This window comes from Tritonibacter aquimaris (genome assembly GCF_009617595.1).
In the GTDB taxonomy this organism is placed as follows: domain Bacteria; phylum Pseudomonadota; class Alphaproteobacteria; order Rhodobacterales; family Rhodobacteraceae; genus Epibacterium; species Epibacterium aquimaris.
The window spans coordinates 339,531-394,604 of the sequence record NZ_WIXK01000001.1; the positions used below are offsets into that span (position 1 = coordinate 339,531).

Annotated in this window: 59 protein-coding genes (2 of these 59 running past the window's edge); 34 read left to right on the plus strand and 25 right to left on the minus strand. The window is 56.5% G+C overall.

Annotation, left to right across the window (positions count from 1 at the left end; genetic code table 11):
• Positions 1 to 1,567, plus strand: partial view of a Hint domain-containing protein gene (locus GG681_RS01630; protein ID WP_153544401.1) — the end only. 1,619 nt of this gene lie to the left of the window's left edge; only the last 1,567 of its 3,186 coding nucleotides appear in the window; its start codon lies off the left edge, out of view; its stop codon occupies positions 1,565 to 1,567.
• Between the two features lie 78 nt (positions 1,568 to 1,645).
• On the opposite strand, the gene GG681_RS01635 is transcribed toward GG681_RS01630, so the two are convergent.
• The 4 genes from GG681_RS01635 to GG681_RS17655 form a co-directional block, all read right to left on the minus strand.
• Positions 1,646 to 2,959, minus strand: coding sequence for an HlyC/CorC family transporter (locus GG681_RS01635; RefSeq protein ID WP_153544403.1), 1,314 nt, complete (start codon positions 2,957 to 2,959; stop codon positions 1,646 to 1,648).
• A 103-nt stretch (positions 2,960 to 3,062) separates the two neighbouring features.
• On the minus strand, positions 3,063 to 4,025 hold the full coding sequence (locus tag GG681_RS01640) for a site-specific tyrosine recombinase XerD (RefSeq protein ID WP_153544405.1): 963 nt from the start codon (positions 4,023 to 4,025) through the stop codon (positions 3,063 to 3,065).
• Positions 4,022 to 5,569, minus strand: coding sequence for a hypothetical protein (locus tag GG681_RS01645; protein ID WP_235899694.1), 1,548 nt, complete (start codon positions 5,567 to 5,569; stop codon positions 4,022 to 4,024). Before GG681_RS01645 ends, GG681_RS01640 begins: the two co-directional genes overlap by 4 nt.
• On the minus strand, positions 5,559 to 5,708 hold the full coding sequence (locus tag GG681_RS17655) for a hypothetical protein (RefSeq protein WP_194287118.1): 150 nt from the start codon (positions 5,706 to 5,708) through the stop codon (positions 5,559 to 5,561). The genes GG681_RS01645 and GG681_RS17655 overlap by 11 nt, the downstream gene beginning before the upstream one ends.
• A gap of 79 nt (positions 5,709 to 5,787) precedes the next feature.
• On the opposite strand from GG681_RS17655, the gene GG681_RS01650 reads away from it, so the two are divergent.
• The 3 genes from GG681_RS01650 (at position 5,788) to trpB (ending at position 8,766) form a co-directional block, all read left to right on the plus strand.
• Positions 5,788 to 6,387, plus strand: a complete 600-nt coding sequence (locus GG681_RS01650) for a shikimate kinase (RefSeq protein ID WP_153544407.1) — start codon at positions 5,788 to 5,790, stop codon at positions 6,385 to 6,387.
• Positions 6,387 to 7,493, plus strand: coding sequence for a 3-dehydroquinate synthase (gene aroB, locus GG681_RS01655; RefSeq protein WP_153544410.1), 1,107 nt, complete (start codon positions 6,387 to 6,389; stop codon positions 7,491 to 7,493). The genes GG681_RS01650 and aroB overlap by 1 nt, the downstream gene beginning before the upstream one ends.
• Positions 7,494 to 7,563: 70 nt before the next feature.
• On the plus strand, positions 7,564 to 8,766 hold the full coding sequence (trpB, locus tag GG681_RS01660) for a tryptophan synthase subunit beta (protein ID WP_328593225.1): 1,203 nt from the start codon (positions 7,564 to 7,566) through the stop codon (positions 8,764 to 8,766).
• 82 nt (positions 8,767 to 8,848) lie between these two features.
• Here the strand turns inward: trpB and ssb are convergent, their stop codons facing one another.
• Positions 8,849 to 9,391 (minus strand): single-stranded DNA-binding protein, encoded by a 543-nt coding sequence (gene ssb, locus GG681_RS01665; protein ID WP_153544414.1) that lies wholly within the window; start codon positions 9,389 to 9,391, stop codon positions 8,849 to 8,851.
• A 264-nt stretch (positions 9,392 to 9,655) separates the two neighbouring features.
• On the opposite strand from ssb, the gene GG681_RS01670 reads away from it, so the two are divergent.
• Positions 9,656 to 10,240, plus strand: coding sequence for a lytic transglycosylase domain-containing protein (locus GG681_RS01670; RefSeq protein WP_153544416.1), 585 nt, complete (start codon positions 9,656 to 9,658; stop codon positions 10,238 to 10,240).
• 193 nt (positions 10,241 to 10,433) lie between these two features.
• Positions 10,434 to 10,805, plus strand: coding sequence for a hypothetical protein (locus tag GG681_RS01675; protein ID WP_153544418.1), 372 nt, complete (start codon positions 10,434 to 10,436; stop codon positions 10,803 to 10,805).
• A gap of 12 nt (positions 10,806 to 10,817) precedes the next feature.
• On the opposite strand, the gene GG681_RS01680 is transcribed toward GG681_RS01675, so the two are convergent.
• Both GG681_RS01680 and miaA read right to left on the minus strand, forming a co-directional pair.
• The gene (locus tag GG681_RS01680) at positions 10,818 to 11,612 is read right to left on the minus strand and encodes a helix-turn-helix transcriptional regulator (protein ID WP_153544420.1); all 795 of its coding nucleotides are present in this window, start codon (positions 11,610 to 11,612) and stop codon (positions 10,818 to 10,820) included.
• A 115-nt stretch (positions 11,613 to 11,727) separates the two neighbouring features.
• Entirely contained in the window at positions 11,728 to 12,591 is an 864-nt protein-coding gene (gene miaA / locus GG681_RS01685; protein ID WP_153544422.1) for a tRNA (adenosine(37)-N6)-dimethylallyltransferase MiaA, read from the minus strand.
• 132 nt (positions 12,592 to 12,723) lie between these two features.
• Between miaA and pyrH the strand changes: the two genes are divergently transcribed.
• The 12 genes from pyrH (at position 12,724) to lpxB (ending at position 24,222) form a co-directional block, all read left to right on the plus strand.
• A complete protein-coding gene (gene pyrH / locus GG681_RS01690; RefSeq protein WP_153544424.1) occupies positions 12,724 to 13,473 on the plus strand; it encodes a UMP kinase in 750 nt (249 codons plus the stop codon).
• Positions 13,474 to 13,633: 160 nt separating this feature from the next.
• The gene (gene frr, locus GG681_RS01695; RefSeq protein ID WP_153544426.1) at positions 13,634 to 14,197 is read left to right on the plus strand and encodes a ribosome recycling factor; all 564 of its coding nucleotides are present in this window, start codon (positions 13,634 to 13,636) and stop codon (positions 14,195 to 14,197) included.
• 8 nt (positions 14,198 to 14,205) lie between these two features.
• Positions 14,206 to 14,946, plus strand: coding sequence for an isoprenyl transferase (locus GG681_RS01700; protein WP_153544428.1), 741 nt, complete (start codon positions 14,206 to 14,208; stop codon positions 14,944 to 14,946).
• Complete coding sequence (locus GG681_RS01705) at positions 14,943 to 15,719, plus strand: phosphatidate cytidylyltransferase (protein ID WP_153544430.1); 777 nt, start codon at positions 14,943 to 14,945, stop codon at positions 15,717 to 15,719. The genes GG681_RS01700 and GG681_RS01705 overlap by 4 nt, the downstream gene beginning before the upstream one ends.
• 367 nt (positions 15,720 to 16,086) lie before the next feature.
• The gene (gene rseP / locus GG681_RS01710) at positions 16,087 to 17,436 is read left to right on the plus strand and encodes an RIP metalloprotease RseP (RefSeq protein WP_153544432.1); all 1,350 of its coding nucleotides are present in this window, start codon (positions 16,087 to 16,089) and stop codon (positions 17,434 to 17,436) included.
• Positions 17,437 to 17,647: 211 nt separating this feature from the next.
• The gene (locus tag GG681_RS18000) at positions 17,648 to 17,770 is read left to right on the plus strand and encodes a hypothetical protein (RefSeq protein ID WP_268968964.1); all 123 of its coding nucleotides are present in this window, start codon (positions 17,648 to 17,650) and stop codon (positions 17,768 to 17,770) included.
• 151 nt (positions 17,771 to 17,921) lie between these two features.
• Positions 17,922 to 20,312, plus strand: coding sequence for an outer membrane protein assembly factor BamA (gene bamA / locus GG681_RS01715; RefSeq protein WP_153544434.1), 2,391 nt, complete (start codon positions 17,922 to 17,924; stop codon positions 20,310 to 20,312).
• A 1-nt stretch (position 20,313) separates the two neighbouring features.
• On the plus strand, positions 20,314 to 20,931 hold the full coding sequence (locus tag GG681_RS01720; protein WP_408057630.1) for an OmpH family outer membrane protein: 618 nt from the start codon (positions 20,314 to 20,316) through the stop codon (positions 20,929 to 20,931).
• Between the two features lie 82 nt (positions 20,932 to 21,013).
• Complete coding sequence (gene fabZ / locus GG681_RS01725) at positions 21,014 to 21,478, plus strand: 3-hydroxyacyl-ACP dehydratase FabZ (RefSeq protein ID WP_153544436.1); 465 nt, start codon at positions 21,014 to 21,016, stop codon at positions 21,476 to 21,478.
• A gap of 5 nt (positions 21,479 to 21,483) precedes the next feature.
• Complete coding sequence (gene lpxA, locus GG681_RS01730) at positions 21,484 to 22,269, plus strand: acyl-ACP--UDP-N-acetylglucosamine O-acyltransferase (protein WP_153544438.1); 786 nt, start codon at positions 21,484 to 21,486, stop codon at positions 22,267 to 22,269.
• Between the two features lie 10 nt (positions 22,270 to 22,279).
• Positions 22,280 to 23,068, plus strand: coding sequence for an LpxI family protein (locus GG681_RS01735; protein ID WP_153544440.1), 789 nt, complete (start codon positions 22,280 to 22,282; stop codon positions 23,066 to 23,068).
• Positions 23,069 to 23,121: 53 nt separating this feature from the next.
• The gene (gene lpxB, locus GG681_RS01740) at positions 23,122 to 24,222 is read left to right on the plus strand and encodes a lipid-A-disaccharide synthase (RefSeq protein ID WP_235899708.1); all 1,101 of its coding nucleotides are present in this window, start codon (positions 23,122 to 23,124) and stop codon (positions 24,220 to 24,222) included.
• Here the strand turns inward: lpxB and mnmA are convergent, their stop codons facing one another.
• Positions 24,223 to 25,368 (minus strand): tRNA 2-thiouridine(34) synthase MnmA, encoded by a 1,146-nt coding sequence (mnmA, locus tag GG681_RS01745; RefSeq protein WP_153544444.1) that lies wholly within the window; start codon positions 25,366 to 25,368, stop codon positions 24,223 to 24,225. It lies immediately after the preceding gene.
• Between the two features lie 151 nt (positions 25,369 to 25,519).
• Here mnmA and sciP point away from each other — a divergent pair, with 151 nt between their 5' ends.
• From sciP to GG681_RS18005, 5 genes are all read left to right on the plus strand, one after another.
• Positions 25,520 to 25,798, plus strand: a complete 279-nt coding sequence (gene sciP / locus GG681_RS01750) for a CtrA inhibitor SciP (RefSeq protein WP_153544446.1) — start codon at positions 25,520 to 25,522, stop codon at positions 25,796 to 25,798.
• A gap of 119 nt (positions 25,799 to 25,917) precedes the next feature.
• Entirely contained in the window at positions 25,918 to 26,637 is a 720-nt protein-coding gene (ctrA, locus tag GG681_RS01755) for a response regulator transcription factor CtrA (RefSeq protein ID WP_153544448.1), read from the plus strand.
• 143 nt (positions 26,638 to 26,780) lie between these two features.
• Positions 26,781 to 29,024, plus strand: coding sequence for an NAD-dependent DNA ligase LigA (gene ligA, locus GG681_RS01760; protein ID WP_194287119.1), 2,244 nt, complete (start codon positions 26,781 to 26,783; stop codon positions 29,022 to 29,024).
• Positions 29,021 to 31,108 carry an ATP-dependent DNA helicase RecG gene (gene recG, locus GG681_RS01765; protein WP_153544450.1) on the plus strand — a complete coding sequence of 696 codons (2,088 nt, stop codon included), beginning with the start codon at positions 29,021 to 29,023 and terminating at the stop codon, positions 31,106 to 31,108. Before ligA ends, recG begins: the two co-directional genes overlap by 4 nt.
• 137 nt (positions 31,109 to 31,245) lie before the next feature.
• Positions 31,246 to 31,368: a hypothetical protein gene (locus tag GG681_RS18005; RefSeq protein ID WP_268968965.1), complete on the plus strand. Its 123-nt coding sequence runs from the start codon at positions 31,246 to 31,248 to the stop codon at positions 31,366 to 31,368.
• Positions 31,369 to 31,681: 313 nt separating this feature from the next.
• Here GG681_RS18005 and GG681_RS01770 read toward each other — a convergent pair whose 3' ends face one another.
• A complete protein-coding gene (locus GG681_RS01770) occupies positions 31,682 to 32,128 on the minus strand; it encodes an iron-sulfur cluster assembly scaffold protein (RefSeq protein WP_153544452.1) in 447 nt (148 codons plus the stop codon).
• Positions 32,129 to 32,196: 68 nt separating this feature from the next.
• On the opposite strand from GG681_RS01770, the gene hisI reads away from it, so the two are divergent.
• A complete protein-coding gene (gene hisI, locus GG681_RS01775; RefSeq protein ID WP_153544453.1) occupies positions 32,197 to 32,577 on the plus strand; it encodes a phosphoribosyl-AMP cyclohydrolase in 381 nt (126 codons plus the stop codon).
• Between the two features lie 81 nt (positions 32,578 to 32,658).
• On the opposite strand, the gene gluQRS is transcribed toward hisI, so the two are convergent.
• The 4 genes from gluQRS to GG681_RS01795 all read right to left on the minus strand — a co-directional run bounded on the left by gluQRS (position 32,659) and on the right by GG681_RS01795 (position 35,986).
• Positions 32,659 to 33,507 carry a tRNA glutamyl-Q(34) synthetase GluQRS gene (gene gluQRS / locus GG681_RS01780; protein WP_153545160.1) on the minus strand — a complete coding sequence of 283 codons (849 nt, stop codon included), beginning with the start codon at positions 33,505 to 33,507 and terminating at the stop codon, positions 32,659 to 32,661.
• Between the two features lie 19 nt (positions 33,508 to 33,526).
• Positions 33,527 to 34,870, minus strand: coding sequence for a methylenetetrahydrofolate--tRNA-(uracil(54)-C(5))-methyltransferase (FADH(2)-oxidizing) TrmFO (gene trmFO / locus GG681_RS01785; protein WP_153544455.1), 1,344 nt, complete (start codon positions 34,868 to 34,870; stop codon positions 33,527 to 33,529).
• 393 nt (positions 34,871 to 35,263) lie between these two features.
• Positions 35,264 to 35,626: an adenosylmethionine decarboxylase gene (gene speD, locus GG681_RS01790; protein ID WP_153544458.1), complete on the minus strand. Its 363-nt coding sequence runs from the start codon at positions 35,624 to 35,626 to the stop codon at positions 35,264 to 35,266.
• A 129-nt stretch (positions 35,627 to 35,755) separates the two neighbouring features.
• A complete protein-coding gene (locus GG681_RS01795; protein WP_153544460.1) occupies positions 35,756 to 35,986 on the minus strand; it encodes a DUF1127 domain-containing protein in 231 nt (76 codons plus the stop codon).
• Positions 35,987 to 36,131: 145 nt separating this feature from the next.
• On the opposite strand from GG681_RS01795, the gene GG681_RS01800 reads away from it, so the two are divergent.
• A complete protein-coding gene (locus GG681_RS01800) occupies positions 36,132 to 37,535 on the plus strand; it encodes an aminotransferase-like domain-containing protein (RefSeq protein WP_153544462.1) in 1,404 nt (467 codons plus the stop codon).
• A gap of 14 nt (positions 37,536 to 37,549) precedes the next feature.
• Here GG681_RS01800 and GG681_RS01805 read toward each other — a convergent pair whose 3' ends face one another.
• Complete coding sequence (locus GG681_RS01805) at positions 37,550 to 38,119, minus strand: hypothetical protein (RefSeq protein ID WP_153544464.1); 570 nt, start codon at positions 38,117 to 38,119, stop codon at positions 37,550 to 37,552.
• Positions 38,120 to 38,402: 283 nt separating this feature from the next.
• Between GG681_RS01805 and rplM the strand changes: the two genes are divergently transcribed.
• From rplM to GG681_RS01825, 4 genes are all read left to right on the plus strand, one after another.
• Positions 38,403 to 38,861, plus strand: coding sequence for a 50S ribosomal protein L13 (gene rplM, locus GG681_RS01810; protein WP_153544466.1), 459 nt, complete (start codon positions 38,403 to 38,405; stop codon positions 38,859 to 38,861).
• A gap of 5 nt (positions 38,862 to 38,866) precedes the next feature.
• The gene (gene rpsI, locus GG681_RS01815) at positions 38,867 to 39,355 is read left to right on the plus strand and encodes a 30S ribosomal protein S9 (RefSeq protein WP_153544468.1); all 489 of its coding nucleotides are present in this window, start codon (positions 38,867 to 38,869) and stop codon (positions 39,353 to 39,355) included.
• Positions 39,356 to 39,513: 158 nt separating this feature from the next.
• A complete protein-coding gene (locus tag GG681_RS01820) occupies positions 39,514 to 39,882 on the plus strand; it encodes a group I truncated hemoglobin (protein ID WP_153544470.1) in 369 nt (122 codons plus the stop codon).
• Positions 39,879 to 40,943: an adenylate/guanylate cyclase domain-containing protein gene (locus tag GG681_RS01825; RefSeq protein ID WP_153544472.1), complete on the plus strand. Its 1,065-nt coding sequence runs from the start codon at positions 39,879 to 39,881 to the stop codon at positions 40,941 to 40,943. The genes GG681_RS01820 and GG681_RS01825 overlap by 4 nt, the downstream gene beginning before the upstream one ends.
• Before the next feature lie 24 nt (positions 40,944 to 40,967).
• Here GG681_RS01825 and GG681_RS01830 read toward each other — a convergent pair whose 3' ends face one another.
• The 8 genes from GG681_RS01830 to guaA all read right to left on the minus strand — a co-directional run bounded on the left by GG681_RS01830 (position 40,968) and on the right by guaA (position 47,960).
• Entirely contained in the window at positions 40,968 to 41,585 is a 618-nt protein-coding gene (locus GG681_RS01830) for a TetR/AcrR family transcriptional regulator (RefSeq protein ID WP_153544474.1), read from the minus strand.
• Positions 41,578 to 42,447, minus strand: a complete 870-nt coding sequence (gene ppk2, locus GG681_RS01835; RefSeq protein WP_153544476.1) for a polyphosphate kinase 2 — start codon at positions 42,445 to 42,447, stop codon at positions 41,578 to 41,580. The genes GG681_RS01830 and ppk2 overlap by 8 nt, the downstream gene beginning before the upstream one ends.
• A gap of 101 nt (positions 42,448 to 42,548) precedes the next feature.
• On the minus strand, positions 42,549 to 43,487 hold the full coding sequence (gene metA, locus GG681_RS01840) for a homoserine O-acetyltransferase MetA (protein WP_153544478.1): 939 nt from the start codon (positions 43,485 to 43,487) through the stop codon (positions 42,549 to 42,551).
• Between the two features lie 85 nt (positions 43,488 to 43,572).
• Complete coding sequence (locus GG681_RS01845) at positions 43,573 to 44,436, minus strand: ATPase (protein ID WP_153544480.1); 864 nt, start codon at positions 44,434 to 44,436, stop codon at positions 43,573 to 43,575.
• Positions 44,437 to 44,510: 74 nt separating this feature from the next.
• Positions 44,511 to 45,395 (minus strand): DMT family transporter, encoded by an 885-nt coding sequence (locus tag GG681_RS01850; RefSeq protein ID WP_153544482.1) that lies wholly within the window; start codon positions 45,393 to 45,395, stop codon positions 44,511 to 44,513.
• Between the two features lie 98 nt (positions 45,396 to 45,493).
• Positions 45,494 to 45,775, minus strand: a complete 282-nt coding sequence (locus GG681_RS01855) for a putative quinol monooxygenase (RefSeq protein WP_153544484.1) — start codon at positions 45,773 to 45,775, stop codon at positions 45,494 to 45,496.
• Entirely contained in the window at positions 45,772 to 46,410 is a 639-nt protein-coding gene (locus GG681_RS01860) for a YdcF family protein (protein WP_153544486.1), read from the minus strand. Before GG681_RS01860 ends, GG681_RS01855 begins: the two co-directional genes overlap by 4 nt.
• Positions 46,401 to 47,960 carry a glutamine-hydrolyzing GMP synthase gene (gene guaA / locus GG681_RS01865; protein ID WP_153544488.1) on the minus strand — a complete coding sequence of 520 codons (1,560 nt, stop codon included), beginning with the start codon at positions 47,958 to 47,960 and terminating at the stop codon, positions 46,401 to 46,403. Before guaA ends, GG681_RS01860 begins: the two co-directional genes overlap by 10 nt.
• Before the next feature lie 495 nt (positions 47,961 to 48,455).
• Here guaA and GG681_RS01870 point away from each other — a divergent pair, with 495 nt between their 5' ends.
• Positions 48,456 to 50,006, plus strand: coding sequence for a trimethylamine methyltransferase family protein (locus GG681_RS01870; RefSeq protein WP_153544490.1), 1,551 nt, complete (start codon positions 48,456 to 48,458; stop codon positions 50,004 to 50,006).
• A 7-nt stretch (positions 50,007 to 50,013) separates the two neighbouring features.
• Here the strand turns inward: GG681_RS01870 and GG681_RS01875 are convergent, their stop codons facing one another.
• Positions 50,014 to 50,358, minus strand: a complete 345-nt coding sequence (locus tag GG681_RS01875; RefSeq protein ID WP_153544492.1) for a DUF6477 family protein — start codon at positions 50,356 to 50,358, stop codon at positions 50,014 to 50,016.
• A 220-nt stretch (positions 50,359 to 50,578) separates the two neighbouring features.
• On the opposite strand from GG681_RS01875, the gene GG681_RS01880 reads away from it, so the two are divergent.
• Together GG681_RS01880 and GG681_RS01885 are read left to right on the plus strand one after the other, a co-directional pair.
• Positions 50,579 to 51,631 carry a DUF6456 domain-containing protein gene (locus tag GG681_RS01880; protein ID WP_153544494.1) on the plus strand — a complete coding sequence of 351 codons (1,053 nt, stop codon included), beginning with the start codon at positions 50,579 to 50,581 and terminating at the stop codon, positions 51,629 to 51,631.
• A 157-nt stretch (positions 51,632 to 51,788) separates the two neighbouring features.
• Positions 51,789 to 52,232 carry a DUF4265 domain-containing protein gene (locus tag GG681_RS01885; protein ID WP_194287120.1) on the plus strand — a complete coding sequence of 148 codons (444 nt, stop codon included), beginning with the start codon at positions 51,789 to 51,791 and terminating at the stop codon, positions 52,230 to 52,232.
• A gap of 98 nt (positions 52,233 to 52,330) precedes the next feature.
• On the opposite strand, the gene GG681_RS01890 is transcribed toward GG681_RS01885, so the two are convergent.
• Positions 52,331 to 52,879: a peroxiredoxin gene (locus GG681_RS01890; protein WP_153544498.1), complete on the minus strand. Its 549-nt coding sequence runs from the start codon at positions 52,877 to 52,879 to the stop codon at positions 52,331 to 52,333.
• A 435-nt stretch (positions 52,880 to 53,314) separates the two neighbouring features.
• Between GG681_RS01890 and lipA the strand changes: the two genes are divergently transcribed.
• On the plus strand, positions 53,315 to 54,265 hold the full coding sequence (gene lipA / locus GG681_RS01895; protein WP_328593227.1) for a lipoyl synthase: 951 nt from the start codon (positions 53,315 to 53,317) through the stop codon (positions 54,263 to 54,265).
• Positions 54,266 to 54,368: 103 nt separating this feature from the next.
• Here the strand turns inward: lipA and hpt are convergent, their stop codons facing one another.
• A complete protein-coding gene (hpt, locus tag GG681_RS01900; RefSeq protein WP_153544500.1) occupies positions 54,369 to 54,914 on the minus strand; it encodes a hypoxanthine phosphoribosyltransferase in 546 nt (181 codons plus the stop codon).
• Positions 54,915 to 54,987: 73 nt separating this feature from the next.
• On the opposite strand from hpt, the gene GG681_RS01905 reads away from it, so the two are divergent.
• Positions 54,988 to 55,074: the 5' portion of a type II toxin-antitoxin system RatA family toxin gene (locus GG681_RS01905; protein WP_153544502.1), read on the plus strand. Its footprint extends 360 nt past the window's final position; 87 of the gene's 447 nt are visible here — the first part of the coding sequence; its start codon is at positions 54,988 to 54,990; its stop codon lies beyond the right edge, outside the window.

Genomic DNA, 55,074 nt, shown 5'->3' on the forward strand with positions numbered 1-55,074 from the left:
CGGTGATGATGTGGCCATTGGGGGTGACGGGAACGACACCATCACCGGTGGTGACGGTTCCGACAGTGTGACCGGCGATGATGGTGACGATGTTATCGACACCTCTGGCGAAGGCGTTGCACTGCCGGATCGTGGCTTCCCAGGCTATACTGGCACCACCCCGAATATCCCCCCGGTCCCGGCAGATGGCGACCCGCTGGATGATCGCGACACCGTTGATGGCGGTGCAGGCAATGACACCATTACAACAGGTGATGATGCTGACCTGATCACGGGGGGCAGCGGCGAAGATGTGATTGATGGCGGCATCGATGATGACACCATCGATGGCGGTGCCGATGCAGATGAAATCACTGGCGGCGAAGGCTCTGACAGCATCCTTGGGGGTGCGGGCGCAGATACCATTTATGGTGGTCTCGATCCTGCTTTCCCGGACGGGCTGAATATCACCGATGATGGCTCTGATGGGCGCCCGGTCGATCCTGATCCAACCAATGGTATGGATACCATTGATGGGGGTGCAGGCGATGATGTGATCTTTGGTCAGGATGATGACGACAGCATCACCGGCGGCACCGGCAATGACAGCATCGATGCGGGCATTGACGATGACTTTGTTGATGGCGGCGACGGCGATGACACCATTCTTGGTGGTCAGGGCTCGGATGAGCTGCTGGGCGGTGACGGCGATGATGAAATCGACCTGGGCGATGACGATCAGGCCGACCGCGCCGAAGGTGGGCTGGATTCCGACACCTTTACCGGTGTGGGGGCGGGTGATGTTATTGTGGGTGGTGAAAACCCTGATGACTCCGACACCGATGTTCTGGATCTGACCGGCGCGGCCGAAGCGGCCAATCCGGGTGGGTCTCTCACGGTTGATTTTGACCCAAGCGATCCAGAAAGCGGCACAGTCTCGTTCTTTGATGCAGATGGCACGCTGACGGGCACCGCAACCTTCTCCGAAGTGGAGCGCGTGGTTCCGTGCTTTACGCCAGGCACATTGATTGCCACCCCGGAAGGGGAGCGCCGGGTTGAAGACCTGAAAGTGGGTGACCGGGTGATCACCCGTGACAACGGCATTCAGGATATTCGCTGGTATGGTCAGCGCGCTTTGACTGGTGCAGATCTGCAAGCCAACGAAAAGCTGCACCCGATCCTTATTCGTCAGGGCGCGCTTGGCAATGGTCTGCCCGAACGCGATATGCTGGTGTCGCCAAACCACCGCGTGCTGGTGGCAAACGACAAGACCGCGCTCTATTTTGAGGATCGCGAAGTGCTGGTGCCTGCCAAACATCTGATTGGCCTGGAAGGGATTGATCAGGTTACGGCCGATGCGGTGACCTATATCCACTTCATGTTCGACCAGCATGAGGTGATCCTGTCTGACGGTGCCTGGACCGAAAGCTTCCAGCCGGGAGATCAGACCCTGCGTGGCTTGGACCGTGCCCAGCGCGAAGAAGTATTTGCAATCTTCCCTGAACTAAAAACCGAAGCTGGGCGCGCAGAATATGTTGCTGCACGCCGCTCGCTGAAAAAGCACGAAGCGCGGCTTCTGGTGCACTAAACCCTTCAGAATATGTGAAAAAGGCAGGCTGTTACGCCCGCCTTTTTTGTTTTGAAAGAATGCCTTACGGCGGCGGGCTTAGGACAGGGGCCTGATTTTCAGCTCAGTCACCCGGTTGCCTTCGCGCGCAGTGACTTCAAATCGGAAACCGTGGAACGAAAACACCTGACCAATGGTTGGGATCATCTGCGCCTCATGGATGACAAGGCCTGCAATTGTATTGGCTTCTTCATCCGGCAGCATCCAATCGGTGGCACGGTTGAGGTCGCGGATGGTGGTTGCCCCTTCCACCAGATAATTGCCTTCGCCATCTTTGACGGCAATGTTTTCGGCATCGGGGTCAAATTCATCGGTGATTTCACCAACGATCTCTTCCAGAATATCTTCCAGCGTGATCAATCCGCGCAGCGCACCGTATTCATCCACCACCAGGGCAAAATGCGACCGCTGGCGCAAAAACTGGCGCATCTGATCATCAAGCGACGTGGTTTCCGGCACAAAATACGGCGGTTTGGCCACCTCAGTGATCTTAAACCGGTTGAGCGCCGATGCATCACCATCTGATCCACCCACCAGCGCATAAAGCTGACGCGACAGATCTTTTGCGTGCACTACGCCAATGATGTTTTCCGGCTCATCCTTGAACACGGGCAGGCGGGTGTGCGGCGATTCAAGGCATTGGGTCAAAATCGCTTCGGGCTCATCATCAGCATTGATCATCTCAATATTGGAGCGATGCAGCATGATCTCTTCGACCAGCCGGTCAGACAGATCCAGCGCGCCCAGAATACGGTCGCGGTCTTCTTTTTCCACCAGCCCCTCGGAATGGCCCAGGTTCAGCGCGCCTGCAATTTCTTCGCGCACCGCCATAATGTGGCTGTCCGGGTCAATCCGCACCCCAAAGATGCGCAAAACCCCGCGCACAAAGAAACGAACCGCACCAACGATTGGCGCAAGGACTTTGACCAGAAATCCAATGACCGGCGCAACCGTAGAGGCGGCTTTTTCCGCATTGGAAATTGCATAGGTCTTGGGCAGAACCTCGGCAAAAATCAGCACGAGGAAGGTCATCACCAGCGTCGCCAGCGCCACGCCGCTTTCCCCAAAGGCGCGGGTAAACAGCGCTGTGGCCAGCGAGGCTGCCAGAATGTTTACAAGGTTGTTGCCCAAAAGAACCGAGCCGATCAGGCGTTCGCTGTCTTCGGTCACATCCAACGCGCGTTGCGCCCCACGTGACCCTTTGTCAGCCTGAAGCCGCAGTTTGCCACGGGATGCAGCGGTCAGCGCGGTTTCTGAGCCCGAGAAAAATCCGGATAGGACCAGCAGCAATAAAATCCCTGCCGCGGTGATCCAAAAGGCGCTGTCAAATGTGGTTGCCTCGGCAATATCCATAAAATCTGTCCGTTAGTTCTGGGGCCAATTTTTCTGAAGGCTTATGTATGCTTATGGGCAGCGTCTGTGCTGCAATCAAGAGAGGGGGGGCGCAAAAGCTGCTTTAGTGCTCCGCAGGGGTCACATCGCGCTGATCCGACAGCGGGTGATGATCTTGCACCAGTTCCTGCAGTCGGGTTTGCAACACATGGGTATAGATTTCCGTTGTGGCGATATCCGCGTGTCCAAGCATGGCCTGAATCGCCCGCAGATCGGCCCCATTGGCCAACAGATGCGTTGCAAACGCATGGCGCAGCGTGTGCGGCGTGACCTTATCCGGGGCAACTCCACCCGCCACTGCAAGTTCCTTGATCAACAGGTAAAACCGGTGCCGGGTCAGATGGCCTGCCTTGCCGCGTGAGGGAAACAGAAACCGTGATGTTGGTTTTCCCTTGGCAACGGCCAGCTCTTCGAGCCGGTCGCGTTCTTCCACCCAGGTTGCAAGTGCCGCCTTGGCTGGGGGTGACAAAGGCACCAGACGCTCCTTGTTGCCTTTTCCCATCACCAGCAGCAGCTGCGGATTGCCGCGCGCGGCCCCCACCGGCAGCGACACCAACTCGCTCACCCGCATACCAGTGGCATAAAGCAGCTCGAGCAGGCAGGTATTGCGCAGCCGGTCAGAGACATTGCGCCCGCTTTGACGCGCGGCGCCCAGCAGCCCGTCGACCTCAGCAATGTCGAGCGTTTTGGGCAGCCGTTTGGACCGTCCTGGCCCTTTGATCTGAATGACCGGGTTTTCACTGCGCCAGCCTTCTTCAAAGGCAAAACGGTAGATCTGTTTGATCGCCGACAGCCTGCGGGCGCGGGTTGCCTGTGACAGCCCCTCTGCATCGCAGGAAATCAGGTAGGATTCCACGTCTTCTCTTTGCGCTTCTGCAAAGCTGTTCTGGCGATGTTCAAGCCAGCGCGCCACATCACGCAAATCACGGCCATACGCCAGAAGCGTGTTCCGCGCGGCACCAATTTCAGCGGCCTGCGCATCCAAAAACAGGGAAATCCAATCGTCAGAGGTTTTGGGGGTTATCATGTGCGGCGCTCCAGCAGCATCAACTGTAGCGCGGCGCGGCGCGCGGTTTCTTCAAGCCCGACCAAACGGAAAGTGGCAAGGGCTTCGCTGAGTGCGCTGAGATCGCCCTCGCTGCCACGCCCAAAGAGCATGATCGTTTCAAGGATCACCTCACCGAGGCGTCCCTGTTCAATCATCTGCTGAAAGCTGCGGGGCACATAGGTTTCAAATGCATCGGGGGCAAATGCCGCAGCGATAGAAGCCGCGCGGATATCAGGGGCTTGGACCGTTGGCGGCTGCCCCATTGCGAGATCTGCAAGAAACTGATTTGCGGCACCATCACTGGGCGGCTGTTGCGCAGCCAGTTCATAATCCGCGGCCAAAAGGCGAATGCGCCAGGCGAGTTCCGCAGCACTGCCTTCAAGCGGGATCTGCGCAAGCTGCTCCGAAAACAGATCGGCAAACCCGGTCTCTACTTCTGCAGCGCGCGCGGCTTTCCAGGCTTTGGGCAGAGTTTTGGCAACCGCATCGCTGCTTTTGGTTTTCAGCGCAGCCTCAAAGCGTTGCCAGGCCGCGACCCGATCCCAGATACCGCCAGAGGCCGCAGGTTTGCGCGCGCTCATCAGACCCAGCATGTGGTTCGGGTGGAGCGCGCCAATATGGGTCAGCCGCTCTGCGGCCTCGAGCTGGGCTTTCCATCCGGCCAAATCACGCAAATCCGCCGCCGCAAAGGCACGGGGCAGGGTGGCTGTGGGGAGCGGCTCTCCGATGGTTTCAAACAGGCGGAACACCAATGGGGTTATTTGCGCGGGCAGATTGGGTGCGGCTGCATCTTCATACAGATCAGGGTTAAGAAACTGGTCCAGCAGCGCGCTTTCTGCCTCAGAGATCAGGGAAAGCCCGCGCGCACTGTCGAGCAGCAATGACGCTGTTGACCAATCCCCCTGACGCCCGTGGCAGAAAATCTGTACGTCGTAGTCTGGGGCCAGATGCGGCGCTGTTGCGGCCAACATGCAGGGGCGATCCTCGTCTCCCGTCAGCAGGCTTGCATCAAACCAACGCTGAAACCGTGCCGCGTTTTGCGACGGATCAGCCTGCTGCGCCAGCGCCAGCGCCGGATCAATCGCACCCAGATCCATCAGTCGATCCAGCCGCGCCAGCAGCAATGCATCCTCGTCGCCTTCGGGGGCGCGGGTTTCCGACAAAAGCAGCGTAAACAACAGCGCCTGCATCGCAGGGCTGTCATCAACCCGAACCTGACGGATCAGTCGGGTAAGATCGCGTGCCTTGCTACCTTGCCACAGGTCCAGCGGCAGGCCGGTGGCCGCTGGCGATACCAGTCCGACGGGCGCGGGCAACGCGGTCAGCGGTGTGACGGTTATATCGGGGCGCGCAACCGAGGCGCTCACCGGGGGTTCCAGCAAAATTGTTTCTGGCAGATCGGCCACCGCAGCTGCAGGCACCTCCAGCCAGTCGATCGCGGCCAGTGGTTCTTGTGCAAACACAGCTGCCGAAAAGCTTGGGTACAGCAACAAAAATGCCGCCCCAATCAGCTTACTTTGCATCCAAAATCACCGATTTGCGCACTTCGGATGTGGGCGCATTGAAATCTGCTCCAAACCAAGGTCCTACATAGGCATATGCAACCAAGGCGATGCTCGCCAAAATAAGGAGGTAAAACAGGTATTTAAAGATGCGTCCCATGAAGTGCTCTGCCCATTTCTATATCTTTTCCAAAAGTTATATATGGCCTTTTGTCGAATATCACGTCATTCACAGAAGAATGAGCGAAAAAGAGCACAAAATTGCAGCCGAGTCAGTGGCAAATCCGGAGACACAACCGGGCCAGCTGAAGAAGACCATCGTGATGGTTGGAATGATGGGCGCGGGTAAGACCGCGGTGGGGCGTGCCTTGGCCCAGCGTTTGGGCGTGCCTTTTCTGGACAGCGACCATGAGATTGAAAAGGCTGCCAATCTCACTATTCCCGAAATTTTTGCGCGTCAGGGTGAAGCCTTCTTTCGGGAAAAAGAACGGCAGGTGATTTCGCGCCTGCTTGAGGAAGAACGCGGTATTCTCTCCACTGGTGGTGGGGCGTTTCTGGCTGAAGAAAACCGGCGCAATATCTCGGATTTTGGGGTGGCGGTCTGTCTCAAGGCCGATCTGGATGTGCTGTGGAACCGGGTGCGCCATCGTGACACCCGCCCTTTGCTGCGCACCGATGACCCCTATGCCACGCTTAAGGGGCTCTATCAGGCGCGTGCACCGCTTTATGAACAGGCAGATATATCCGTTGTTTCAGACGGTAAAACCACAATTGAAGACATGGTTGAACGCGTGCTTGAAGCATTGCGCGACCGCCCAGACGTATTGGAATGGAACTGATGGAACAGGTAGTTCACGTTGATCTTGGCGAACGTTCTTATGATGTGGCGATTGGTCCGGGGCTGATTGCACAGTCCGGTGCACGGATTAAACCGTTTCTGCGCCGCCCCAAGGTGACAGTTGTCACCGAGGAAACCGTTGCCAGCCTGCATCTGGAGGCGCTGCGTGCAGGGCTTGCGGCAGAAGGCATCGAGATGAGCGCGCTGACGCTTGCGCCCGGTGAAAGCACCAAAAGCTGGCCGCATCTGACCAAAACCGTTGAATGGCTGCTCGACCAAAAAGTGGAACGCAACGATATTGTTATTGCCTTTGGCGGTGGTGTTATTGGCGATCTGGTTGGCTTTGCCGCCGCAATCCTGCGCCGCGGCGTGCGTTTTGTGCAGATCCCGACCTCACTTTTGGCGCAGGTCGACAGTTCGGTTGGTGGCAAAACCGGCATCAATACCGGTCATGGCAAGAACCTTGTGGGGGCGTTTCATCAGCCAACCCATGTGCTGGCGGATACATCTGTTCTGGGCACGCTGGAGCCGCGCGATTTTCTAGCAGGCTACGGTGAAGTGGTGAAATACGGCCTCTTGGGTGATGCCGAATTTTTCAATTGGCTCGAGGAAAACGGCCCGGCGCTTGCATCTGGTGATATGGCAAAACGGGTCGAAGCAGTGACACGTTCGGTGCAGATGAAAGCTGATATCGTTTCCCGCGACGAGACCGAGCAGGGCGATCGCGCGCTGTTGAACCTTGGCCATACCTTCTGTCACGCACTTGAGGCGGCAACGGGCTATTCCAACCGGCTTTTGCATGGCGAAGGGGTGGCGATCGGCTGCGCGCTGGCGTTTGAGCTTTCGTCGCGCCTTGGCCTGTGCAGCCAGGAAGATCCAAGCCGCGTGCGCGCGCACCTCAAGGCTATGGGTATGAAAACCGACCTGCATGATATCGAAGGGGATCTGCCCCCAGCAGCCGAACTGGTGGAGCTGATGAGCCAGGATAAAAAAGTGGTTGATGGCCAACTGCGTTTTATCCTTGCGCGCAGCATTGGTGACGCCTTTGTCACCGCCGATGTGCCATCGGATGTGGTGCAAGGCGTTCTGGAAGATGCGCTTGCTTAAAGCGCGTCTTTCCAGCTGACGCCGGGCATCCTTAGATGATCGAAATTCCGTATGAGTATTAAGGGAGATTGTGATGTCGTATCTAAAAACGACCCCCACACGTGAGGGCTATTTTGGGGAGTATGGCGGGGCCAGCCTGCCACCGCCGCTGGAGCCGCATTTCCGCGAGATTTCTGAAGCTTACGACCGTTTGTCAAAGTCGGCAGAATTTATCCGTGAGCTGCGTTACATTCGCAAACATTTCCAGGGTCGCCCAACGCCTGTCTCCTACCTGCGCAATCTCAGCCAAAAGCTGGGCGGCGCGCAGATCTATGCCAAACGCGAAGATCTCAATCACACCGGTGCACATAAGCTGAACCACTGTATGGCCGAAGCGCTTTTGGCCAAACATATGGGCAAGACCAAGCTGATGGCGGAGACCGGTGCAGGGCAGCACGGTGTGGCGCTGGCAACGGCGGCGGCGTATTTCGGCATGGAATGTGAGATCCACATGGGTGAGATCGACATTGAAAAAGAAGCGCCGAATGTGACCCGTATGAAACTGCTGGGTGCCAATGTGGTGCCGGTGGGCTTTGGCGGGCGCTCGTTGAAAGAGGCGGTCGACAGCTGTTTTCAGGCCTATGTGCCACAGGCGGATACGGCGCTTTTTGCCATTGGTTCGGTTGTTGGGCCACATCCTTTCCCGATGATGGTGCGCAATTTCCAGCATGTGATCGGCATTGAAGCACGCGAGCAATTCCTTGAAATGACAGGGGAACTTCCTGATATGGTTGCGGCCTGCGTGGGCGGCGGTTCAAATGCGATGGGGATGTTTGCGGGCTTTATCGAAGACGCAGAAGTTGAACTTTATGGGGTTGAGCCACGCGGCACTTCGTCCAATCTGGGCGATCACGCCGCAACCATCACCTATGGTCAGGACGGTGAAATCCACGGGTTCAAAACCATGGTGCTGACCGATGAAAATGGTGATCCCGCGCCAGTGCACACATTGGCTTCGGGTCTGGATTACCCCGGCGTTGGGCCAGAGCACGCGCATCTTTATCGCACGGGCCGTGCAAAATACACATGGGCCGATGACAAAGAAGCGCTGCAGGCGTTTTATGACACATCGCGCTATGAGGGCATCATCCCCGCGCTCGAAAGCGCACATGCGCTGGCCTTTGCCCTGCGTGAGGCACCAAAACATCCGGGCCGCTCGATCCTGATCAACCTTTCAGGCCGGGGAGACAAGGATATCGACTACGTCACCGAAACCTATGGGTTTGGCGCCTAAAGCGCAGATCCGCGAGACAACAATAAAAAACGCCGGGGGCTTAAAGCCCCCGGCGTTTTTGTTTTGCGCGATGTGATCCGGCTTAGAACGGGATTTCATCATCATCAATGTTGTGGGACGCGCCACCCTGGGAGCCGCCGCCAAAGCCGCCGCCGCCCTGTGGGCCGCTGTCGTAACCGCCGCCTTGGCCACCACCGCCATAGCTACCGCCGCCACCACCGTAGCTGCCGCCGCCGCCTTGGCCGCCACCCATGCCGCCGCCGCCGCCTTCGCCGCGACCGTCCAGCATGGTCAATGTGGAGCCAAAGCCCTGCAGCACAACCTCAGTGGAATAACGATCCTGGCCGCTCTGGTCCTGCCATTTGCGGGTTTGCAGCTGACCTTCGATATAAACCTTTGAGCCTTTGCGCAGATATTGCTCACAGACCCGGACAAGCCCTTCGGAAAACACTGCAACCGAGTGCCACTCGGTTTTTTCGCGACGCTCACCGGTGTTGCGGTCTTTCCAGGTTTCAGAGGTGGCAATGCGCAGGTTGCAGACCTTACCGCCGTTCTGGAAGCTGCGCACCTCGGGGTCGCGGCCCAGATTGCCGATAAGCATAACTTTGTTGAGAGATCCGGCCATCTTGGTCGTGTCCTTTGTCTTGAAGAGCGTGTGTTGGCATCTGTTGTAGCCCGGAAATCTTCGAATCCGGCGCACCATATTTGGGCTACATTACCGGGCACAGACAGCAGAGGAAAGCTGCCATCGCGCCCGAGTGCAGGAAACTCTCACCATACAGGCAGTGGCAATCATATGCCGAGATACCATACTTGCGCGCGTTTCCCTTTAAAATTTGCCGGAATTGACTATACTAAAGAATGTTACGGGGGATACGGGACACAAATCATGCGCAATCTGCTTGTGGGGCTCATTGCGACCAGTGCGCTGGTTGCACAATCTGCATCGGCGCAAGCCATTTCCAGCAAAAACCGCCGCGACTTGTTTGCATCGCAGGCGCGGGTGCTCGATCAGCGGGCTGCAGATCAATATAAAGGGTCTGAGCGGCTCAAACCGCAAAGCTACAAGATTGAACTGACGCCGACCAAACTTCGCTATACCGGATCTTACAAGGGTCAGTATCTCAGCGTGGCGCGCAGTGTTGCGCGCAAACACGGCGTGCCCGAAGAGCTGTTCTTGCGTCTTGTTCAACAAGAAAGCAATTGGAACCCGCGCGCGCGGTCACACAAAGGGGCGCTTGGGCTTGCGCAGCTGATGCCAGCAACCGCTGCTGTGCTTGGGGTGGATCCAACAAAGCCGCGTGAAAACCTCGAAGGGGGCGCGCGCTATCTCGCACAGCAGTTCCGCAAATTTGGCTCCTGGCGGCTGGCTTTGGCGGCTTATAACGCAGGCCCCGGAGCGGTGGAAAAATACGGCGGGGTTCCACCCTATAAGGAAACCAAGGATTACGTGCGTAAGATCCTTGGCAGCTAAGCCGCGGTAATCGTTTCACATAACTCAACAAAAACAAAAGATTGCGCGACTTGGTTCAGGTACGCACGCTGTCTTTTGTTGCGCATTCGTCAGCACTTTGTTCATCAGGGTTAATGCCCCGTTAACGTCTTAGGCCTGCCTTTAAGTTGCCTTAAAATTTTATGAAATCTTGCGCGGAATTGGGAGAGATCGCGTGAGTGTAAGAAATTTTGAGCATCGGCTAAACCGCATGGAATGGCAGCCTTCTGCTGAGCCGAGCGCTCAGATTGTTGCTGATGTTCTGGGCCATTCCAAGATGCAGCCGCAATGGGTCGAATGGGCGATTGCGGGCACTGTGCTGGGCATTTTGATCGGCTTTGGGATCAAAGGGACGGTCATGCCTGGCGGGCCGTTTGGCGCGCATGCTGATCTGCTTGGCTATATCATTGGGGCAATCAGCCTGCTTGCGGGCGCAGGCTCGGTTGCGTTTTTGGCAATCACGGTTGCACTGCGCAATCAGGTGCCACAGCTTTTTCGGTTTTCGCTGTTTAATATGCTGATGATTATGGTGCTGATGTTGAGCTGAGGCTCAGCCGTACTATTGGCTGCGGGCGGATTTGCGCAACCGGCTGGGGGACATGCCGGTGTGTTGCGAAATGAAGCGGGTGAAATAGGCGGGGCTGCCAAAACCCAGGCGCCCGGCGATCTCCTGCACCGGAGTATCACTATAGGTCAGCAGTGAGCGCGCGGCATGCAGCTGGCGCTCGGTCAAAAGCGCCGCTGCGGTTTTGCCGGTTTCCGCCTTGCACACACGGGTGAGATGGGTTGGCGTGACCTCAAGCGCATCTGCATGATCTGACATGCTGTCACCCTGCTGGTAAAACTGGCTCACCCGTTTGCAATAGGCCCTGCACAGACGCTGCGCGGCGGTTGGGCGCGTATCAGCCTGATCTTGCGCCGCTGTGCGCTGCAGCTCGATCCGTACCAATTGCGTTAGGGCCTGCATCGAGGCCTGCCAGGCGGTGGCTTTGCTGCTTTGCTCTTGTTGCATCCGTTCTAGCATGAAATTGATCTGCGCCTGGATCTGGCTGTCAGCAATGCGCAAGAACAGTGCTCGCGCATCTGCCAGGCGGGGCAAAAACAGGCAGCGGCCAATGCATTGCCGTCCCAGATCCAATGACCAAAGCGAGCCAGCCGGAATATAAAACACGTGATGGGCGCCAAAACCACGCTGTTGCCCATCAATCATCACGCGCCCCTGGCCACGGGTGATCCAGACAATCAGATCCTGCGCGCGATCATGGCTGAGCTCAATCTGCCAGGGGCCAATGGGAGCCAGCCGCGGCAGCGTCGTGATCTCAATCTCGGTTGCAGTGGGCGTTTTGAGGAGCATCAAAGGAGCGGTTGTTTTGAGTTTGGGCGTTTGAACGCGGGCCACAACGCCACAGAAATTCGATTCTGGCAAGAAACCCGGCGGTTTTCCAATGATGCTGGGCTGAACGCGGCGTTCAAAGATCCGGCCGCACCGCCTGCCAATCCGCCATTTTCGAACGAAACCAAGTGCGCTGGCGTTTGGCAAATTGGCGCGTGGCAACAGAGGCCTGTTCGCGCGCGCTTTCAAGATCCAGCGCGCCGGTCAGATAGCCCATCAGTTCGGGCACGCCGATGGCCTTGCAGGAGGGAAGCTTGGGGTCATAACGCGTGCGCATCTCATCCACCTCTTCCAGCGCGCCCGCTGCAATCATCATGTCAAAACGCTGGCGAATACGGGATTCGAGCCAGTTTTTATCGGACTGCATCACCAGGGTGGTGCAATCGGCGCGTTCGAGCGTTGGCGGCGGGGTATCATCTTGCCAGCTAGCCAGGCTGCGCCCGGTTGTGCGCAATACCTCATAGGCGCGCTGCACCCGCATGGGGTTTTGCACATCAATCCGCGCCTGCGTTTCATCATCCAACGCTGCCAGCATGTCTGCGGCATCCATTGCATCGGCCTCGGCGCGGATTTCAGGCGGGGTCGGTGGAATATCTACCATTCCACGCAGTAGGGTCTGAAAATACAGCCCGGTGCCGCCAACAATAATTGGGCGCTCACTGGATTTCAGCAACGGCGTGACGTCACGCAGCCAATGGCCGGCCGAATAGGGCGCATCAAAAGCAATATGACCATACATCAGATGAGGTGCGCGGGCTTCATCCTCAGCCGAAGGGCGGGCCGTTACCACGCGCCAGCAATCATAGACCTGGCTTGCATCCGCATTCACAATCACCCCGCCTTGTGATTCCGCCAGTCGCAGCGCCAGCTCGGATTTGCCCGAGGCAGTGGGACCCGCGATAAGAATGGGCAAGTCGGGATCGCAATCGGGCAAGATCATTTCGGGCGGTCCTGTGGCAGAGCGGCATATCGGTGTATTTTTACAGCTCAGATGGCATAGAGCACATTGATCCCGGCTGCAAATTGCTTCATTTTGCGCCGAAATTAACCCCTACATCTTGTGGAGCGCAACATGCCCATTGCTTTGGACCAGCCGGATCACTCTTCGGCCGTTAAATATAACCGCGTCATGTTGAAAATCTCCGGTGAGGCGCTCATGGGTGATCAGGGCTTTGGTCTACACCCGCCCACCGTTCAGCGGATCGCCAAAGAAGTAAAAACCGTTCACGACATGGGCGTGGAAATCTGCATGGTGATTGGTGGCGGCAATATCTTCCGCGGGCTCTCAGGCTCTGCACAGGGGATGGAACGCACCACGGCTGATTACATGGGCATGCTTGCCACCGTGATGAATGCGCTTGGCATGCAGTCTGCGCTCGAAGATCTGGGCGTCTTTACCCGGGTTATTTCGGCCATTCGCATGGATGAGGTGGCAGAGCCTTACATCCGCCGCCGCGCCGTGCGTCACCTGGAAAAGAAACGGGTCTGTATCTTTGCGGCAGGCACCGGCAACCCTTACTTCACTACCGATACCGCAGCGACCCTGCGCGCCAATGAAATGGCCTGCGAGGCGATCTTTATGGGTAAAAACGGTGTTGATGGCGTCTATGATAAAGACCCGAAAGAACATTCCGATGCCGTGCGCTACGAACATATCTCATACGATGAAGTGCTCGCCAAACGTTTGAAAGTGATGGACGCCTCGGCAATTGCGCTGGCACGTGACAATAACCTGCCGCTGATTGTTTTCCCACTGGATGAGCCGGGTGGGTTCAAAGGCATCTTGGCCGGTAAAGGCACCTATACCACGGTTCACGGCTAATCGTGTAACCCTGTAAGACAACAGACGCGCGCCCCGGCTTTGCCGCCGGTGGTTGCGTGTTTTTGTTGCCTGCGTTTCCAGGGTGGCAAGATTGCTATACATTTGCGCCCCCATGGATTATTGAGAACGAAACAGACCGCCTCAAAAAGGGGAGAGCAGAATGTCTGACGATTTTGAACTGAACACCGACGATCTGAAACGCCGTATGGATGGCGCGATGGGCAACCTCAGAACCGAGTTTGCCAGCCTGCGCACCGGCCGCGCCTCAGCTTCTATGCTGGAGCCTGTGATGGTTGACGCATATGGATCGATGACACCGATCAACCAGGTCGGCACTGTGAACGTGCCCGAGCCGCGCATGGTCACCATCAACGTCTGGGATAAGGGCCTGGTGGGTAAAGTGGAAAAAGCGATCCGCGAATCCGGCCTTGGCATCAACCCGCAGCTCAACGGCACCATCATTATGCTGCCGATCCCCGAGCTGAACGAGGAACGCCGCCGCGAGCTGGGCAAAGTTGCGGGCCAATACGCTGAACACGCCCGCGTTGCGATCCGCAACGTGCGTCGGGATGGTATGGACCAGATCAAAAAAGCCAAATCTGACGGCATGTCCGAAGATGACCAGAAATTCTGGGAATCCGAGGTTCAAGAGCTCACCGACAAGATGATCAAAGTTGTTGATGATGCGCTTGAAAACAAACAAGCTGAAATCATGCAGGTGTAAACCCAGTCATGGCTGAACAAAAACCGGTTGCGGGGTCTGGCCAGAGGTCAGGCCCGCGTCATGTTGCTATTATTATGGATGGCAATGGCCGCTGGGCGCAGGCGCGGGGGCGGCCCCGGTTATTTGGTCACCATGCGGGGGCCAAACGGGTGCGCGAGATCGTAGAGTGCTGCCCGGAACTGGGCATTAAGTATCTGACGATATTTGCCTTTTCAACCGAGAACTGGAAACGCACCCAGGTCGAAGTCACCGGCCTGATGAGCCTGTTTCGCCGCTATATTTCCAAAGAAATGAATGCGCTCGCCGCCAAAAACGTGCGGGTGCGGTTTATCGGTGATCGCGTGCGCCTTGATGCCAAGCTGATTGACCTGATGGACAAGCTTGAGCGCAAAACAGAAAATAACGACGGCACTCATCTGACCATCGCATTGAATTACGGCGGCCGTGATGAGGTGGCCCGTGCTACCAAACGTCTGGCTCAGGACGTGGCGGCTGGAAATCTGGACCCTGAAAAGGTCGATGAAGAGACGCTGCCGCGGTATCTGGATACCCATGTGTTGCCGGATCCCGATCTGGTGGTCCGCACCAGCGGCGAAGCGCGGATTTCCAATTTTCTGCTGTGGCAGTCTGCCTATGCAGAATATGAATTTATCGACACGCTCTGGCCTGATTTCTCCAAGGAAGAGCTTGCAAGTCTCTGTGCCAATTACGGCAGACGAGACCGGCGTTTTGGAGCAGTAAAAACATGAAGACCTCTTCCCGATGGGCAGATCTGCGGCCGCGGGTGATTTCTGCTGTGGTTATGGTGGCGTTGGCTGCGCTGGCAATTGGGAGCGGTGGACTGGTCTTTACGCTGTCGATTGCATTGATTTGTGCGGGTATTCTGTGGGAGCTCGCCGCGATGTTGTGGCCGGGGCAGGGCATGCGGGCGCTGCGGTTTGCAGTCGTTGGGGGCAGCGCCGTGTTTGCTGCTTCTTTCCTGCCGCTGCTTCTGGCGCTGCCGATCCTTTTGCTGCCCGCCGTGCTTGCCTATTTGGAAGATAAAAAGGTTGGAATACGGTTTGCACCCTTTGCGATCTGGGTCATGGTGGCAGGCTTTGGTTTTATCGGGCTGCGCAATAACTTGGGGCTCGACTGGTTGCTGTGGTTGGTTTCTGTGGTCGTGGCCTGTGATGTGGCAGGGTATTTTGCCGGTAAAACCATTGGTGGCCGCAAATTCTGGCCCCGTATCAGCCCCAAGAAAACCTGGTCCGGCACCTCTGCTGGGTGGGTGGCTGCGGCCTGTGTTGGCATTGCTTTCACCGGCACGCTTGGATTTGGGTTTGGTGGCGTGGTGTTTTCCGTCCTGGTGGCGATGGCCAGTCAGGCCGGTGACATTGCCGAAAGCGCTATGAAGCGGCGTTGCCAAGTCAAAGATTCCAGCGCCATGATCCCGGGTCACGGCGGTTTGTTTGACCGCTTTGATGGCATGTTGGGCGCAAGCGCCCTTTTCATGGTGTTTCTGGCGCTGCACAGCCTGTGAGCACAAGACTTTCTAAAGGGGTTTCACCTCATGGTGAGCAGGACCCAGATTGAGTTGCACAGCGTGGGCTGAACCATATCTTTCACCAGCAAGACTTAATTGCACCGTTCCTGCGCAACATTGCTGCGCTAGATTTGGAATTGCTTAAGAAAACCGGCCAGAAAATCAAAAACCAATCCCATCGGGTGCCGTTTCCATTTTCTTGCCGCAAAGATCGGCTTTACCAGCGCTATGTATTGCGGCTGCGGGCCACAGAGATGATATTTTGCGCCAAAACGTCTGATATCAGATCTTGAAAATGTGATGTATGCGAACCATCTCGCCACTAAGAGCCTGAGAGATGGTTTGTCAGAAATAGGAATGGGCCTTGGATATCGTCTCACTCTTGCCGCAGGTTGGCGGCTTTGCCTTTACCATCGTGACCTTTGTGGCAGTTCTGTCGGTGATCGTCGCCGTACATGAATATGGCCACTATATTGTGGGCCGCTGGTCGGGCATCCATGCAGATGTGTTCTCGCTTGGCTTTGGCCCGGTGCTGTGGAGCCGCGTGGACAAGCGGGGCACCCGCTGGCAGGTGGCGTTGCTGCCCTTTGGCGGCTATGTGAAATTTCGCGGCGATGCAAATGCGGCCTCTGGTAAAGACGAAGAGGCCATGACAGAGGCTGCGGATGATCCCGTGCGTCTGCGCTCAACCATGCATGGGGCGCCGCTCTGGGCGCGCGCCGCAACCGTTGCTGCGGGTCCGGTTTTCAACTTTGGTCTTTCTGCGATTATCTTTGCTGCGGCGATCTACACCGCAGGCACCGTGCGCGAACCGCTGACCGTGGGTGAGCTGGTGCCGCTGCCTGGCGTGCAAAATGAGCTGCGTGAAGGGGATGAAATCGTCGAAATCGCAGGCAATCCAATCCCCGATTTTGATGACGCTGACGCCTGGCGCACGTTTTCCGATGCCATTCCCGCCGCCGCGTCGCTGCCGTATGAAGTGCGCCGCGATGGCAAGCAGATCACAGTGAACGGCCCGGTGCTGTCACCTGCGCATGTGCGCTCGCTTGCGCCGCGCAGCGCGGCCGATGAGGCGGGCGTTAAGGCGGGAGATGTGATCACCGCTGTGGATGGCAAAAACATTTTTGCCTTTGATGAGCTGAAACAGATCGTTGAAGGCGGCGAAGGCAAGCCGCTGCTGCTAAACATCTGGCGCGACGGCCAAACTATCGAAATGGTGCTGGTGCCGCGCGCCACCGATGAGCCGCAGCCCGATGGCGGGTTTGCCACCCAATGGCGCATTGGTATTGCTGGCGGCATGGCCTTTGATTTCGAAACGGAGCCAACCGGCCTTGGCAGCTCTATCACTGGCGGGATCTCGCAGGTGGGTGCCGTGATCGAAATGTCGCTCTCTGGTTTGAAACATATGGTTACTGGCGCGATCAGCACCTGCAACCTGTCTGGCCCGATCAGCATCGCGGAAACCTCCAGCTCGGTTGCAAAACAGGGCGGAGAGAGCTTCCTGCGTTTTATTGCGGTGATCTCTACGGCTGTGGGCCTGTTGAACCTGTTCCCGGTGCCCGCGCTTGATGGCGGCCATCTGGTGTTTTACGCCTATGAGGCCGTATCCGGCCGCCCGCCAAGCGACCGCGCGTTGCAGTTCCTGATGAGCATCGGAATTACGCTGGTGCTGGGCATGATGATATTTGCGCTCAGCAATGATATCTTCTGCTGATAATGATCCGGGGCTGCCATTGGCGGCCCCTTTTCTTTTGGGGCAGGCTGTGACCCCCTTGCGTGGGCGGCAGCGGCGATCTGCTGGCCCTTTTGTCAGCTCAGCGGCCTGATTCTGGCCCGCGTGCTGCCCCAGTCTTGCCTCATTTCATGGCTACCTTTTGTTAACCGCTGCAATTGGGCAGTTGTGTGAAATTTGGCTGGGGGCCAAAATGGGGTCTGTAAATTTCAATCTGAACGGCGTTCACCTGCTGCTGCGTCTGAACGCTGACCGCCTGCTTTTTGTGGGTGCTATCGCGCTGTCTTTGGGCATGGCGTCGATGATGATCGGCTAGCTATCCACGTGGTCGCGGCACGCCGCGGCCGCAATCGTGGATTTTACGACGCTTAACCGACTCTTCTTCATGTTAATGTTTGGTTAGTTTTGACATCGGCTCTCAAACCCGATACGCACGTTTTAAAAGCAGCGAATAGCGGGTTAGAGAGATGGCAAGGGGTTTTTCTACAGGTACATCCTGTGGCGGTGGGCAAAAACGTTCCAAGATTTTGTTGCGCAATGTATCGGCGTTGACATTGGCGGTGGCCTTGGGGCTCTCCTCCATGCCGGATGTTGCGGGCGCGCAAAGTTTCCAATTCAACAACGTTCGGGTTGAAGGAAACCAGCGGATCCAGACGTCCACCATCGTGGCCTACACTGGCATCCAACAGGGCCGGGCGGTGAGCGCCGGTGAACTGAACGATGCCTATCAGCGCATTCTCGACAGTGGCGTATTTGAAACCGTTGAACTGGTGCCCAGCGGCAATACGCTGGTGATCAAAGTCACCGAGTTCCCCACAATCAGCCGCATCGCTTTTGAAGGCAACCGGCGCATCAAGGATGATGCGCTTGAAGCCATCGTCGAATCCGCGCCCCGCCGTGTCTTTAACCCCGAAGTGGCTGAGCGTGACGCAAACCTGATCGCTGAGCTCTACAGCGCCCGTGGCCGTATCGCTTCGCAGGTGAGCCCGCGTATCATTCGCCGCAACGACAACCGTGTTGATCTGGTATTTGAAATCGCTGAAGGCGACACCACCGAGGTGGAGCGCGTGTCATTTGTGGGCAACCGCAAATATTCTGACCGCCGTCTGCGCCGGGTGCTGGAAACCAAACAAGCGGGCTATCTGCGTGCCTTTATCAACAAAGACACGCTGGTTCAGGACCGTATCGAATTTGACAAACAGGTTCTGCGCGATTTCTACCAGTCGCGCGGCTATGTGGACTTCCGCGTCAACAGCGCCAATGCTGAACTGACCCCAGAGCGCGACGGCGTGTTCCTGGTGGTTGACGTGACCGAAGGCCAGCAGTTCCGCTTTGGTGACATCTCTGTCACCAGCGAAGTGCCCGAAGCTGACGCCGATCTGTTCCAGTCCAAGCTGAAACTGAAAACCGGCGGTGTCTACAACCCTGCGCTGGTCGACAGCGAAATGGTCAAGCTGGAGCGCCTCGCGGTGCGCCAGGGCATTGACTTCCTGCGAGTTGAACCGCGCATTCGTCGCAACGCTGAAGATCTGACCCTGGATCTGGAGTTTGCTCTGGTACGCGGTCCACGCGTGTTTGTGGAACGCATCGATATCGAAGGCAACACCACCACGCTTGACCGGGTGATCCGTCAACGTTTCCGCACCGCAGAGGGTGATCCCTATAACCCGCGCGAAATCCGTGAGACTGCGGAACGTATTCGTGCGCTTGGGTTCTTCTCTGAATCTGATGTAGATGTGCGCGAAGGCAGCAGCGAAGATCAGGTTATCGTTGATGTGGATGTGGTGGAACAACCCACCGGCTCCTTGTCCATCGGTGGCTCATTCTCTGCTGAAGATGGTATTGGTGTTGCTCTTGGTCTCAGCGAAAACAACTTCCTGGGTCGTGGTCAGCGTCTGAGCCTGAACGTCTCAACCGCCGAAGAAAACCAGTCCTACTCGCTTGGCTTTACTGAGCCGCACCTGTTGGGCCGTGAGCTGTCATTCAATCTTGATCTTGGCCTGAGCACCAGCGATTCAAGCTTTGCAGCCTATGATTCCGAGCGCATCTTCTTTAGCCCCTCGCTGACCTTCCGCGCCAACGAAGACAGCCGTTTGCAGATCCGCTACACGTGGGATTCTGATGAGCTGATCTCACGCGGAACCAATTCTGCTGGCGATCCGCTGGCTGGCCCGGTGATCAGTAATGAAATCGCGCAGGGCGAACGCACCGCTAGCTCGGTTGGGTTTACCTACACCTTTGACAGCCGAATCAACGAAATTGACCCAACCCGTACCTTCCTGTTTGAAGTGGGCGCGGATTATGCCGGTCTGGGTGGCGATTCCGAATACATCCGCAGCACCGCGCGGATCGTGGCGCAAAAACGCGTCTTCAACGAAGAAGTCACCCTGCGTGCAACCGTTGAAGCAGGCGCTTTCCAGTGGGAAGGCAGCGGCTCCAGCCGCACCATTGATCGCTTTGTGCTTGGCCCGGATCTGATCCGTGGTTTTGATCCCGGCGGGATCGGCCCTCGTGACCAGTCCACCACCGGTTCAACCACCTATGATGACTTCCTGGGCGGCAACTACTATGCGGTTGCGCGCTTTGACGCGGAATTCCCGCTGGGTCTGCCAGAGGAATTTGGCCTGCGCGGTGGCCTCTTCTATGACATCGGCAACCTCTGGGGGCTGGATAACACGGATCTTTCCGGTGCGGGCAACGTGGTTGGCCGTGGCGGCTCCTTCCGTCAGGTTGTGGGTTTCTCGCTCTTGTGGACCACCGGCATTGGCCCGCTGCGCTTCAACTTCTCCAAGGCGATCAAAGCCGAGGATTTCGACGAAGAGCGCAACTTTGACCTGACGCTGCAAGCCCGGTTCTAACGTGATCCACACAGTCTCTGTGTCTTTGAAATTCGCCCTCGGTGCCGCCCTGATTGGGGCGCTGCCGGGGGTATCTGCTTTTGCGCAAACAGCTGAACCGCAGCCTCATTTGGGCTTTGGTGGTGCATCCTTGCAAATGGGGGTGCCGCTCAGCGGGGTTCTGACCCTGCGCTCGGATGTCTTGTTCAACGAAAGCGCCTTTGGTCAGCGCATTGCGCGCGAAATTGACGCCGAAGGTGCGGTGCTAACGGCAGAGAACCGCCGGATCGAGGCAGAGCTGCGCGCCGAAGAGCAGGAGCTCACCCGTCGTCGCCCGGATATGGCGCCCGAAGATTTTCGCCGTCTTGCTGATGCCTTTGATGAAAAAGTGCAGCAAAATCGCCGCGCACAAGACACAAAACTCAGCGAAATCAATCAGATGAACGAAGACGCGCGGCGTGAATTTCTAACCGTGTCGCTGCCAGTGCTGCAGGAAATTATGCGCGAAGCAGGGGCAGGGGCGATCTTGGAGAAATCCAATGTATTCCTCAGCAGTGATGCCGCTGACATCACCCAGCTCGCCATTCAGCGGGTGGATGCCGTCCTTGGCGATGGCAGCACCAGCCGCAATCGCGAATAAATAAGACCAGCTCACGGCTTGCCCCCTTGGGGCAGCCTTGCTAGGCACATCTTAAGATAACAAAAAACCGCAGGAAACTGTTATGACGTCCGAACTCAAAAGCGCCGATATCCATCTGATCCAACGGATCTTGCCCCACCGCTACCCGTTTTTGCTGGTAGACAAAGTGGTTGATATCGATGGCTACAGCTCTGCGCGCGGCATCAAGAACGTCACCATGAATGAGCCGCACTTCCAGGGCCACTTCCCCGGAACCCCGATCATGCCCGGCGTCACCATCGTTGAAGCGATGGCGCAGACCTCTGGTGTTATGCTTGGTGTTGGCATGGATATGATCGACACTGAATTGTTGATCTATTTCATGAACATCGACAACTGTAAGTTCCGCCGCAAAGTGGTGCCCGGTGATGTGCTGGAAATGAATGTCACCACCACCCGCGGCAAACTTGGCGGTAAGATTTTTAAATTCCACGGTGTGGCCACCGTTGATGGTGAAATTGCGGCCGAGGCCGATTTCACCGCTATGGTTGACCGTCAGCAAGGGTAACTGCCATGTCCACAATCCATCCCAGCGCCATTATCGAGCCCGGTGCCAAAATCGGCGACGGTTGTGAAATCGGCCCCTTCTGTATTGTTGGCGCCGAGGTTGAGCTGGCCGACCGGGTTGTGCTGAAATCCCATGTGGTGGTGACCGGTGTCACCACCATTGGCGAAGAGACTGTAATCTTTCCCTTTTCCGTCATCGGTGAGATCCCGCAAGATCTGAAGTTCAAAGGTGAGAAATGCAGCACCAAGATCGGTGCGCGCAATCGCATCCGTGAACATGTCACCATCAATGCAGGCACCGAAGGTGGTGGTGGTGTCACCCAGATTGGCGACGACGGGCTGTTTATGGCCGGCTGCCACATTGCCCATGATGCGCAGGTTGGTGATCGGGTGATTGTGGTCAACTCTGCGGCAGTTGCAGGTCACTGCGTGCTCGAAGATGATGTAATCATTGGCGGGCTTTCTGGCATTCACCAATGGGTGCGTATTGGCCGTGGTGCTATTATCGGCGCGGTTACAATGGTCACCAATGATGTCATTCCTTACGGTCTTGTGCAGGCCCCACGTGGCGAACTTGACGGGCTCAACCTTGTTGGTTTGAAACGCCGTGGGGTGCAGCGCTCTGATATTACCGCGCTGCGGGCCGCGTTTCAGATGCTTGCGCAGGGTGAAGGCACCTTTCAAGAACGCGCACGTCGCATGGGCGACGAAACCGATAGCAAATATGTCGAAGAAATTGTTGCCTTCATCACTGGTGAAAGCGACCGTTCCTTCCTGACACCCGGCGGATAAAGGCGAAGTTATGATTGCACTGATAGCTGGACGCGGCGCTCTTCCACGCGAAATCGTTGCAAATTTGCCGGTGCGCCCGCTGGTTTGTGCAATGATGGGATCAGAGCCGGATCAGCTCCAACCGGATCTGGTGTTTCGCTTTGAACAGCTTGGCAGTTTCCTTGCTGAGCTGAAAAACCGTGGTGTATCTGAGATCTGTCTGGCGGGTGCCGTCAGCCGTCCCTCGGTTGACCCGGCCGCCATTGATGGCCCAACCCTGCCATTGGTGCCTGTCCTTCAGGCGGCTTTGGCGCAGGGGGATGATGGTGCTTTGCGTGCGATTATCGCGATCATGGAGGAGGCAGGCTTTGCCGTGCGTGCCGCCCATGACATCGCACCAGATCTACTGTTGGCCGAAGGGGTCTATACCAAGGTCCAGCCCGGTGAGCTTGATAAACCTGATGCAAAACGCGGCGCTGAGGTGGTGGCTGCAATGGCCGCCGCTGATGTGGGGCAGTCCTGCGCCGTGCGCAACCATCAAGCCATTGCAGTAGAAAGCATTTTTGGCACAGACTGGATGTTGCAAAGCCTGGTGGAACGGCCTGACGGGCAGGGCGGGCTATTGTTCAAAGCCCCAAAACCCGGCCAGGATCGTCGTGCTGATTTGCCCACCATTGGCCCTGATACGGTTGTTGCCGCAGCCGCGGCCAAGCTTTCAGGCATTGTGATTGAAGCCGACGGCGTGATTGTGCTCGACCGTGCTGAGGTCATTGCCAATTGTGATCGCCTTGGATTGTTTTTCTGGGTGCGCGCGGCGTGAGGGTCTTTATCCTCGCAGGGGAGCCATCGGGTGATCGTCTTGGCGGTGCCTTGATGGCGGGGCTGAAACAGCTGATGCCAGATGTGACCTTTGATGGGATCGGTGGCAGCCTGATGCAGGAACAGGGGCTGGTCTCCCGCTTCCCGATGGAAGAGCTCTCGGTGATGGGCATTGCCGAGGTGCTGCCCAAATATCGCCATCTGAAACGCCGCATCCGCGAAACCGCTGATGCGGTGATTGCATCGAAACCGGATGTAATGATCACCATCGACAGCCCGGATTTTTCCCTACGTGTTGCAAAGCTGGTCAAGGCAGGATCTGACGTGCGCACCGTGCATTATGTGGCACCCTCGGTCTGGGCCTGGCGTCCCAAGCGCGCGGAAAAGATGGCAAAATGCATCGATCAGGTGCTGGCGCTTTTACCGTTTGAGCCACCCTATATGGAAGCGGCCGGGATGGCCTGTGATTTTGTTGGCCACCCGGTGGTCAATGAACCTTTGGCGACAGATGCCGAAATCGCTGAGTTTCGCGCCGCCTACGGCCTGACAGATACCCCCTATATGATTGCACTGCCCGGATCGCGCAGGTCTGAGGTCAGCCGCCTTGCGCCGGTCTTTGGTGATGCGGTCAGGGATTTTGTTCTAAAACACCCTGATATGCGTGTGGTTGTGCCAGCCGCAGCGCCGGTTGTGCCGCTGGTACAGGAAAATCTGCAAAGCTGGCCTGACAATACAATGCTGCTGGATCCCACAAAGCTGGATGCTGACACCGCCAAGGCCCATAAACGCGCGGCCTTTGCTGGGGCTGATCTGGCGCTTGCGGCCTCTGGTACTGTGTCGCTGGAGCTGGCGCAGGCCCAGACGCCTATGGTGATTGCTTATAATTTCAACTGGCTCACCTGGCAGATCATGAAACGCATGGCGTTGATTGATACCGCCACTTTGGTGAACCTTGTGAGCGACACCCGCGTTGTGCCCGAATGCCTTGGCCCCGATTGCCAGCCACATCTGATTTCAGAAACGCTCAGCGCGGTGGCCGCCAACCCCAAGGCGCAGATTGACGCTATGGCGCTTACGATGCAGCGGCTGGGACAGGGCGGCGAAGCGCCGGGCCTGCGTGCCGCCAAAGCGGTGCTGGCCCGGCTGAAGAGCTGATCAGTGGCCGCGCCAGATCCAGCCACCGCCAAAGATGCGGCTGTCTTCATTGGCGTAGAACACACAGGCCTGACCCGGCGAAATTCCCGCTTCTGGTGTGAACAGCTCCACTTCGGCCTCGGTCTCTGAGATCGGGCGAATGATCGCTTCGCGTGGTGGCCGGGTGGAGCGGACCTTTACCTTCAGGTGCCACTCTTTGCGCGACATGAACGGCTCGTCTCCCAGCCAGTTGATTTCGCGCACAGGTACAGTGCGCGTGGCCAGCATCTCTTTTGGCCCAACAACCACGTGTTTCTTATCAACGTCGAGCTTCACCACATACAAAGGTTCACTCAACCCGCCGATGCCAAGACCGCGGCGCTGACCAACCGTGTAGTGGATCACACCGTTATGCGTGCCCAAAACCCGGCCATCCGCATGTACAATGTCACCAGGTTCCGCAGCACCTGGGCGCAGTTTTTCGATCACGCTGGCATAATCGCCATCGGGGACGAAACAGATGTCCTGGCTGTCAGGTTTATCGGCAACCGCCAGACCGTATTCCGCCGCCATCTCGCGGGTGGCATCTTTTGACGGCAGATGCCCCAGCGGGAAGCGCAGGAAGTTCAACTGATCTGGTGTGGTAGAAAACAGGAAGTAGCTTTGATCACGATTGGCATCTTCGGCACAATGCAGCTCGGGCCCGTTTGGTCCATCCTTGCGCTGAATGTAATGGCCGGTTGCCATGCAGTCTGCTTCAAGATCTTTGGCGGTTTCCAGCAGGTCTTTAAACTTCACCCGCTCATTGCAGCGAATGCAGGGAACCGGGGTTGCACCACCCAGATAGCTGTCAGCGAACTCATCAATCACCGCATCTTTAAAAATGTTCTCATAATCCAGAACGTAATGCGGGAAGCCGCGCTCTTCGGCAACGCGGCGCGCGTCGTGGATATCGATACCCGCGCAACACGCCCCTTTTTTCGCCAGCGCCGCACCATGATCATAAAGCTGCAGCGTGACGCCAACCACGTCAAAGCCCTTATCTGCAAGGTATGCCGCGACAACAGAACTATCCACGCCGCCCGACATGGCAACAACAACCCGCGTCTCGGATGGCGGTTTGGCAAAGCCAAGCAGGTTCACAGGGTGATCATTATCCAGCGCCATGTGGCGAATCCTTCGGGTCAAGAGTGGAGGCGTCGCAGAATATAGGAAAATCCTAAAGACTCTCAAGGGGCGTGGTTCATGTATCGTTAAACCAAAGCGGGGAACTTTGCTCTCGGATCAGAAATAACATGCTCCGAAGAAGGATAGGGTAATGTTTTTAAAGAAAGTTGATGGACCCCGCGCGGTAACTTTGCCCGATGGCACCATCATGACACGTGCGGACCTGCCGCCCGAGAAAACCCGTCGTTGGGTGGCCTCACGCAAGGCTGCTGTGGTGCGCGGCGTGCTTTATGGGCTGATTCCCCAATCCGAGGCCTTGCGTCTTTATGGGCTCAGCGAAGAGGAGTTTCGCAGCTGGGTTGCAGCCGTCGCCGACCATGGCGAAGAGGCGCTCAAGACCACACAGCTTAAAAAATTTCGAAATTCGTAGAAAAACACAGGTTTACACCGCCAATATAAGAATTAACAATTATGGTAACGCGGCATTAACCTTTTTCCATCACGGTTAACACAACCTGAGGGAAACAGAGTACAGGCGGAGACTTCCATATGCGCATTCTTTTGGTCGAGGACGATCCAACAACAGCAAAAAGCATCGAACTGATGCTCACCCACGCAAACCTCAACGTCTATTCGACGGACCTGGGGGAAGAGGGGATCGACCTGGCGAAACTCTATGACTACGATTTGATCCTGCTGGATCTGGGCCTTCCTGACATGAACGGCCACGAGGTGCTGCGCCAGTTGCGCATGGCGCGGATCGAAACCCCGATCCTGATCCTTTCCGGCGCGGATGATACTGAAAACAAAATCAAAGGTTTTGGTTTCGGCGCGGACGACTATCTCACAAAACCCTTCCATCGCGAAGAACTGGTGGCGCGTATTCACGCCATTATCCGCCGCTCCAAAGGGCATTCCCAATCCATCATCAAAACCGGCAAGATCTCGGTTAACTTGGACGCCAAAACCGTTGAGGTTGAAGGTAAAACCGTGCATCTGACCGGTAAGGAATATCAGATGCTGGAGCTGCTTTCCCTGCGCAAAGGCACCACGCTGACCAAGGAAATGTTCCTTAACCATCTCTATGGTGGCATGGATGAACCTGAACTGAAAATCATCGACGTATTCATCTGTAAGTTGCGTAAAAAACTCAGCAACGCGACGGGCGGCGACAATTACATCGAAACGGTCTGGGGCCGTGGCTATGTTTTGCGCGACCCGCAAGAGGATCAGATGGCGGGTGATACCCCAATGGCAGTTAGCGCCTGAAAGCCTGATGACGGCCAAGCCGCTCCTGCGGATTAGTAAAACGTAAATAAAAGCCCAGAGCTCGGCTCTGGGCTTTATATTTTCACTCGACCTCGGTTTCATTGCGCCCTACACCGGATGGTGAGAACGAAAAGGGATCACAGATGAACCAGACGATTGGAAATCTGTCGCCAGAAGAGGCAAAACAGCAATTTTTGCAGCTTCAAAGCCAGTTGGATGCGGCGGATCTGGCCTATCACCAAAATGATGCTCCGATCATGTCGGATGCAGACTATGATGGGCTGCGCCGCGAATTTGATGCCTTTTTGGCTGCGTTTCCCGCACTTGCTCCGTTGTCGACGCGGTCTGCACTGGTGGGCGCGCCGGTCAGTAGCGGCTTTGAAAAGGTCCAGCACGCGGTGCGAATGCTGTCGCTTGGCAATGCGTTTGAAGACGAAGACGTCAGTGATTTTGCCAAGGGCATTCGCAAATATCTTGGTCTCAGCACAGATGACGCGTTGCCGTTCACCGCAGAGCCCAAGATTGACGGGCTTTCGCTGTCGTTGCGCTATGAAAACGGTACGCTGATCCAGGCCGCCACCCGTGGGGATGGCGCTGAAGGTGAAAATGTCACCGCCAATGCGCGCACTATTGCTGATATTCCGCAACGTATTGAAAACGCACCCGAAGTATTGGAAGTGCGCGGCGAAGTCTATATGAGCCACGCAGCGTTCGAAGCCTTGAATGCGCGCCAGGCCGAGGCCGGTGACAAGATCTTTGCCAACCCACGAAATGCCGCTGCGGGCAGTTTGCGCCAGCTCGATGCCAGTATCACCAAGGCACGCCCTTTGCGTTTCTTCGCCTATGCCTGGGGGGAATTGTCGGAGCCTCTGGCAGAAACGCAATTTGATGCGATCAAAAGATTTTCGGACTTTGGCTTTCAGACCAACCCGCTGACCCAACTTTGCGACACGCCAGAGGCGCTGATCAGCCACTATAAATCGATTGAAGCGCAGCGTGCGACGCTAGGCTATGACATCGACGGCGTTGTCTACAAGGTTAACGATCTGGCGCTGCAGGCCCGCCTTGGCTTTCGTGCCACCACGCCGCGTTGGGCGATTGCCCATAAATTCCCGGCCGAGCTCGCCTGGACCCGGCTTGAAGCGATCGACATTCAGGTTGGCCGCACCGGCGCGCTCAGCCCGGTTGCGCGGCTGACACCGGTGACCGTTGGTGGTGTGGTTGTCTCCAATGCGACGCTTCACAACGAAGACTATATTGCGGGGCGCGATTCCAAAGGTGGCACCATCCGTGATGGCAAAGACATCCGTATCGGCGACTGGGTGCAGATCTATCGCGCCGGTGATGTGATCCCCAAAGTGGCGGATGTCGACCTGAATAAGCGGCTGGAAGATGCTGTAAAATATGTATTTCCTGAGATTTGCCCTGAATGTGGTAGCCCGGCCATCCGCGAAGAAGGCGATTCTGTGCGCCGTTGCTCAGGCGGCATGATCTGTCCCGCGCAGGCAGTTGAAAAGCTGAAACATTTTGTCTCCCGCGCGGCCTTTGACATCGAAGGGCTTGGCAACAAGCAGGTTGAACAGTTTCACGGCGATTGTTGGATTAAAGAGCCCGCGGATATCTTTGACCTGCAATCAAAATACGGCACTGGGCTGCAGCAGCTCAAAAACAAGGATGGCTGGGGAGAGAAATCCGCAGAAAACCTCTTTGCCGCGATTGAGCAAAAGCGCATAATCCCTTTGCGTCGCTTCATTTTCTCGCTTGGTATTCGTCATGTTGGTGAGGTTGCGGCCAAAGATCTGGCAGCGCACTACGGCGATTGGTCTGCACTGACGGCTGCGCTGGATCTGGCGCGCCCGGCCGCGCTTGCCCATCGTGCTGCCGACAAGGCCGAAGAAGAAGAACGCGCCGCGGCGCAATCCGAAGGTCGCCGCCCGAAGATCAGCGATAACCGGGCCAAAGCGATCAGAGCCTGCGCTGTCGCCAACGAGGCCACCGCCGCCTGGGAAGAGCTGATCAACACCGATGGCATTGGCCCGGTGTTGGGGCTGTCGCTTTCGGATGCGTTGTCCATTCCGGATGAGCGCGCGGCGATTGACCGTCTTGTTGCCCAGTTGCAGATCGAAGCAATGGCCAAACTTGTCACCAGCGACAGCCCGGTTGCGGGCAAAACCGTGGTCTTTACCGGCACGTTGGAGAAAATGACCCGCGCTGAGGCCAAGGCACGTGCCGAAAGTCTGGGGGCCAAGGTCTCTGGTTCGGTGTCAAAAAAAACCGATATTCTGGTTGCGGGCCCCGGCGCGGGATCCAAGGCCAAAAAGGCCGCAGATCTGGGCATTCTGACCATGGACGAAGACGGCTGGCTGGAGCTGATTGAACAGGCATGAGCGGGCGTCCGGAGATCCTGTTTCCCTTGTTTGCTGGGGTCGAAACCTTAACCGGGATCGGCCCCAAAATCGCGCAAAACATGGCGCAATCTGATATAGAAACGCCGCGTGACCTACTGTATTCACTACCTTATTCCCTAGTGAATCGGCAACGACGCGAAACAATTCAAGGGCTTGAATTTCCAACGGTTGCCACGGTTGAGATTGAAGTGCTGCGCCACCAACCTGCGCGCAATCGCAGCGGAGCGTATCGCGTTTTGGTGCGTGACGCAGAAGTGGAATTCCAGTTGGTGTTTTTCCACGGCCGCAGTCGCTACCTTGAGGCGCAGCTGCCGGTGGGTGCGCGGCGTTTGGTGTCCGGCAAGCTTGAGCTGTTTGATGGCAGTGCCCAGATGGTTCACCCCGATCACATGGTGGCGGCGGCTGAGGCAGATCAGATCCCCGCGTTTGAACCGGTTTACCACCTGTCGCAGGGGCTGACGCAGAAAACAATGTTCAAGGCGACCCGCTCCGCTTTGCAGAAAATCCCAGATCCTAGCGAGTGGATTGACCCGTCTTTGCAAAAAGACAAAGCCTGGCCCGATTGGGCCACAGCATTGCGTTTGGCCCATGCGCCGGAAAGTTTGGATGCGGTCAGCAGCAGTGATCCGGCCCGCAGTCGTTTAGCCTATGATGAACTCTTGGCGCATCAGTTGACGCTGGCCCTTGCACGTCAGATTGAGCGCAAACAACCCGGTATCCCAACGCGTGCAAGCGGCGCATTGCAGCGCAAGGTTCTCGCGGATCTGCCGTACCGACCCACCAATGCGCAGGCGCGTTCCATTGATGAAATCAGCACGGATATGGCCGCGCCGCACCGGATGAACCGCTTGCTGCAGGGTGATGTTGGGTCCGGTAAAACTTTGGTTGCTTTCATGTCCTTACTGGTTGCAGTTGAAGCAGGTGGGCAGGGTGTTTTGATGGCCCCAACCGAAATTCTGGCCCGTCAGCACATGGAGGGGCTGCAGCCCCTGGCCGAAAGCGCAGGCGTGGTGATTGAACTGCTCACCGGGCGCGACAAGGGCAAGGAACGACAGGCCAAATTGGCGGCCTTGCTGCGGGGTGATATTCATATTCTGGTTGGGACGCATGCGGTGTTTCAGGCTGATGTAGTGTTTGCTGATCTGCGCATTGCCATCGTTGATGAACAGCACCGTTTTGGCGTGCGTCAACGGCTGGAGTTGGCGGAAAAGGGCAAGGGTGCGGATGTTTTGGTGATGACGGCCACGCCGATCCCGCGTTCGCTGGCACTGGCGCAATATGGCGATATGGATGTTTCGGTGCTGGATGAAAAACCACCGGGGCGCAAGCCGATCAAAACCGCAGTGATGAGCACGGAACGCATGGCCGAGGTGGTGAACCATCTGCGCCGCGCGGTGGACGAGGGGCGGCAATGTTACTGGGTGTGCCCGCTGGTGGAAGAATCCGAGCTGGTGGATCTGGTTGCCGCTGAAGAGCGGTTCAAACATCTGCGCGCTGAGCTGGGGGATATCGTTGGGCTGGTGCACGGTCAGATGGCCAATGACGCCAAAGACACCGCCATGGCCGATTTTCAGGCAGGCAAAACCAAGGTTCTGGTGGCCACCACTGTGATCGAGGTAGGGGTCAACGTGCCCAACGCCACCATTATGGTGATTGAACGCGCCGAAACCTTTGGTCTGGCGCAGCTGCACCAGCTGCGGGGGCGGGTGGGGCGCGGCTCTGCCCAATCCAACTGTCTGTTGATGTATCAGGCGCCGCTCAGCGACAATGGCCAAAAGCGGCTTGAGGTTTTGCGCGAAAGCGAGGACGGCTTCCGTATTTCCGAAACTGACCTGCAAATGCGCGGGGCAGGCGATATGATCGGAACGGCGCAATCCGGCCTGCCGCGGTTTCAGATCGCTGATCTAGAGCGCCAGTCAGATCTGATGGCGATCGCGCAAAGTGATGCGCGTGCCTTGCTAAATCAGGATCCAAGCCTGCAATCAGAGCGTGGCCGCGCCGCACGGGTGCTGCTGTGGCTGATGAAACAGGATCAGGCAATCAGGCTGATTTCGGTCGGCTGATCTCCTTGTTCTTGAGATGTTCCAAAAAATTCTGCGCAATGTTCTCATAAAGTTCTTTACACGACTCGCTTCACATGAGAACAAAGTAGCAACAAAAGCGTCACAGAACGCAGACACCCTGACTGGAGGCCTGAAATATGATCGCGCAGCTCAAACAAACTGTTGAGAATACACAAGGAACCCTGCTGCAAGACGCCATTGGCGCGGCGGCGCTAGTGGTGATGCTGGTGGCGGCGCTGCATCTGCCCGGTCTGATTTAAACCCGTATTGAGAACATTTCGTGAATATCTGAGATTGCGTCCCATTTCGCAGCGCCTGTTCCTGTCCCGAACGGTAAAACGCGAGCCTGCCGCGCGCGTCCCGGCTTTATAGCCATCGCACTGCAAAAGTCCCGTTGGTGACGCACACCTGGCCGCCGCATCTTTATGCGGCGGTCTTTTTATGTGCTCTTAACTGCAGCCCGCCGTTCATTTGGCGCAAAACACCAGGTCTGCGCAGATCCATTGGATCTGGCAGCTGTTCATTGGTCTATTGGATGAATTGTTGCGGATCTGTGCTGGAAATCGGATGATTTCAGACGTTGGCGTGGATCTGGGCCAGCGCCTCAAGACTGGCATCCAGCGCCAGAAGGATCGAGGCATGGCGGTTCTGGAATTCTCGCGCAGGGATCAGCACCTCATAGCCGTCAAATGGCGCATCCGGCACGGGGCCGTCTTCGCGCAGCATCGCCTTCAGCTGATCACGCGCCACCTGCAGCTCTGCCGGGCTGCGGCCCACAACAACATGGCCCAGCACTGCCGCAGAGGCCTGACCCAGCGCGCAGGCTTTCACGTCCTGGCCAAAGGCGCTGATCTTGCCGTCTTCCAGTTTCAGATCCACAGTCACGGTAGATCCACACATGGGTGAGCGTTTCTTGGCGCTGGCATCGGGTGCATCAAGACGCTCCAGATGCGGAATATCCGCCGCCAGTTCGAGGATCTTTTGCGAGTAGAGTTTGATCAGATCTGTTTCGCGCGTCATATGTCTCTTTCGCCTTGGAGGGCTTTTCCTGTGCCTTGGTTTGCCTTACATAGGGTGCCAACACCCAGATGCAAAAGGTTTTTACCATGTCATTTGACCCCACCACATTGCGCTATAATGAGGCAGGCCTGATCCCCTGTATTGCACAGGATGAAACCAGTGGCGAGATCCTGATGATGGCTTGGATGAATGTGGAAAGCGTACAAAAGACGCTGGACACCCGCAAAGTGACCTATTGGTCGCGGTCACGGCAAAGCTTTTGGATCAAAGGGGAAAGCTCCGGCCATACGCAGGAGTTGGTTGATTTGCGTCTTGATTGTGATCGTGACTGCCTATTGGCGGTGGTGCGCCAGGAAGGCCCTGCATGCCACACCAATCGCCGTAGCTGTTTTTACACCGCCGTGCGCGATGGTGAAGAACATGAACTTATGACACCTATGGTCATGTAAACGCTGGAAATAAATTTTTAAGGGCCCTTTGGGCCCTGCCTCCGGCGGGAGTATTTTTAAAAAGGTGAAAGGCGCGGTGCTTTAGTTCAAGCCTACAAGCGCGCGGATGTCTTTGGGGCTGGCGCCATCTTCGCGGTATTTCGCAATGGCGCGCGCATCGTCACGTTTGGCCAATCGCTTGCCCTGATCGTCGCGGATCAGTTCATGGTGGTAATATCGCGGCGTAGGAAGATTGAGCAGCTTTTGCAGCAGCACATGGATCTGGGTGGCCTCAAACAGATCTTCGCCGCGGCTGACCTGGGTAATGCCCTGGTCTGCGTCATCCACCACCACCGACAGATGGTAGGAGCTGCCCATATTGCGCCGCACCAGAATGAAATCACCAACCCCATCGATAAGAGACTGATCCAACAATTCATGGCGGCCGTGAAAGCAGGGACCGTCCTCATTAAACGCCGCAGAACCAATCTGTTGCAGAGCTTTTTCAACGTTTAGCCGGATCACATCACCCTCTTTTTTGCTGTCCATGCTGCGATGACGGCAGGTGCCGGGATAGATGCGCCCATCGGGGCCAAACTGTGGCACGCCTTCCTGTGGTGCAGCCGCAGCGGCTTCGATATCCGCGCGTTTGCATGAGCAAGGGTAGGTAAGCCCCTGTTTTGACAACTCATCCAGCGCCTGTTGGTAGCGCGTTAACCGGTCAGACTGGCGCAGAACCGGTGTGGGCCAGCTGAGCCCCAGCCAGGCAAGATCTTGATAGATCTGCGTTTCCCAATGGTCGCGGGCGCGGGATTGATCAATGTCTTCAATGCGCAGCAAAAACAGCCCGTTAGACTCTGATGCGAGGCGCTGCGTCAGCAGTGCAGAATAGGCATGACCTAGATGCAGCGGTCCCGTAGGAGACGGAGCAAAACGCAGGCGCGGGGTCATGTCATCCTGGCTCATGCGATCAGGCAAATTGGGTGAGCCAGCCGCTCCAGGCTTCTTTCGCCCGATCTGTATAGGCTTTGTAGCGATCCTTGCGGCCGCGACGTCCACCTTTTAGGCCTTCGACCGGACGGAACAGGCCAAAGTTCACATTCATCGGCTGGAAGGTTTTGGCCTCAGCGCCGCCAGTAATATGGTGGATCAGTGCGCCCATGGCGCTGTCTTGTGGCACCTCTGTCAGATCTTGGCCCAGAATTTCCGCCGCGGCCATCCGCCCCGCCAGCAATCCCATTGCCGCGCTTTCCACATAGCCTTCAACCCCGGTGATCTGGCCTGCAAAGCGGATGTTTGGTTTTGATTTCAGCCGCATCTGCGTATCAAGCAGCGTGGGGGAATTGAGGAAGGTGTTGCGGTGAATGCCGCCGAGGCGGGCAAAACGCGCATTCTCCAATCCTGGAATCATTTTGAAAACATCTGCTTGCGCGCCGTACTTCATCTTTGTCTGAAAGCCGACAATATTAAACAGCGTCCCCAGCGCATTGTCACGGCGTAGCTGCACCACCGCATAGGGTTTATCGTCTGGCGCATGTGGGTTGGTCAGGCCAACCGGCTTCATCGGGCCATGGCGCAGGGTTTCACGGCCACGTTCCGCCATCACTTCAATCGGCAGGCAGCCATCAAAATAGCCCGCGGTTTCACCTTCGTGAAACTCGGTCTTATCCGCGGCCAAAAGCGCGTCGATAAAGGCTTCGTGCTGATCCTTTGTCATGGGACAATTCAGATAAGCGGTGCGCTCTTCCTCGGTCTCACCCTTGTCGTAGCGCGATTGCATCCAGGCTTTCGACATATCGATGCTCTCGGCATAGACAATCGGCGCGATGGCATCAAAAAACGCCAGCGCCTCGGCGCCGGTTTCGCGCTGGATCGCCGCGCCCAGATCCGGCGAAGTCAATGGCCCGGTGGCAAAGATCCACTGGCCCTCATCGGGCAGCTCTGTCACTTCTTCATATGAGACGCTGACATTGGGCAGCGCTTTCAGCTTAGCGGTGATGCTTTCAGCAAAGGGATCACGATCCACCGCCAGCGCGCCACCCGCGGGCAGACGATGTTCACCTGCGGTGGTCATGATCAGCCCATCCGCCTTGCGCATTTCCCAATGCAAAAGACCCACCGCGTTTTGTTCATCATCGTCCGAGCGGAAGGAGTTGGAACAAACCATTTCCCCCAGGTTCCCGGTTTGATGGGCAAAGGTTTCCACCTTGGGCCGCATTTCATGCAGCACCACGTTTACGCCCATGTTTGCCGCCTGCCAGGCTGCTTCGGATCCGGCCATGCCGCCGCCAACGATATGAAGTATCTGTGTCATGAGCTGCCAAATAGGGCAGCCATGGGGTTAACGCAACGGGGCGCGGTGCAAATGCGGCAATTTCCTGACGTTTGGGACGTGGTTCTGAAATATGCGCCATTTTGCACATATGTATATGTCCCGCGCCAAGCGGAACAGTTTACATGCAATTTTGCGGGGATTTTGGGGCTGCAACTGTGGGTATTTGTAACCCGGGGTGAGAGACCCGGTTGGAGAGACCTTCCACAGTTGCAGCCCAAATCGATAAAGGTGTTAGCCTTGCCCGATCTTTGCCATGATGTTGCCCAAATTGAAAGGCTCACCTTGGAAACAATATGTGCGCAATGGTAAACAAAGACTAAAATTTTCAGAAAATCTGCAAACCTGCGGCCGCAAACGTGATTTACCCAGTCTTTAACGCCCGCGTGGGACTTCGCGCACCGTGATGTCGTCGCTTTCAAAATAGGTTTTGATCACATCAATCGCTGCGTGTGGATTGGTGTTGCCGCACATAAATACGTCAAATGCGGCAAACCCCTGTTCGGGCCAGGTGTGGGCTGAAATATGGCTTTCCGCCAAAAGCGCAACGCCCGTCACCCCGTGGGGGGCAAAACGATGGGTATGACAGCGGATCAGCGTGGCACCGCAGGCCTCTACAATGGCGTGAAAGGCCGCTTCAATCCGCGCCGTGTCATCAAGGTGGCTGCCATTATACAGATCAATAAGCAGATGTAGCCCATTGGTGTGGTGATGCGGCGCGGCGGTGTTAAGGGTCATTGGGGTCTAATCTATCATCAGCTGAAACACGCAATTCCAAAGGTCTTGCGCATACAGCACATATGAAATCCAGCCTGAAATAAAAAGAGGCCGGACAAAGCCGGCCTTGAGTGGTTCTGGTCCCGGGGATCAGGGGAGCCAGAACGGAAGAGTGCTTTCGCGCCGTGCGTCATCACGGCTGATACCAATGTCCTTAAGCATGTGATCATCCAGCTCGGCCAGATGTTGGCGCGTACGGCGGCGTTGGCTCCATTTTGTCATCAACACAGCAACCGCCAGCGCCAGCTGCGCAGGCATCGGCAAAGGTGCGCTGGCAGAGAGAAAGGCGATATGAGGGTGGGGCTGAGTAGCATGTGACATGGTGAACCTCGCTTTGTATCGTGATGATCTTGAATGTTATGGGTCTTGTATCGTTACGATCCGTGTCATTGTTTCGTATTGTCAGGACTTGTTTCGTGTATTCCGGTACAATATGAATGACTCGAATGTCCAAAGAAGGATTGTCATGAGTACAATATGGGGCGCTGACCTTGGCAAGAAATCCGGACCCAAATACCGACGGGTTGCGGAAACGATCCGAGGGGCTGTGGAAAGCGGTGCGCTAAGCGTGGGCACCAAATTGCCGCCAGTGCGGGAACTGGCCTATCAGCTGGCGATCACGCCGGGCACGGTGGCGCGCGCCTATACTGTTCTCACCGATGAAGGGATCCTGGTGGCCGAAGTTGGGCGCGGAACCTTTGTTGCGGAAAAGAAAACATCGATACAAGATGACGTCTGGTCCCGCCAGCTGCACCTAAAAGAAGAGAAAAATCCCAATCATGTCAGTCTGTTCAGTCCTCGTATCGCCGATATGGGGCAGGTGGCTGCAATCCGTGAAGCCCTGCGCAAAGTTGCGGAAAGCGACCCCAATAAGCTGCTGAACTACCCGACCCGCGATGCCTATCTTCCGGTGCGTCATGCGGCGGCAAAATGGCTGTCGAACTCTCCCATTGGCCCGGTGGATGAAAACGATGTGGTGCTGACCCACGGCGGCCAAAACGGGTTGATGATCACCATGCAGGCCTGTTTGCGTGGCCCGCACCCGGTGGTTCTGGTGGAAGATCTCGCCTATGCGGGCTTTCGCCGTGCGGCAGAAATGTTACGAGCCAATGTGGTTGGTGTGGCGATGGATGAACATGGGCTGCGCCCAGACCTGCTGGAACTGATGATCCGCAAGACCGGAGCGACTGTTCTTTGTACCAGCCCCGAGGTGCACAATCCCACCGCATTGTTCACCCCATTGGAACGGCGTCTCGAAATTGTAGAGGTGGCACGTCGACACAATCTGCAGATCATCGAAGATGATTGTTACCGTCTTGGCGAAGCCCAGGCGCCCAGTTACCGTTCATTGGCGCCGGAACTGGCCTGGCATGTGTCGTCAATTTCCAAGCTGCTGACCCCGGCCTTGCGCATTGGGTTTGTGGTTGCCTCACAAGGTGGCGCAACTGCGCTGCGCCGGGCTGCAGAATACAGCTATTTTGGCCTGGCTCAGCACAGCGCCGAACTGGTGCGCATCTTGCTCGAAGATCCGCGGATGCCGAAACTAATGGATGATGTGCGCGGAGAAATGGCGCGATATGTGCGGGCTGCGGTCAATGCGCTTGGCGGGTTTGACATCACCTGGAGCCCGGATGTGCCCTTTATCTGGCTCAGCCTGCCGGGGGGATGGCGGGCTGGCTCGTTCACCCGCGCCGCCGAAGCAGAAGGCATCCAGATCCGTTCCGCTGATGAATTTGCCCTGCGCGATGGCCGCGCGCCCCACGCAGTGCGCATTGCGGTGAACGCACATGTATCGATCAAGAAATTCGAAGAGGCCATGCTGCGCCTGCGTGCGCTCTTGGACAATCCACCAGAGCAAATCAGCGGCTGATTTATTCCGCCAGTTTATTCAGCCTGCGCTCCGGTCTCTGTCTCATCCGCCTGCAGGGCCATCTGCTGCAACATCACTGGCGGGATCGAATAGACCCAGATGTCGCGCTTTACTGCCAGACCCGCGGTCAGCGCCGACACCAGCAGCCCGCTTGGCGTTGGGGCGCCAAACACCGGCGTGTTGGGAATAGGGGTGATCTGCACGCCGCCTGCAAGCACGGCATCCGCCCCATGGGGGGCTTCGCATTTCACCGTGCCCCGGGTGGGGCGCGCGGTGAATTTTGGCAACGCCAGCGTGCGGGGGGTGGTGAAGCTCAGGTAGAATTCACCAGTTTCAATGATGCATTTTGCGCCCGCAATCTCTTCGCGCAGCTCAGAGGGGCGGGGGCTGCCGACCACTGTATCGGGCTTTGCACGGGGCACATAGCTGCGCACGGTGATTTCCTGAAATCCGGTAATGCGCTTGTTGTTGATGCCGGGGTTTTTGATTGCAACCGTTTCCGGCGCTTCGCCAGTGCCATCTACCGCCGTGCACCCTGCCACAGCCGTTAGAAATAAAACTGTAGCAATACTGGGCCGGATCACAACGCTTCTCCATCAATTGGCCTTTCTGTTAACTGTGCACTTGGCGCGCGGCAAGCCTGAACTGCGCCCATGCAGCCCAGCAGCCGTAAAAACGCCGATTTGTGATGCTATCCGGCAAAATAACATGGGGTATTTTGATACCTATTTTATAAGTGATTGATTTTGCGCCATTAAAATAGATTTGTGCATATTGACCGCTGCCAGCGAAGCGCTTAAACCCCCTCCAGCGAATACGGATGCGCACACATCGTGCCATTCTCACGACAAACAGGATTGACCTGATATGAAAACCTTCTCTGCTACTCCAGCAGACATCGACAAGAAGTGGATCATCATCGACGCCGAAGGCGTGGTGCTGGGCCGTCTTGCCTCGATTGTCGCCATGCGCCTGCGTGGCAAGCACAAGCCGTCCTTCACTCCGAACATGGATATGGGCGACAATGTGATCGTGATCAACGCCGACAAAATCCAAATGACCGGCAAGAAGCGCGACGAAAAGTTCTACTGGCACACCGGTCACCCCGGCGGCATCAAATCCCGTACCAAGCAAGAGATCCTTGAAGGTGCGCACCCTGAGCGCGTGGTCTACCAGGCCGTTAAGCGCATGCTGCCAGGCAACCGCCTGTCCCGCAAGCAGATGACCAACCTGCGCATCTATGCCGGCACCGAGCACGGCCACGACGCACAGAGCCCCGAAGTTCTGGACGTTAAGTCCATGAACAAGAAAAACACCCGGAGCTAATATCAATGGCTGATCAGATCACTACTCTCGAAGAGCTGAGCGCCGTTGCAGGCGTTGAATCCCCCGCCGCAGAAGAGCTCACCCCGCGTGAGCCCGTCCGTGACGAGCTGGGCCGTTCCTATGCCACTGGTAAGCGTAAAGACGCTGTTGCCCGCGTTTGGATCAAGCCGGGTTCCGGCAAGGTCGAAGTCAACGGCAAAGAGCTGAACAAATACTTCGCCCGTCCGGTTCTGCAGATGATTCTGCGCCAGCCGTTCCAGGTTGCCGGTGTTGAAGACCAGTTCGACGTATACGCCACCGTAAAAGGCGGCGGTCTGTCCGGTCAGGCCGGTGCGGTTAAGCACGGTATCTCCAAAGCGCTGCAGCTTTATGATCCCTCCCTGCGTGGCGCCCTCAAGGCTGCTGGCTTCCTGACCCGCGACTCGCGTGTTGTTGAACGTAAGAAATTCGGCCGCCGCAAAGCGCGTCGTTCCTTCCAGTTCTCCAAGCGTTAATCGCTCGCAGACTTGCAAAGATTTTCGAAAGGGCTCGCTCAGGCGGGCCCTTTTGGTTTGTGGATACATCCACCGTCGTCACGACTATCATATGGTCAATACCCAAAGCCTTGGATCCCGCGTATAGTTGATGCCATTCAGCTGTGTGGTGGGGTTCAATGTCCAAAAGCCTCTATGATAAATACGGCGGCTTCAAAACGGTCAGCCGGGTGGTGATCACCTTCTACGAGCTGGTGCTCGATTCTGACGTTGTGGGCCATCATTTCGATGACATCGATATGGGCCGCCTGATCGATCATCAGACCAAATTCATGTCCTCGCTTCTGGGCGGGCCGGTCTCCTTTGGGGATGAACGGCTCAGGACGGTGCATCGCGGTCTCATCATTACCCATGCAGAATTTGACGAGATTATCACCCTGCTTTCTGAGGCATTACAGATGCATGGCATGGAGCAGGGTGACATTAATATGGTGCGCCAAGCCATTGAAACAAAACGCGGGGTTATCGTCGCCCGCGAGCCATCATGAGCATTGCTGCCATCAATGAACAGTTGCTGCGCGCCATTGGGGTTGGGGTGGCGCTGGTGCGGGCGGATGATCTTAGTTTTGTGTTTCACAATCAGCCTTTTGCGGAATGGTTCGGTAGTCCCGACAAAAATGCAAAGCTCACCGATGTGATGGAGACATTACAGATGGGCGATCTCAGCGCGCTGACCACCGATGGGCTGCGCTTTTCGTCCGAGTTGCAGATCAAACGCAAACGCCGCACCCTGGTGTTTGCGGTTAATATTTCGCTGACCACGGAAACCGGAACGCCGCTTTTGGTGGTGGAATGCCAGAATATCACCCGCATTCGCGAACTCGAAAGCATGATCGACAGCTATTCCACCATGGTGGAGCGCAACACCCGCGAGCTTGCGCGCGAAAAGGAACGCGCCGAACGGTTGCTGCTCAATCTGATGCCGCGCAGCGTCTATGAGGAATTCAAAACCTTTGGCGTGGTCACCCCGCAACTTTATCCGCAGGTCTCGGTGGTGATGCTCGATTTTGTCAATTTCACTGATTTTGCCTCCAAAACGGATCCAACCGTCACCCTTGGTGAGCTCAACGATATTTTCACAGCCTTTGACCGCATCGTTGAACAATTTGGCTGCGAGCGGATCAAAACCATTGGTGATGCCTATCTGGCGGTCTCGGGCATGCCGGAACCCAACCCCGATCACACCAGCGCCGTGGCCCATTGCGCCACCCGGTTTCTGCGCTATCTGGAGCGGCGTAATCAAAGCCACCCGCACACCTGGCAGGCGCGGGTGGGGCTGGGGTATGGCGCGGTGGTTGGCTCGGTCGTGGGGGTGCAGAAATATGTCTATGACGTTTTTGGCCCAGCGGTGAACCTGGCGGCGCGGCTACAGGTGCAGGCCGAACCCATGACCATTGTCGCCCCCGCCGCCATGCAGCAGAGGCTGGAGGAAGAGTTTCACATCACCCCGCTGGGGCGCGAAACGCTGAAAGGCATTGGTGAGGTTGATATGGTACAAGTGGTACAATCGCTAGAGGACAATCACCAAAAACACGGGCTGCCGGTGTAATATGATACAATCGGGCAGGGTGGTCTATTGATCCGGCTCAATCAATCCCAGACCGCGCAGATAGATCCCGATCCCACTTTCCAGCAGGTCTTCGGGCGCAAACGGCGCGGCTGTGCCCGGTGCGTTGCGGGCAAACAGCTCCACCACCCCGTGGCTCATCGCCATGATATGGGCCGAAAACATCGAGGCAGGCGGGCGTTTATCGGCTGGGATGTGCTGGCTTAATGCATCTGCGGCCTGTTCCAGGATGCCACGCGCCCGCGCTGCAGCTTCGGCCAGATCCGGGGTGCGATTGACAGAAATCCCACTTTCAAACATCGCAATATAATGGCCCGGATGTTTGCGCGCAAAAGCCAGATAGGCGCGCCCGGTTGCTTCAAAGGCGGCAAGCGCAGAAGGCTGGTATTTCTCCGAGGCATGTTGCAGCAAATCTGCAAACATAACAAAGCCTTGGCGCGCAGCTTCGGCAATCAGATCTTCGCGACCCTCAAAATGGCGATAGACCGCAGCCGGGGTGACCCCCGCCTGTTTCGCCGCCTCTGACAGGGTAAAACCCGTGGGGCCTTTTACCTCAATCAGGCGCAGCGCTGCCTCAACCAGGGCCTGGCGCAGATTGCCGTGATGATAGCCGCGTTTAGACATCAAGCATATCCGGCCCGCCACAAATCAATTCATCGCAAAAGGCAATCGCGGCCTCGTCTTTGTTGTCATAGTCCACCGCGCTGAGAACGGTGGAAATCGCTGCCAGTCGCGCGCGGCGTTTGTCATCTGATCGAACCACCGTCCAGGGCGCCGCCAGTGAATGGCTGCGATCCAATGTTTCGCGAATGGCAGCGCTATAGTCATCCCAAAGCGCCAGCCCGTTTACATCGACCGGGCTCAGCTTCCATTGTTTCAACGGGTCGCTTTCACGCGCCAGAAACCGGCGCAATTGTTCCGCACGCCCCACATTGAGCCAGAATTTAAACAGTACAATCCCATCATCCACCAGTGCCTCTTCAAAGCCGCGCACCTGATGGAAGAAGCGTTCGCGCTCGAGATCGGTACAAAAGCCAAACACTTTTTCCACCACACCGCGATTGTACCAGCTGCGATCAAAGAATGTGATCTCTCCGGCTGCGGGCAGATGGGCAATGTAGCGCTGAAAATACCACTGGGTCTTTTCCGCATCCGTGGGTTTGGGCAGCGCCACCACCCGCGCGCCCCGTGGGTTCAGGTTTTCGCGAAACCGCTTGATTGTACCGCCTTTGCCAGCAGCGTCGCGGCCTTCAAACACAATCGCCACCCGTTTGCCGCGCGCTTTGACCGAGGCCTGCAGTTTCACAAGTTCGACCTGCAACGCGTCAATGGCGCGCTCATAGTCCTTGCGCGCCATGCGTTCGCCGTAAGGGTAGCTGGGGTTCAGGATCTGGTCTTTCTCGGCCGATTTGATCGCTTTGCGCACCTCTTTGGGCGCATCTTCCCTGTGGTAGCGGCTGATGGCCCCATCAAACGGCAAAGACATGATCAAACCTCCTGATATCGCACTGATTTATCAGTCAAAGTCTAGCGGGACGCGACCCCAAGTGAAACCCCGCCCAAAACCTAAACCAGATGCTGTGCTGTTTACGCGCGCAGATCAGTGCTTTCCTGGCCGATCTTTGAGATATCAAAGGTGGTGGTTTGATAGATCTCGCTGATCCAGTTGCCATACAAAAGATGCGCATGGCTGCGCCAGCGGTTCAGCGGCGCGCGGCTGGGATCATCATCGGGGTAGTAATTCACCGGCACATCAATGGCGCTGCCACCGGCAACATCGCGATCATATTCCTGCTTCAGCGTGTCGCTGTCATATTCAAAGTGGTTAAAAATATAAAGCGCACGATGTTTGGGATCTTCGATCAAACAGGGGCCAACCTCGGGGCTGCTCAACAGAGTGCGCAGATCGGGACGCGCATCAATATCGGCTTGCAAAATCTCGGTCCAGCGGCTCACCGGGATGACGCAATCATCTGAAAAACCACGCAAATACGGCGAGGCCGGATCCATATTCTGATGCCGGTAACAGCCAAAATACTTGGCGTCCAGCAGCTGTTTCTCCACCCCGTGGAAATGGTTGATCATCGCCATGCCGCCCCAGCACACGCCAAAGGTGGAATGCACATTGGTCTGGGTCCAGTCAAAGATCTGGCGCAGCTCATCCCAATAAGTCACCTCATCAAACGGCAGATGTTCAATCGGCGCGCCGGTGATAATCAGCCCGTCGAATTTCTGATCCTTCACCTCCTGAAAGGTGCGATAAAATTCTGCCATATGGGCGGCGGCGGTGTTTTTGGTCTGATGCTCGCTCATACGAATGAGCGTCAGCTCAATCTGCAAAGGCGTTGCCCCGATCAGGCGCGCAAACTGGTTTTCGGTCTGGATTTTTTTCGGCATCAGATTGAGCAGAGCAATCTTTATTGGCCGGATATCCTGACGCGCAGCCTGATCCGGCGACATGACCATCACGCCTTCGTTCGTCAGAACGTCAAAGGCGGGCAGGTCAGAGGGGATCTTGATAGGCATTGTTCACGCAGTCCTTGCAGTTTGTATCTGAGACCGAGGTGTTTGCCCCCGGTCAGGTGGTTTAAGAGACCAGAAAATAGTCAGCCTAGGCTTGGTCCTCAAGAGCCTTGGCGATCAAGTTTATGAAATCCTCTTCCGTCTTCACGGCGGAGATCTCTTCGGCGGTGACCGTCACCCCCCAATTTTTGGCCATTGCGGCATAGCGGGGCTGACGATGGGCCAGCGCCTGGGCATAGGTCCAGCGGATAAATTCATCCGGCTCCACCGCATCAGCGCTGATATCTTGTTCTTTTAGATATTTATCCCAGCTACGGTTAAGAAACTCTGGCTGATACGACATCGGCTTGGGCGCGCGATCAAACCGGCGCACCAGCTCCTCGGTATGGGCGTCACTGCCTTTGATCCAGACCAGCAGCGTGTGTTTGGAAAGCTCGGTCAGGATCGGATCTTTGGGGTTGTCCGCATCGACCCATTCACAGATCGAGCCACCACTGTCGCAGATGAAATTGTCATAATTATAGAGCGTCTGCGAGCGGTTGATGAAATATTCCGTATCCATCAGCGCTCGGATTTCTGCCTGGCGGAATTGCTCCTGACGGCGGCGGTATTCATCAATCAGCAGCCCGCCTTTGTCCGGGTTGCCGGGTTTACCCAGATAGGCCGCCATCGGCGCCAGGTTTTCAAAGCTGATGTTTGAGCCAATGTAGATCGAATCCGACAGCAGCAGCTCGCGCAGAAACGGCACTTTCATCGCCTCGGCCTTGGCGTTATCGGCGATATATTCCCCCATGTAGCGGGTGCCAATGCGGTAATCGATCGAATAGTGGAACCAGTCTCCAGCACCACGCAGCACGTTTGACACATAAGTCTTGCCCAGACCCGACATGCCAAAAAACAAGATGCGTTTATGCGGCGCATCACGCCACGCCTGTGCAGAAGAATACAACATGGGTTATCCTGATCTTATGCCCTGCGCGGGCCCTGTTCACGACTTGCTAGCCAGTGCGTGAAGGCGGGTCAATGCTAGAGGCTGCGTCGGCTCGCCGTGATGTTGAGATAATTGCCCGCAAAAATCACCACCGCGCCAGTGATCACCCAGATGTCGATGGCTTCATTGTACAAAACCATCCCCACCAGCGCGATCGCGGGCAGGCGGACAAAATCGATTGGCGTCACCACCGAAATCGGCGCAATCGCCAATGCATTGGCCAAGCAGAAATGCGCAGACAATCCGCAGATCCCCACCAGCACCAGCCAGGGCGCGGTTTGCCAGGTGGGCCAGGTGATCACCCCATCGTAACCCATTGCCACCACACCAAATACCAGCTGCAGCGTGGTCAGCCAGAACAGGATCGATCCAATACCTTCAACCTTGGTCAGGCTCTTGGTGACCACATTGGTCAGCGCAAAGAAAAACGCCGCAATGGCCGCCAGCGGAATGCCGATGTTCCAGACCCCAACACCGGGGCGCGTCACAATCAAGATCCCCGCAAAACCAATCAGCGCCGCCACCACCTGCACCCGGCGGATCTGATCCTTGAGCAGGACAGACGCCAGCACCATCGCCCACAAAGGTGAGGTAAACTCCAGCGCAAACACCTGCGCCAGCGGTGCCACCGCAATCGCCCAGAACCACAGGTTCTGTCCGGTGAAATGGGCCACATTGCGCAGCATATGTTGGGGCAATCGTTCACGGCGTACCTGTGACCAGCTTTTGGTCAGGCTCAGCGCGGCGAATACAATTAACATGCTCACCAGGCTGCGAAACGCCATGATTTCAAAGGTATCATGGGTCGCGCTCAGCTCTCGTCCGGCCACTGCCATGGCGGAAAACGATACAATGCCGCCGGACATCCAGAGGACTGTTCGAAACAATACGGACTGTTCTGGTACAACTTCGGTGGTCATGCGTGTATCTCCCGCCTCCACAAGCCCGCCATTCACCACAAGGTCAAGGGGGAAACGCTGTGCATAACCGCACAGTGCTAACGCAGATCTGCAATGTATCAGTCTGTATCAAGCTGGCGGATTTGGTAGTTGCGGGCAACATTGCGGCTGATTTTACCCCAGTCTGACGCCTTCACCCGTGCCTGATGCGCGTCAAAGGCGGCTTGGTCGACAAAACGTTCCAGCACAGAAAAACGTCCGGCCACATCTGGCAGCTCATTCACTTCAAACAGGATGCAGCCCGACCCAAGCCGGGTCAGGCGGATATGCTCCTGCAAGGCCACGCGCACCAGATCAAGCTCATCCAGTGGTACATCAATATATCCGCTCAGCTCAATCATCGCAGCATCCAGTGTAGGTTATCCGCGCCCAACGCGGTGAACGCCGAATAGGCCAGCGCCCGCGCGCCATTGATCCAGATTTTTGCCACTTCCGCAACCAAAAGCCGTCGGGGCAGCTGGTCTGGCTGAACCGCCAGCAGCTGCAGATCGCGTGCGCCAGCCCAATAAAACGACGCCGCCGCGCGGGGCAGATGAAATGTGTCAGTCACAAGGATCAGATCCCGCGTCGCAGGCAGTATTGGCAGGGTAAAGATCGCGTTCTGAAGCGTTGATTCTGAACGATCTTCCACCACTATCGCACGCTCGGGCACCCGCATATCCCGCGCCAGTTCCGCCATCTGGCGGGCGGTCGCTGCCGCATCATGGGTGGTGTTGCCGCCGCTAAAGGCAATCAGTGGCGCAAGACCCGCGTGATAGGCCGCAATACAAAGCTCTGCGCGCGCCTTGGTGTAGGTGCCCAGCGTGCCATCCGCCCTAAGCCCCGCCGCCAGACAGACAATCGCGGTGGCCGGTTCAAACGTGGCAAGATCCTTGCGCGGCCAGTGATAGCTCCACAGGTAGACCGCGCCAAATGTCAAAAGGCCGAGGAAACCCCCGGCCTTCAATAACCACAGACTGCGGCGGATTATTCCCACTCAATTGTCCCTGGAGGTTTGGAGGTGATGTCATAGGTGCAGCGGTTGATGCCTTTGACTTCATTGATGATCCGGGTTGCGGTTTCACCAAGGAATTCATGGGTGAACGGATAATAATCCGCAGTCATCCCATCAACGGAAGTCACCGCGCGCAATGCACAGGCGTAATCATAGGTGCGCCCGTCGCCCATCACACCCACGGTGCGGACAGGAAGGATCGCAACAAAGGCCTGCCAGATTTCATCATAAAGACCGTGTTTGCGGATCTGGTCGATATAGACCGCATCAGCTTCGCGCAGGATCTCCAGCTTTTCGCGGGTAATCTCACCGGGGCAACGAATGGCAAGGCCCGGCCCTGGGAAGGGGTGGCGGCCAATAAAGCTTGCAGGCAGGCCCAGTTCGCGGCCCAGCTCACGCACTTCGTCTTTGAACAGCTCGCGCAGCGGCTCTACCAGCTTCAGGCCCATTTTTTCCGGCAGACCACCCACATTGTGGTGCGATTTGATGGTGACCGAAGGCCCGCCCGAGAAAGAGACCGATTCAATCACATCCGGATACAGCGTGCCCTGCGCCAGGAACTCGGCCCCTTCGATGGTGTCGGCGTGTTTCTGGAACACATCAATAAAGAGCTTACCGATGATTTTACGCTTGGTTTCGGGATCAGACTGGCCGTCCAGCTCGCCCAGGAACAATTCCTGCTCATCGGCGTGAATGAGGCGCATGTTGTAGTTGTCGCGGAACATGGTGACAACTTCTTCGGCCTCACCCTTGCGCAGCAGACCGTGATCCACAAACACGCAGGTCAACTGATCACCAATGGCTTCGTGGATCAAAACGGCCGCAACCGAGCTGTCAACGCCGCCAGAAAGGCCACAGATCACCTGTTTATCGCCAACCTGTTCGCGGATCTTTTCGATCATCTGCTCGCGATAGGCGCCCATGGTCCAGTCGCCTTTGAACCCGGCCAGTTTGACAAAGTTCTCATAAAGCTTGGCACCATTGGGGGTGTGGTGCACTTCGGGGTGGAACTGCACCGCGTAGAAATGGCGCGAGACATCAGCGGTAATGGCATAAGGCGCATTGGGGGAGGTGCCGTAGACCTCAAACCCCGGTGCGATTTCAGAGACGTGATCGCCGTGGCTCATCCAGACCTGCTCGTCACCGTCTGCAAACCAACCGTCCAGAATGTCGAGGCTGTTTTTCGGGGTCACAAAGGCACGGCCAAATTCCGCAGTGCCATGGCCGCTTTCGACTTTGCCGCCAAGCTGGGTCATCATGGTCTGCTGACCATAGCAGATGCCAAGGATCGGCACGCCCAGATCAAAGATCTCCTGCGGCGCACGCGGAGACCCTTCGCGGGTCACACTGTCGGGGCCACCAGAAAAGATCACGGCTTTGGGCGCGAACTCACGCACAAATGCCATATCAACATTCTGATAGGGGTGAATTTCGCAATAGACATTCAGCTCGCGCAAGCGACGGGCAATGAGCTGCGTCACCTGGCTACCAAAGTCGATGATAAGAAGGCGGTCGTGGGATGTCTCTGTCATGTTCCGCCAATACGTCGAAGCCGCTGTCATGGCAAGGGTGAATAAAGGCAATTTGCGCAAATTGAACGCGAAGATTTGTGGCTGCAAACAAAGGGTGTATCGGCGCAAATTTTCACGTGTTCAGGGAACATCGCAGCTTTGGGAAAGACCATAAAGATCAAACCCGTCTTCGCGGCCAGGTGTGATACGAACGGCGATTTCAACCGGGCGGATAGGTTGCAGGTTGGTTGACCCAACCACCGGCAGAATGCTCGCGGGATGGGCCGAGCATTGCCGATTGCCGCGGCATGGAAAACTACCGCGCCTGTACCGTGCCTGCGCTGGGACTTGCGTCGAGATCATCATGATCAACCGGGATGACAACTATTCGAAATAGCGCAGATGAGCCCATCTACATGTCGCATTTGAAACGGATGCGCCGCTTCTTTATGGCACTTGCCCCTAGATCTTGGATATCTGTCGAGAAACCATAAGATCTGTGCCGAGGAAAAACACATGGCTGAAGCTGAAAAAGCACCGCGCCGTCGCGCGCGTGGAGGTGGGGGCGCTGCGCGTCGGGCAGAACGCACTGCGGTGAAAATTGAAACCGCAAAATACATCACCCGCAATGTGCCCAATTTTGAAGTTCTGAACGAAGAAGCGCTTCAGATCATTGAGGCCAACGCGGAAACCGTACTCGAAGAAGTTGGTGTCAACTTTGTTGACAACCCGGCCGCGTTGGAGCGCTGGCGCGAAGCGGGTGCAACCATCGATGGTGAACGCGTACGCATTCCCCGTGGTCTCGCACGTGAGCTGTGCAAAACCGCGCCAAGCCAATTTACCCAACATGCCCGCAACCCAGAGAAATCGGTGGTTGTTGGCGGTAATAATATGGTGCTGGCACCAGTCTATGGTCCGCCCTTTGTACGCGATGCACAAGGTGGCCGCCGCTATGCCACGCTGGATGATTTCCAGAAGTTTGTAAAACTCGGCTATATGTCGAAATGGCTGCACCATTCCGGCGGCACCGTTTGTGAACCCACCGATGTGCCGGTCAACAAACGCCACCTGGACATGCTGCTGGCGCATATGACCCTGTCGGACAAGCCGTTCATGGGCTCGGTCACCGAACCCAGTCGGGCGCAAGACAGTGTTGAGATGTGCGAAATCCTGTTTGGTAAGGAATTCGTGCAGGAAAACACCGTGATGACCTCGCTCATCAACATCAACTCGCCACTGACCTTTGATGACGTGATGATGGGGGCGCTGGAAGTCTATGCCAAAAACAACCAGGCCTGCATCATTTCGCCCTTTATCGTGGGCGGTGCCATGGCACCGGTGTCGGTTGCAGGCACGCTGACCCAGGTTCTGGCCGAAGTTCTGGCCGGTGTGGCCTATAGCCAGCTGATCCGTCCCGGCGCGCCGGTGATCTTTGGCGCAATGGTAACCTCGATCGATATGAACTCGGGCGCGCCGACCTTTGGCACCCCAGAAGCCTCGCATATCACCTATGGCGCAGGGCAGCTGGCGCGGCGTCTGAACCTGCCGTTCCGCTCGTCGGGGTCGTTCTGTGGTTCCAAACTGCCGGATGCGCAGGCTGCCTATGAAACCGCAAACTCGCTCAACATGGGGCTGCTTTCTGGCGTGAACTTCATGCTGCACTCCTGTGGCTGGCTTGAAGGTGGTCTGGTGGCTGACTTTGAAAAATTCGTGATGGATGCTGACCAATTGGGTGTCCTTCATGGGTTGGCCAAAGGCGTTGAGGTGGATGAAAACGCGCAAGCGATGGATGCCATCCGCGAAGTAGGGCCGGGCGGTCACTATCTGGGCTGTGCCCATACCCAAGCCAATTTCCAGACCGCGTTCTGGAAATCAGAGGTGCTGGATTACAAACCGTTTGAAGCCTGGGAAGAAGAAGGCGCACGCGACACCTATGCGCTGGCGACCAACCGGGTGGAATATCTGCTGAACAACTATCAGCAGCCCGCGCTGGATCCGGCGATCAACAAGGCGCTCAACGATTATGTTGCAGCCAAGAAAGCCTCGATGCCCGACGCCTTTATCTAAGAGGCGTTTATGTAAACGGTGCACATCGGCACAGATCAGGCGGCTCGCGAGGGCCGTCTTTTTTGTTGCCGATCTGTGAAAAATACCGCGCGGTCTCTGCACGCAAAGCGATAAGAACATCGATGTGATCTTGGTAGCTATAGGCATAAGAATTACATGTACGCAGGTGATTCATCGCCCGTTCCAGATCCAGTAATGCCATCAATCCGGGCAGGGTGCGCGGGGTTTCTTCACGTTTAAGGATACGCTTTAAATCTATGGCGCGGCGATATTTTCCCTCGCCGATGCGAGCTGCGCGCAGCAAAAGGTTCGGACGGGTCAGCTGTGTTATCTGGGTTGCGACAGGCTGCATCTTTTCTTCCTTTCGTGCTGTGAACGAAGGAATGATATTGCAACCTATTGGGGTGTTGCGGCAGCCGAGTGAAGAGCGCGCGCCCCCTTTAGTCTTGATTGATAACTTATGGGAAACAATTCTGGGACCCGCGCGTGTGGTGCATGTCAGCTGTCATGTGCCTGCGGGGATTGGTCGACTGAATTGGGGTGATGATCGCACTAAACATAGGGCTACATCGATGCAAACGATAAAAGTGACACGGGTCCCACGCTGGATTCCTGAGGAGGTACGGCGGTATCTGGAACACACGGAAAATGGTCGTTCCATCCGTCAGATTGCACGTTTGGCGGGGTGCCATCCGTCGACGGTCATGCGGCAGGTGCGCCGGGTTGAAGCGCTGCGCGATGATCCATTGATCGAGGTGGCGCTTGAGGTATTGTCGAAACGGTTTTTTCAGCGTGTTGACAAAGGGATGGAAGGATCTGCTCAACTGTTTGGAACGGGTAAGGAACCCCCCGAAACCCGGATCTATCAGGTGCTTGGATGGCTCAACCGCAGTCAGGCGGTTTTGGCCTATGCGCAGGGTATGGATCGGGCGGTAATCGTCTGTGGGCCGCAAGGCCATGAAGACAAGATCAGCCTCGACAAAGCAGAGGCCGGGGAGCTGGCGCTGCGTGGCTGGGTGGCGTGCCTGAACAAGGGGCGATTGTCGCGCTATGAAATCAGCGAAGACGGCCGTCTGGCGTTGAGCGAGTTTCTGGCGCGCGAGGCAAACCGCGCCCGTTTGATCCGTGAAACCGGCTTTAGCGAATCCACCGTGGCGTTTCAGCATGCGGCGCAGGGCAAGACCCGCAGCGCGCGCAAACTACGCTGCCCAACCACCGACACCCCGCTGATGGTGCTGTCGCGGCTGCTTGATCCGCAGGGCGCGCCCTTTGTCAGCGCAGATCTGGTGCGGGCGGGCGAACGGCTGCGCGAAGACTTTGAACTGGCGCAGATCGGCACGCATATCAATCAGGCAGAGCAGGCCTTTGCTGATGGTTGCGCTGATGCAGCCCCGGTGTCGCCCTATCGCGGCGCGCAGGAGCGGGCGATGAATGCGCTTGCGGCGCTGGGGCCGGGGCTCAGCGATATTGCGCTGCGCTGCTGTTGCCATCTTGAGGGGCTGGAAGCGGCGGAAAAACAGCTTGGCTGGTCGGCGCGTTCCGGCAAGGTGGTATTGCGCATCGCCTTGCAACAGCTGAAGTTTCACTATGACACGCTGCTTGCGGAAGAGGAGATGATTGGTTGATGGTGTTGACCAAGCGCCCGCCACAAAGAGCCGTGTTTTGTTTGCTGTCGCAACGGGCATGCCAAGCCTTCAGGGCTGAAATGATGGTGTCGGTTTGCTATGGCGCAAAACAACAGGGACTGTTTCTCTGCGCATGGAGGAAGGAAGAGATGACCTGATGGAAAAGGTATTTGCAGAGCTTAAGTCAGAGGATTGGCACGGGTACAGCACCGAGAGCCTTTGGGCGACCCCCGTCGAAGAAGGACGGTTCAGGATCGAGAATTCGCCTTTTTTTGCCGAGGGTTTCTCATTTGGAGATATCGTTGACACCATAATGCGAGATGGGGTTGCTTGGATCACCGGCTTGGCGCGCCCTTCGGGGAGTTCAACCTATCGCATCCTGCTGGGTGAAAATGTAGAGGCCGCGCAATTCACGCGGTTCTGGAAGCCGTTGCAGCAGGCGGGCTGTTCTTTTGAGCATGGCGACTTTGGCTTTGAGATCCGGGCCGTGCATGTGCCGAAAGAGACCGATATTCACAAGGCCTATCGCCTGCTGGAAGCTGGCGAAGCGGCCTCTGTTTGGGAGTTCGAGGAAGGGCACTGCGGCCATATGCAGCCATGAATTTGGGCGTTTGCAAAAATTCATTCTTTGGCTGCTTTACCCATACATAAAGGGCCCGCGTGTGGCGGACCCTTGGGTGTTTTGTGTGGCCGCGCGCTTTAGGCTGCGGTGGTTGCTTTTGCGTCTTTCAGATGCTTCAGCAGAGTTTCCGGCGAAGACACGCCATAGGGGTCTTCGGGGTGGTTGTCCGACAGGCCGGGCTCTTCGAACCAGGCTTCGACCACGCCATCGTTTACGATGGCTGCATAGCGCCAGGAGCGTGCACCAAAGCCCAGGTTGGCTTTGTCGACCAGCATGCCCATTTTGCGGGTGAATTCGCCAGAACCATCCGGGATCACGCCAACGTTTTCCAGGTTCTGGGATTGCGCCCATTTGTTCATCACAAAGCTGTCGTTGACGGACATGCAGTAGATCGCATCCACACCTTCGGCCTGAAAATCAGCAAAGCCTTTTTCAAAGCCGGGCAGCTGGTAGGTGGAGCAGGTCGGGGTGAAGGCACCGGGCAGCGAGAACAGGATGACGCGCTTGCCTGCAAAATAGTCTGCTGTGGTTTTGTCTTCCCAGCGGAACGGGTTTGAACCTTCAATCGACTCATCACGCACGCGGGTGTGAAAGGTCACGTCTGGGAGCTTTACGCCAGCTTTCATCTTGGTCTCCATAACATCTAAGGTAGAGTTTCTAGGGTTGGTTATAATAATTCTAATTTTGGCGCAACGGATGTTTGCGGCACGCTGGTATTGATTGAAAATGCTGCGTCGCAGAATGTCACGAACTGTCTGCATTTGTGGCGTTTGTGGTCGCTAATGTGACGTTTTTGGTGGCAAATGCTGCGCTGCTAATGCGGTGGGAGAAGCGGTCAAAATTTAAACATTTATTCTGAGCTCCTATGCAAATCTGACAGGGCTGCACTGCACGGGACGCCGGGTGCCTTTCCAGTGGCACTGTGATATGACATTGTGCTAAATGCGGGCAGGCCTTGAGAAGGGTTTCCAGAGTGCCGCCCTTTTTGATGCAGGTGTAACAAGGATGTTGCGCTGAAATAGGCCGAAGCAATTATCGGCCGAACGACAGAGAGTACGCGTGTGAGAGACCTTAAAATCCCAGAGCAGCGCCACCCGGAAAAAGCGCATCGCCCCGACAATGCTCAGCCAAAAAAGCCAAGCTGGATTCGCGTAAAGGCGCCCGGTGGTAAAGGCTATGCGGATACGCATAAAATCATGCGGGAAAACGGGCTTGTCACCGTCTGCGAAGAGGCCGGTTGCCCCAATGTTGGCGAATGCTGGAGCCAGGGCCACGCCACCATGATGATCATGGGGGAAATTTGTACCCGTGGCTGTACCTTCTGTAATATCGCCACCGGTAAACCCGATGGGCTGGATGCGTTTGAACCGGGCCGGGTGGCTCATGCGGTGCAGAAACTGGGCCTGAACCACGTTGTGATCACATCGGTGGATCGCGACGATCTGGATGACGGGGGCGCTGACCATTTTGCCCAGACCATCCGGGCGGTACGTCACCGCAGCCCCAGCACCACCATTGAAATTCTGACGCCGGATTTCCTGAAAGCCAAGCCAGGTTCGCTTGAGATGGTGGTCGAAGCGAAGCCGGATGTGTTCAACCACAACCTTGAAACCGTGCCTGGGCTCTATCTCGAAGTGCGCCCCGGTGCGCGCTATTTCCATTCGCTGCGTTTGCTGCAGCAGATCAAGGAAATGGATCCGTCGATCTTTACCAAATCCGGTATTATGGTTGGCCTGGGCGAAAAAGCCCCTGAGGTCAAACAGGTGATGGATGATATGCGTGCCGCTGATGTGGATTTCCTGACCATTGGTCAATATCTGCAGCCGACGCCAAAACACCACGCCGTGGATCGGTTTGTGACACCGGAAGAGTTTGAAACCTATGAAAAAGCCGCCTATGGCAAGGGCTTTTTGATGGTTTCTGCGACCCCTTTGACGCGGTCATCTTACCATGCGGGCGACGATTTTGCGCAGCTGCGTGAGGCGCGCAACAAAAAGCTGGGCATTGCTTAAGCAATCTGAGCCTGAGTGATCCGGGCCTGAGCGATCTGAAACAGCAGATTTATGTGAAAAACCGCGCCTTTGAGCGCGGTTTTTTATGTATGGGGATCTGTGTTTAGCTGTCTTCGGTAAAGCGCACCTTGCCGATGAAGGGCAGGTTGCGATTGCGTTGGGCAAAATCGATACCGTAGCCGACAACAAATTCATCCGGGATCGAAAAACCGATCCAGTCCGCTTTGAAATCCGCTTCGCGCCGCGAGGGTTTATCCAGCAAGGCAATGGTTTTCAGCCGCGCGGGGTTGCGGCTTTGCAGCAGTTTTGTGACATGCGCCAGCGTGTGTCCGGTATCAACAATATCTTCCACCACCAGCACATCGCGCCCTTCAATTGCGCCGCGCAAATCTTTGAGAATACGCACTTCTCGGCTGCTTTCCATGCCGTCTCCATAGGAGGAAGCCTCGAGGAAATCCACCTCGATCGGCAGGTCAAGATCGCGCACGAGATCGGCAATGAACACAAAGCTTCCGCGCAAAAGCCCGACCACCACAAGCTTGTCTGTATCGCCAAATTCCTTGGTGATTTCACGGCTGAGCTCTTCTATCTTTGCCGCGATCGCCTTGGCTGAAATCATCACGTCGATGACATATGGACGCTGTTCCATGATTGTCCCCTTGAATTTTCCCTCTGTTCATAAGACATGAACGTGTTGAAAGACAAACAGAAGCGCGAAATTTATGCCCACCCATTCTGAAACACGGCCGCTGCCTTATACTGCCCAGCAGATGTATGATCTGGTGGCAGATGTGGCCAAATATCCCAAG

What these genes read in the sequence shown, in the direction of transcription:
- mnmA (WP_153544444.1), bottom strand. Translation starts at nt 25,368, where the DNA reads ATGGCGCTGGATAATGATCACCCTGTGAACCTGCTTGGCTTTGCCAAA.
- GG681_RS01635 (WP_153544403.1), bottom strand. Translation starts at nt 2,959, where the DNA reads ATGGATATTGCCGAGGCAACCACATTTGACAGCGCCTTTTGGATCACC.
- trmFO (WP_153544455.1), bottom strand. Translation starts at nt 34,870, where the DNA reads ATGACACAGATACTTCATATCGTTGGCGGCGGCATGGCCGGATCCGAA.
- GG681_RS01885 (WP_194287120.1), top strand. Translation starts at nt 51,789, where the DNA reads ATGGAAAAGGTATTTGCAGAGCTTAAGTCAGAGGATTGGCACGGGTAC.
- recG (WP_153544450.1), top strand. Translation starts at nt 29,021, where the DNA reads ATGAGCGGGCGTCCGGAGATCCTGTTTCCCTTGTTTGCTGGGGTCGAA.
- GG681_RS01820 (WP_153544470.1), top strand. Translation starts at nt 39,514, where the DNA reads ATGTCCAAAAGCCTCTATGATAAATACGGCGGCTTCAAAACGGTCAGC.
- sciP (WP_153544446.1), top strand. Translation starts at nt 25,520, where the DNA reads ATGTTTTTAAAGAAAGTTGATGGACCCCGCGCGGTAACTTTGCCCGAT.
- ligA (WP_194287119.1), top strand. Translation starts at nt 26,781, where the DNA reads ATGAACCAGACGATTGGAAATCTGTCGCCAGAAGAGGCAAAACAGCAA.
- rplM (WP_153544466.1), top strand. Translation starts at nt 38,403, where the DNA reads ATGAAAACCTTCTCTGCTACTCCAGCAGACATCGACAAGAAGTGGATC.
- ctrA (WP_153544448.1), top strand. Translation starts at nt 25,918, where the DNA reads ATGCGCATTCTTTTGGTCGAGGACGATCCAACAACAGCAAAAAGCATC.
- guaA (WP_153544488.1), bottom strand. Translation starts at nt 47,960, where the DNA reads ATGACAGAGACATCCCACGACCGCCTTCTTATCATCGACTTTGGTAGC.
- miaA (WP_153544422.1), bottom strand. Translation starts at nt 12,591, where the DNA reads ATGATCTTGCCCGATTGCGATCCCGACTTGCCCATTCTTATCGCGGGT.
- bamA (WP_153544434.1), top strand. Translation starts at nt 17,922, where the DNA reads ATGGCAAGGGGTTTTTCTACAGGTACATCCTGTGGCGGTGGGCAAAAA.
- ssb (WP_153544414.1), bottom strand. Translation starts at nt 9,391, where the DNA reads ATGGCCGGATCTCTCAACAAAGTTATGCTTATCGGCAATCTGGGCCGC.
- metA (WP_153544478.1), bottom strand. Translation starts at nt 43,487, where the DNA reads ATGCCTATCAAGATCCCCTCTGACCTGCCCGCCTTTGACGTTCTGACG.
- GG681_RS01845 (WP_153544480.1), bottom strand. Translation starts at nt 44,436, where the DNA reads ATGTTGTATTCTTCTGCACAGGCGTGGCGTGATGCGCCGCATAAACGC.
- GG681_RS01735 (WP_153544440.1), top strand. Translation starts at nt 22,280, where the DNA reads ATGATTGCACTGATAGCTGGACGCGGCGCTCTTCCACGCGAAATCGTT.
- GG681_RS01700 (WP_153544428.1), top strand. Translation starts at nt 14,206, where the DNA reads ATGGCTGAACAAAAACCGGTTGCGGGGTCTGGCCAGAGGTCAGGCCCG.
- rpsI (WP_153544468.1), top strand. Translation starts at nt 38,867, where the DNA reads ATGGCTGATCAGATCACTACTCTCGAAGAGCTGAGCGCCGTTGCAGGC.
- fabZ (WP_153544436.1), top strand. Translation starts at nt 21,014, where the DNA reads ATGACGTCCGAACTCAAAAGCGCCGATATCCATCTGATCCAACGGATC.
- gluQRS (WP_153545160.1), bottom strand. Translation starts at nt 33,507, where the DNA reads ATGACCCCGCGCCTGCGTTTTGCTCCGTCTCCTACGGGACCGCTGCAT.
- lpxA (WP_153544438.1), top strand. Translation starts at nt 21,484, where the DNA reads ATGTCCACAATCCATCCCAGCGCCATTATCGAGCCCGGTGCCAAAATC.
- pyrH (WP_153544424.1), top strand. Translation starts at nt 12,724, where the DNA reads ATGCCCATTGCTTTGGACCAGCCGGATCACTCTTCGGCCGTTAAATAT.
- GG681_RS01680 (WP_153544420.1), bottom strand. Translation starts at nt 11,612, where the DNA reads ATGCTCCTCAAAACGCCCACTGCAACCGAGATTGAGATCACGACGCTG.
- aroB (WP_153544410.1), top strand. Translation starts at nt 6,387, where the DNA reads ATGGAACAGGTAGTTCACGTTGATCTTGGCGAACGTTCTTATGATGTG.
- GG681_RS01850 (WP_153544482.1), bottom strand. Translation starts at nt 45,395, where the DNA reads ATGACCACCGAAGTTGTACCAGAACAGTCCGTATTGTTTCGAACAGTC.
- GG681_RS17655 (WP_194287118.1), bottom strand. Translation starts at nt 5,708, where the DNA reads ATGGGACGCATCTTTAAATACCTGTTTTACCTCCTTATTTTGGCGAGC.
- GG681_RS01640 (WP_153544405.1), bottom strand. Translation starts at nt 4,025, where the DNA reads ATGATAACCCCCAAAACCTCTGACGATTGGATTTCCCTGTTTTTGGAT.
- GG681_RS01875 (WP_153544492.1), bottom strand. Translation starts at nt 50,358, where the DNA reads ATGCAGCCTGTCGCAACCCAGATAACACAGCTGACCCGTCCGAACCTT.
- GG681_RS18000 (WP_268968964.1), top strand. Translation starts at nt 17,648, where the DNA reads ATGGGGTCTGTAAATTTCAATCTGAACGGCGTTCACCTGCTGCTGCGT.
- GG681_RS01795 (WP_153544460.1), bottom strand. Translation starts at nt 35,986, where the DNA reads ATGTCACATGCTACTCAGCCCCACCCTCATATCGCCTTTCTCTCTGCC.
- GG681_RS01825 (WP_153544472.1), top strand. Translation starts at nt 39,879, where the DNA reads ATGAGCATTGCTGCCATCAATGAACAGTTGCTGCGCGCCATTGGGGTT.
- hpt (WP_153544500.1), bottom strand. Translation starts at nt 54,914, where the DNA reads ATGGAACAGCGTCCATATGTCATCGACGTGATGATTTCAGCCAAGGCG.
- GG681_RS01650 (WP_153544407.1), top strand. Translation starts at nt 5,788, where the DNA reads ATGAGCGAAAAAGAGCACAAAATTGCAGCCGAGTCAGTGGCAAATCCG.
- GG681_RS01830 (WP_153544474.1), bottom strand. Translation starts at nt 41,585, where the DNA reads ATGTCTAAACGCGGCTATCATCACGGCAATCTGCGCCAGGCCCTGGTT.
- GG681_RS01890 (WP_153544498.1), bottom strand. Translation starts at nt 52,879, where the DNA reads ATGAAAGCTGGCGTAAAGCTCCCAGACGTGACCTTTCACACCCGCGTG.
- frr (WP_153544426.1), top strand. Translation starts at nt 13,634, where the DNA reads ATGTCTGACGATTTTGAACTGAACACCGACGATCTGAAACGCCGTATG.
- GG681_RS18005 (WP_268968965.1), top strand. Translation starts at nt 31,246, where the DNA reads ATGATCGCGCAGCTCAAACAAACTGTTGAGAATACACAAGGAACCCTG.
- ppk2 (WP_153544476.1), bottom strand. Translation starts at nt 42,447, where the DNA reads ATGTCTTTGCCGTTTGATGGGGCCATCAGCCGCTACCACAGGGAAGAT.
- speD (WP_153544458.1), bottom strand. Translation starts at nt 35,626, where the DNA reads ATGACCCTTAACACCGCCGCGCCGCATCACCACACCAATGGGCTACAT.
- lpxB (WP_235899708.1), top strand. Translation starts at nt 23,122, where the DNA reads ATGGCGGGGCTGAAACAGCTGATGCCAGATGTGACCTTTGATGGGATC.
- GG681_RS01870 (WP_153544490.1), top strand. Translation starts at nt 48,456, where the DNA reads ATGGCTGAAGCTGAAAAAGCACCGCGCCGTCGCGCGCGTGGAGGTGGG.
- GG681_RS01770 (WP_153544452.1), bottom strand. Translation starts at nt 32,128, where the DNA reads ATGACGCGCGAAACAGATCTGATCAAACTCTACTCGCAAAAGATCCTC.
- GG681_RS01705 (WP_153544430.1), top strand. Translation starts at nt 14,943, where the DNA reads ATGAAGACCTCTTCCCGATGGGCAGATCTGCGGCCGCGGGTGATTTCT.
- GG681_RS01670 (WP_153544416.1), top strand. Translation starts at nt 9,656, where the DNA reads ATGCGCAATCTGCTTGTGGGGCTCATTGCGACCAGTGCGCTGGTTGCA.
- hisI (WP_153544453.1), top strand. Translation starts at nt 32,197, where the DNA reads ATGCAAAAGGTTTTTACCATGTCATTTGACCCCACCACATTGCGCTAT.
- GG681_RS01800 (WP_153544462.1), top strand. Translation starts at nt 36,132, where the DNA reads ATGAGTACAATATGGGGCGCTGACCTTGGCAAGAAATCCGGACCCAAA.
- GG681_RS01855 (WP_153544484.1), bottom strand. Translation starts at nt 45,775, where the DNA reads ATGATTGAGCTGAGCGGATATATTGATGTACCACTGGATGAGCTTGAT.
- GG681_RS01645 (WP_235899694.1), bottom strand. Translation starts at nt 5,569, where the DNA reads ATGCAAAGTAAGCTGATTGGGGCGGCATTTTTGTTGCTGTACCCAAGC.
- GG681_RS01880 (WP_153544494.1), top strand. Translation starts at nt 50,579, where the DNA reads ATGCAAACGATAAAAGTGACACGGGTCCCACGCTGGATTCCTGAGGAG.